Below are 57671 nucleotides of genomic sequence, written 5' to 3'. Positions count from 1 at the left end.
GATTATGCCTTCTCGTTGGTATTCTGGTGGTCGAGGATTGGATGATTTTCGCGCAAATATTATGAATGACACCAGAATGCGTGTGCTTTATGATTATGCGAGTTCGGATTATTGCTTCCCAGGCGTTGATATTTCGGGCGGTATTTGTTACTTTCTGTGGGATAAAGACTATGATGGTCCTTGTACGGTGACAAATGCCGAAAGTCAAATTGCACACAGCGTAAAGCGCTATCTAAACGAGTTCCCAATTTTGGTTCGTTCTAATGCGGCAATTTCAATTATTGATAAGGTTGCAAGAAGAAAAGAGCAAACGCTTGATACATTTGTCAGCAGTCAAAAAACGTTTGGCCTGCGGACATTTGCCCGCCCTGACGAAAATGGTGACCTCACTTTGCGTTGGAATGGTGGAAAAGGACCGATTTCTAGCGATAAAGTTACCGGCGGAACAGAGCTCATTGATAAGTGGAAGGTAATTGTTTCCAGAGTTTTGTATGAGCATGGTGGAAAGGCAGACAAGAATGGTCAATCTCGAATTTTGTCGATTCTTGAGATGTTGGGTCCCAAAGAGGTATGTAGCGAAACATATATCGTTGTGAACAGTTATGATACAGAAGCGGAAGCCGCTGGCTTGTATTCCTATCTCAAGACAAAGTTTGCACGATTCCTTATTATGCAGGCGACATCTTCTATTATGATAACACGCGGGTGCTTTATGTTTGTTCCTGTACAGAACTTTGCGGAAGAATGGACGGACGAAAAGTTGTACAAGAAGTATGAGCTGACGGAAGATGAGATTGCGTTTATTGAGAGTACGATTAGAGTGATGGAGTGAGGTGAAAATTATGGAAAAGCCTACAATCTTTTTTAGCCATTCTTCAAAGGACAGAGATGCAATTCTTCCCATTAAAGAGAAACTCATGAAAATTACCAGTGGTGTTATTCAAATTTTCATGTCTAGTGATGGCCAAAGTATTCCATTTGGTAACAACTGGGTTCATAAAATAGAGGAAGGATTAAACAACGCGAAAATCATGTTTGTGTTTGTCACACCGACTTCTATTGAATCAGGATGGATTTATTTTGAAGCTGGATTTGCATATTCAAAAGGTATTGATGTGATTCCGGTTGGTGTTGGTGTGGATATCGGCTCTATTAAGCCGCCACTTAGTCTCTTACAAGGATTTAATATTACTTCTGGTGAAAGTCTAAATAACTTTGTGACAGTAATAAATAAAAATTTTGATTTGAATTTCGAGACTATGTTTAACGAAAAGGACTTTCAAATTTTAGACACTACTATCGAAAAGAAAGAGCCAATACCACAGTTTAATGATATATTCACTTCTGCGGATTATATCGTTTCTGCAAACAAAAATCATCCTGAAAATTATGGAGGCCGTGCAGAAATACAAACTGCATTCGATGCGATGCAGGACTATTTGAAGGAGAATGATTATAAAATTTCCATTGATAGAAGGTTTAACCATACCATTTATAGCGTTCTTGTAAATGGACTGAGAATTATTCAGATTCCTGCTAGTTCAAAACCAAGAACAGATGGCTCAGATGATTTGAAAATCAATATGTCGATGTTTTCTTTTGAAGATTCTTTTGAACTGTTTAAATCGCTAATCATTGCTTCTGGAATTAAAAATTGTTCGTATCTTCGCTTCTTGCCAAATGCGCCATATGGCTATGTTACCTCAAAAGAAACTTTGTCCGCAATCGCATATAAAAATCCAGATTTATTGCTCCCGGACAGCGAACATATGGGAACCTATCATTTTTGCAATACAGATGTTGCATTCACTATATACGATAAGAGTTTTGATGGAAAAAATCCGCAATATGTTCTTAGTGTTGGCTTCTCTCCCGAAAATACAACCGCAAAGCAAATGGTTGACTGTATTGAAAATCTGATAAATATTGGAGTAATAACAAAGAATATCACTACTGCCTAAAAAATTAAAAAGAGTGAATGGCTCTTTTAAGAAAGGAGCCCCACCATGACCGAACAAGCACTCCGCAAAATGATTGCTGCCGGGGAAAGCACCCGGCAGGAGTTTAAGTCGTGGGTGAAGTGCAAGGACTACCGGCAGCGGAAAGAGCTTGCGGTGAAAAGTGCACTTTCGCAGGCAAAGAGCGGTCATCAGACGGGAAAGAAAATGGAAGGCGTTGCATCGGCAGCTTCGAATAGCCCGAAATACAGCAGCACGACCAAAACTCTTGTGGGCAGCGTTCTCTCGCAGTCTGACAAGAATCGCTAAATAACCTAAAATGGGGCGTACAGTTTACAACTGTGCGCTCCATTTTTTATAACAGAAATCAAATATAAAGTGATATTACGTCGAATTATTTGAGAAATTGCCGGAAAATCCATGTAGATAACATTGGAAAATTGTGGTATAATAATACCAACCAGAAAGGAGGGTTGTGCTATGGACAACAACCAACTACAGTACATCAAAATTCAATCGCAATACGCTGATAAGGTAGAACAATTTGAAAAGTGCGTTGTCAAAGCCGCAAAGCTGACACACGCGATTGCTGACACGGCTGAGAAAAAATGCAAGCAGGCGCGGATGGCAATGGAATCTGGCAACATAGATGTCATGCGGAATACGATTCAGCAGTACATCTGCCAGTACGGACAGGATTGGTCGCGTTTCCGGGATGTTCGGATACAGCTTGTAGATGGGAACACCTATGCACAGCTCTCTGCCGTTGACCTTATCCAGCAGCTATATTGTGTTATCACGCTAGTGTACAAGGATACTGCGTTGAAAACGGTGAACAAAGAAGCATTCCGAAAGTGCATTAAAAGTTTGCTGAAGCAGTCCAAAATGTTTACCGATAAAGAGCTAGATGCAATGTTTGCGTAAAACAGGATAGCTGAAAATAAGCAAAGCCCACAAGCTGGATATAAAATCCGGTCTGTGGGCTTTACCATATCAGGAGTAATATTTCTGTGTGTGACTGGCCGGGACGAAGGGCTTCTGGAACTGAACGGCAAGACCTATGCCTACTTATACGCAAAAATCGCTTTTATTCCGCCTTTGGACACAAGCTGTCCGATGGGAATATAAGAATACTCTTTGCCGGTGAACAGCTCACACTTGGAACAAAGCGTCTTTTTCAGATCTTTTGTCAGGGTGTAGCGAATCGCATTCACACCCATCACCTGTGCAACTTGATAAGCATACAGTTCCGAGTACGGTTCAAATCCCAGATTACTGAACCCTGACGTGCCACCTTTATAAAGATAGATTTTTCCGTTTTGTCTGCGCCAGCATTTTGGCAGCATCCCGTTGGTCGAGAACTCCGGGCAGGACGCAAGCGAAGTTCGTATGCTGCTGCCATATCCTGTAAAGGCGATTGCTGCCAGCACCTGACTGAATCGGTTATCGTAAAGATTTACTTTTTCAAAGGTGTCACCGGAGCCCTCTGCATCTACCCAAAAGCAATCATTGAGTGAAAGACCTTTATTGGCTGCAATAATTCCAAGCGGTCGATTCAAAGTAAGCCCCACCTTAGAGAGCAGAGCATCTACATACGCTCGGTTCTTCGGAATTGTGCGATGCCTCAGCCAGCGTTCTACACCATCTTCTGATACAGTCAGATTCAAAGGTAGAAAAGAACGGTTTTCTTCGTAGACTTTTATAATATGGAGGTCCGTATCTGCACTGTCCATGTTTGCTTCAAAGGTAAGCAGCGGCAAATCAAAATGCCTGATGGTGTAGCGCACAGCGATTTCTCCTTTCATCCATGATCTTTTCCTTTATTGTACGGCATCAGAATCCGAATGAAAAGCGCCACCGTCATTCTGTACAAAATTTGAGGATAAAATTTTATACCCAAAAATTCGCAAAAATCGGGGTTCTGAGGTCATTTTGCCGTTCCTCTCCGAATTTTGCTACAGATCTGCTACAAACTTGCTACAAACGACTGAAAAGGGGGCCTCCTACACGTTTCATTATCAATATGCAAAAGTGAATTCGTTTCACTTTTGCATATCAAAAATCACGTAGATACAAGAAAAAGCCGCTTACCTTTTCAGGTAAACGGCCTTATGTTTGGTGGAGCATTGTCCACGGCACTCGAACCCAACACTTCCTCACGGGTGACCGTTTTGGCATCATCCGTGAAGTTGAAATTGAGTACGACCCGGTCATCAAAGACGTAGACCGAGTTGACAAAGGTATCAATGATCTGCCGCTGGTGTTCCGTGCTGCCCACGTCACCCTTGCGGAATTTTTCAAGCCAGAACCGAATCCACTCACGGGTCAGGACGGGCTTTTTCAGCTCTTCTTCCAGAATGCTGGTGTTCAGGGCTTCTTTCCGGGCTTCCAGCTCGTCCAACCGCTGCTTGGTGGTCGAGGTCAGGATGCCCTGTTCAATGGCTTCCAGAAGGTTTGCGAGCCGTTTCTCCGTATCCCGGAGCTGCTCTTTCAGAACAGGCAGCCGGGTGTTCTCCTGCTGCTGGGCTTCCATGACCAAATCTATCAGCCGTTCGATAATTTCATCGCTGAAGATCACCTTAATGGCAGTGTCCACCACGAACCGTTCCAGCGGCTCCTTGCGGATAGCCTTCAGGTCACAGTGCGCCTTGCCGTGGCGCTTGGCGTTGCCGCACTTGTAGTAATAGTAGGTGTTTCCCATGTGGCTGGTGCCGCTTTCGCCACCCATCAGGGTGCCGCACTTGCCACAGAACAGCTTAGTGGTCAGCAGATAGCTCACATCCTCTTTTGCGGGTCGACCATGGGCAATCCTATTTTGCTCGAAACGCTGCTGCACCCGGTCGAACAAGTCCTCGTCCACGATGGCCGGAATGCCGCCCGGCGTCACAATGTCCTTGTAGCGGTATTCGCCGATGTAGCGGCGGTTGCGGAAGATCTGGAAGAAGCTGTTCTTTACGAACGGCTTCCCGGTGCGGGTACGCAGGCCGCGCTCATTCAGGGATGCTGCAATCTTCTCAGCCGGTTCGCCGTCGGCGTACCGGGTGAAGATCTCCTGCACGATGGGAGCCGTTTCCGGGTCGATATGGTACAGCCTGTCCTCCTTGCCGATGGTGAAGCCCAGCGGCACCACACCGCCGTTGTACTTGCACTGGAGGGCGTTTTCGCGCTCACCGCGCGCCACTTTCAGGGCGAGTTCGGCGGAATAGTATTCCGCCATGCCAATCAGCATACTCTCCACCATAATGCCTTCAGGCCCCTGCGAGATGGGTTCCATGGCAGACACCAGATGGACACCGTTCTTGTCCAGCTGGTACTTGTAGTTCACGGCATCGAACCGATTCCGGGCAAAGCGGTCCAGCTTCCAGACCAGAACTACGTCGAAGATTTTCTTTCCGCTGTCCTTTATCATGTGCTGGAACTCCGGGCGGTCATCCGTCTTGGCAGAATAGGCACGGTCAATGTAAGTGCCGACCACAGTGATGCCGTTCTTCTCGACGTAGTCCTTGCAGTCGCGCAGTTGTCCTTCAATGGACGCTTCGCGCTGGCTGTCAGATGAATAGCGGGCGTAGATCACGGCGGTCATGGTTGCACCTCCTTGGCGCGTATTCGACTTGCCTTTATAGTATCGGGTCAAGCGCAGCTTGTCAACAATCTGCGAGCAGATTGAAATGTGAAAATTGCGAAACGCAGCGAAAAAGGTGAGAGCAAGAATCGTCCCGTGGCCACAAATTTTCAATTCTTGAAAATTCTTGCCCCTTTGGGACAGCTTCTTGTTGGGGCGTGCCTGCCCCAAACCCTGCTAGGAACGAGTACAGCAAACTGGAAGTTATAGTGCCATCTTTTTCCATTTTCTGATCTTCGTTCTAAAGGTTCCAAACGGAGCCACTGTGTTAACATGTATGAATTTGTATACTTCCCAGACGGCTGTTTTAGTTGCCTCGTCGGCCCATTTTCTCATATGTGGTTTAAACAATTCTTCCTCACTTAGTGAATCGATCATTGCATAAATAGAATCAATGTTCTCATTCAACATGTCTTTCAGCTCTTGCAGTGACAGGTGTGCATATGTATCTGTGAACCATTGATATAATTCACCAAGCTGATTCCACTTAAAATTATCGGAGGGAGTTTTGACCTGAAGACCCTTTCTTTCGTCTGCTTCCCATTTAAGAATGAGCGTTGTCCATCCAACCTGATAAGCAAGATTTTCTGCTGGAGTTCGATCAACCTCATCAATCCTCTTATCTTTTAAAGGTTCCGGAATATCATTAAATTCTGATATATACTTTGCAAAGCTTTTATTTATCTCGTTTTTAAGTTCATCCTTATTCTCATATGTTCTCACGATTCTATCTCCTCAAATTCTTATTTGTTGAACTAAGCCGAGTATACCATACTCTCCAATGAAAGAACACCCCGATATAGTGAAATTTTGCCATTTTTCTGCGTACGTGCGTACACGCTCCGCAGGGATTCTAAGGGGCTTGGCCCCTTGGCACACAGACTTTGGCACAAAGTCTAGTGTGTTACACCTTGTCAGAGGTGTACAGGCTCCCGGTACGCACGTACGCAGCGACTACCCCCAAACGCGCCATATAGGGGGACGACCAAGTTCGCACAAAGCGAACTTGATTCCGCAAAGCAAAAGGCAGGATACCACTATCATAGTGATACCCTGCCTTTGCTCGTTTACCGTTCCGAGTAGTCCTTCCGCAGAACCTCCGATAAACAAAAAACGTACCCGAACCCTTTTTCGTAAAGAATCGGGTTCGAGTACGAACTGTATGGTGGAGAATTAGGGACTCGAACCCCAGACCCCCTGCGTGTGATGCAGGTGCTCTAACCAGCTGAGCTAATCCTCCATATTTTGTTTTGTGCGTTCCGAACTGGAACGTGATTATTATAGCACGGCCTTTGCCAAAATGCAAGCCCTAATTTTAAAAAAATCACACTTTTTGTATCCGCTTTCCGGTTGCCCTTTGATGCCAAATCGTGTATACTGAACACAGAAACTTTCCCACCGGGAAAAGAGGTACAAAAAATGCTGACACTTCGTGGAATCATTACGCTGATCGTTCTGATCGTTCTGTTTGCACTGGCCGTTGTGTGGATCTCCAAGCAGGGCGGCTGGAAGGGCGAGGGCTGCGGCGGCAACTGTGCATCCTGCCACAGCCACTGCGAAAAACAGGACCCGAACAAAAAAGCCTGAGTTCAAAAATGCCCCCGGACATTGCCTGCTGGCAGCGTCCGGGGGCATTCTGCTTTCAGCTTTCCGTCTCGCGGTAAAACACCCCGCGCTCTGCCGCGTACACGGCAATGGTGCTCAGCAGGTCCTGATGGGCTTTCTGGTAAGTAGTGCGGCCGATGTGCAGCTGATCGATCACATCGTCCTCCGTGCGGTGCTGCACATAGCGCAGCTCGAACAAATCCGCACGCAGCGGGTCGTTTTGCCGGTAATAGGCAAGGCCCTCCTCAATGGCGGCGCACCAGCTGCGTTCCACCGGGCTTCGTGCACGCTGCCGCATCCCATACCGGTACAGTGCCAGCCGCGTCTGATTTCTCTGCTCGCTTGTCATGTTCTGCCCTCCTCTTTTCATCCGCGCGGCGTGCCAGCACTTCGCGGCGGTTCTGCTCTTCAAAAAAGCAGAGATCCCGCTCGTACATGCTCAGACCAAGCACCGCGCTCAGCCGTTCTGCTTCGCTCAGCTTGAACTGTGTGCGCCCCTGCAGTTTCAGGTTCAGTGCATTGGGGCTGATCTTCAAGGCTCGTGCCACATACTGCATCTTGTACCCACTGGCGCGGATATAATCCCGGATCATTTCAGTATTTGCCATATTCCGCTCTCCTTTTTTCGTATCGGCAATGCCGTTCCACAATCTTTAGTTGTAGTATATTCCTTCATTGATTCAGTGTCAACCCATTTTTGCAAATTCGCAGAAAAAAGTTGATTTTAATGCAATTTTTTGGTATACTTCTGGTAACAGCATTCTTTTTACAGAACAACCATACGTTTTTTAGAGAGGTTTCGCATGTCTGAGCTTTCTACCCGTCTGCATCTGCGCCGCAAAGAACTGGGCCTTTCGCAGGAAGAGCTTGCCCAGCGCATGGGCTATCGGTCCAAATCCTCCATTACCAAGCTGGAAAAAGGCATCAACGACCTGCCGCAGTCCAAGGTGGAAGAGCTGGCAGCCGCGTTGGAGACCACCCCTGCCTATCTGCTGGGGCTGGACACACCCTGTCCGCCGCCGGGCTTTGAGCCGCTGCCTGCCATGACGCAGGTCCCGCTGATCGGTTCCATTGCCTGCGGCACTCCTATCACGGCAGAGCAGAACATTGAACGCTATATCGGCGTTCCCGCCGCGTGGCGCGCCGACTTTGCTCTGACCTGCCACGGTGACAGCATGTCCCCCACCATCTGCGACGGCGACATCGTATGCATTCGCTGCCAGCCGGAGGTGGAGCAGGGCGAGATCGCCGCAGTGCGCATTGGCGGCGAGGCCACCCTCAAGCACTTCCACCGGCAGGGTGATGCTGTGATGCTGCTTGCGGACAATGCCGCCGTCTGTCCACCCATGATCTTTACCGGCCTGCAGCTGGAAGAGCTGCACATTGAGGGCCGCGCTGTCGGCTTCTGCCGGGGGCTGTGAGCCGCCTGCAGTCTTTCAGGCACGTTTCATAAAAGAAGGAGGCTTCTCATGTTTTTCTCCCGCAAAAAGCCTGCCCATTCTTACGACCCCGCCACCCAGCAGCCCGCACTGCGGTGCAGCATCTGCACCGGGGAGCAGGTGGCCGGTTTCATCTCCTCGGATGGCCATTTCGAGGACGTTCAGCTCATCCGCACGCCTCAGGAACTGGACGCATTCCGGGCACAGTACGGCATCCCGCCGGAATGCCCCCTGAAAAAGATCTATTAAAAGGAGTTCACCATGCCCACTGCACCTGAAGAGATGACCCTGAAGGTCATTGCCCATATCCATACTGCCTTTCCCACCAAGTTCGGCATCCCGCGCCAGAGCGGCCTTGTGGACGAGCTGCGCGGCGAGGTGATCTTTACGCCCGAATACCGCAATGCCGATGCCGTGCGCGGTCTGGAAGATTTCAGTCACATCTGGCTGGTGTGGCAGTTCTCCGGCGCGGTGCGGGACAGCTGGTCCCCCACTGTACGCCCGCCGCGTCTGGGCGGCAACACCCGCATGGGCGTGTTCGCCACCCGGTCGCCGTTCCGCCCCAATCCTTTGGGCCTTTCCAGCGTGCGTCTGGAAGGCATCGAGCACCGGCCGGACGTTGGCCCGGTGCTCATCGTGCGCGGTGCCGACCTGATGGATGGCACCCCCATCTACGACATCAAGCCTTACATCCCCTATGCCGACTGCCACCCGGATGCCGCCGAGGGCTTTACCGGCCAGACCCAGTTCCACCGTCTGCAGGTACAGTTCCCGCCCGAACTGCTGGCACAGGTGCCGCAGGCCGACCGCGCCGCCCTGACCGGCGTACTGGCAGGTGACCCGCGCCCCTCCTACCAGCACGACCCGCAGCGGGTGTACGGCATGGAGTTCGGCCCGGTAGAGGTGCATTTTACCGTGGATGGCGAGGTGCTCACCGTGACCGGCATCGCCCGCCGCTGAGAGGAAGCGTTTATGGAACTGCGGAACATCAATACCTTTTTGCACATCGCCGAGCTGCACAGCTTTTCCCGCACTGCGCGGCAGCTTGGCTATTCCCAGTCGGCGGTGTCCTCCCAGATCGCACAGCTGGAAGCAGAGCTGGGCGCACCGCTGTTCGACCGCGTGGGCAAGACCGTGCGGCTCACCGATGCGGGCCAGACCTTTTTAGGCTATGCACGCACCCTGCTGGCCACGGCGCAGCAGGCGCAGGCTGCCCTGCAGCCCGCCCGGCAGATCAGCGGCAGTCTGCGCATCGCGCTGGCGGATTCGGTGTGCTCCACCTTCCTGCCCGGTCTGCTCAAACGCTACCACGCCCTGTGCCCGCAGGTGGAGCTGGTGCTGTGCACCGCCACTGCCGACGGAATGCTGCAGATGCTGGGCACAAATCAGATCGATCTGGCCTATACGCTGGACCAGCCCCTGCTGCAGCCCAATCTGGTGCTTGCGGCGGATGTGCCGGAGCCGGTGTGTTTTATTGCACCGTCCGCTCACCCGCTTGCCGGGCAGGAAGCTGTTACGCTGGAAGAGCTGCCCCGGCAGGAATTTCTGCTCACTGAGCGCGGCATGAGCTACCGCGACGCTTTGGATCAGTGCCTTGCCGCCCGCGGCCTTGCCATCCACCCTTATCTGGAGCTGGGCAGCGCTGCGCTGCTGTGCCAGATGGTGGAGCAGGGCATGGGTCTTTCCTTCCTGCCGGAGTACATCGTGCGTCCGGCGCTGGCCGCAGGTCGTCTTGCCCGGCTGAATGTGCCGGACTGCACCGTGGAGATGCACCGTCAGCTGTTTTACCACCGTGACAAATGGCTGACCCCTCAGATGAAAGCTTTTATCGAGCTGGTGCGCCAGCCCGCGCCCAGCACTGCCAGCAAATGAAAAGAGCACGGGTCCATTGAAGCGCAAAGCTGAACACACAAACGAAAAACCGCCGAAGGCTTTCCTTCGGCGGTTTTTCTTATGATAGGAGGATCAAAAATGATCGTCGCTAAATATTAGTTCAGGATGGTCAGCTCGGTCTCGATGTCGAACAGGTGGACCTTGTGGGGATCGAATGCAACGCGGACGGTGTCTCCGTTGCGTGCCTTGGAGGTGGGAGCCACACGAGCGGTCATCTTGTTGCCCTTGTACTCCAGATACAGGTAGATCTCAGCGCCCATCATTTCGGAGACGTCCACCTGAGTATCCAGCTGGCAGTCAGCGTGCTTTGCCATAAACTCGGGCTCGTCGTCGATGTCCTCGGGACGGACGCCCATCTTGATCTTCTTGCCGACATAAGCATCCAGCTTGCCGTCTGCGGTCTTCTCCTTGGGCAGGGGAATCACGTCGCCGCCCAGATCAACACCGTACAGCTCGCCCTTCTTGATCAGGGTGCCGTCCAGGAAGTTCATCTGGGGGCTGCCGATGAAGCCAGCAACGAACATGTTGCAAGGCATATCGTACAGGTTCTGCGGGGTATCGACCTGCTGGATGATGCCGTCCTTCATAACGACGATACGGTCGCCCATGGTCATAGCCTCGGTCTGGTCGTGGGTAACGTAGATGAAGGTGGTAGCCAGCTTCTTGTGCAGCTTGATGATCTCGGTGCGCATGCTGGTACGCAGCTTAGCATCCAGGTTGGACAGAGGCTCGTCCAGCAGGAAGACTGCCGGGTTACGAACCATTGCACGGCCCAGAGCAACACGCTGACGCTGACCACCGGACAGAGCCTTGGGCTTGCGGTCCAGCAGGTGCTCGATCTCCAGGATCTTAGCAGCCTCGTGCACGCGCTTATCGATCTCGTCCTTCGGGGTCTTGCGCAGTTCCAGACCGAAAGCAATGTTCTTGTAAACGGTCATGTGGGGGTACAGAGCGTAGCTCTGGAACACCATTGCGATATCACGATCCTTCGGGGGAACGTCGTTGATCAGACGGCCGCCGATGTACATTTCGCCCTTGGAGATCTCCTCCAGACCGGCGATCATGCGCAGGGTGGTGGACTTGCCGCAGCCAGAGGGGCCGACGAAGATGATGAATTCCTTATCCTGGATCTCCAGGTTAAAGTCGGTAACAGAGGGAGCGGTAGCACCCGGATAGATCTTATAGATGTGCTGGCAGCTGATCGAAGCCATAGTCGTTTGCCTCCATAATTTTTAAGGTTCCCACGCTCTTGACGGCGTGTTCATTCGTTGGTACTATAATAACAGATAATTTTGTGATATAAAATAGCATTTTATTGATTAGAGGTGTCAGATATTGCTTTTTGACTGGAACACCATCGCTTTCCCCGCTTCAGTGCAGGATCTGCAGCTGTCTGCCCCCCTCACCCTCTCCGGCGAAGGACTGTGGGTGTGCCTTGTGTCCAGCGGCCAGTGCTCTGCATCCGTACCTGCTGCCGGGCCGCTGCCGCTGGGTGCAGCGCTCATTTTGCCGCCGCAGTCCGTGCCTGCCGGGCACCTGATCCTGAGCCGTGCCCCGCTGGCCCTTGTGCCGGAAAGCATCTGCCATCTGCTCTGCGTCCAGCTTACCGGGCAGGCGGCTTCCCAGTTTCTGGCCGGACTGCACGAACTGCCCTTCCTAGCCAAGGGCGGTTCCTGCCCGGCCGCTGCCGAACTGATGGACCGCCTTGCTGAGGAAAAGGCCGCCCACAGCCGTGCCCGCAGCCAGTTGGCCTACGCACTGCTGTGTGAGCTGGCCGATGCCGACAGTGCCGCGTCCGCCCTGCCGCCGCTGGTGCAGGCCGCCATTGAGGACATCCGCGCAAACTACGCGGGCCTTTACGGCGTGGAGGAGCTGAGCGAACGGCTGGGCGTGTCCAAGAGCCATCTGGTGCGCACCTTTACCGCAGCCATTGGCGTGCCGCCGGGCAAATACCTCACCACTGTGCGCGTTGAAGCAGCCCAGCGGCTGCTGCTCCACCGGGAGTACACACTGGACGTGGTAGCCAGCCTGTGCGGCTTTTCCGGTGCCAACTACCTGTGCCGGGTGTTCAAAAAAGAAACCGGCCAATCCCCCGCACAGTGGCGGGCAATGGCCGGTCACGCCGCGCAGAGTGGGCTTTCGCCCGAGGAATCTCTGCGCGAACAGGAGCTTTATATTTAAGGGCTATGCGGTCTGCTTTTTACCGCGCAGCAGCAAAAACAGGGTCAGCACTGCGGTGAGCAGTTCCGATGCCGGGAACGCTGCCCACACACCATTCATGCCAAACAGGCGGCTCAGCACCAGCGAGCAGGCCACGATGGCCACCATGCCGCGGCTGATGGAGGTGACGGAGGCTTCCACCGGGCGGTTGGTCGCACTCAGATAGCCCGCCGCCACGATGTTGAACCCGGCAAAGAAGTAGCCCACAAAGTACAGCCTCATGCCCACGTGGGCAAACTGCGCCATCCGGGCGGAGCTTTCGCTGTTGAATATGCCCACCAGCGCATCGGTGGCACCAAAGATGATGCCGTACAGCACCGCTGCCAGCACCAGTGCGGTGCAGCTGCCCAGGATGAGCAGCTTTCTGGCACCGGCCTTGTCGCTTTTTCCGTAGCACTCGCTCACCAGCGGCTGTGCGCCCTGTGCTACACCATTGAAGATGGCCGTTGCCACCAGCGCAAAGTTTGCCACCACGCCATAGGCCGCCACCGCCACATTGCCCGCCAGACCCAGCAGCAGGAGGTTGAATACGGTGGTGGTAACGCCGGAGCTCATCTCACCCACAAAGCCGGAGATGCCAAGCTGGCAGCTCTGGCCCAGCAGCCTTGCCGAGGGGCGCTGGCGCACGAACTGCACGCTGTTCTCCTTTTTAAAGAAGTGCCGGCTGCAGATGGAAATGCTGATGATGGGAGACACGGCGGTAGCCAGCGCCGCACCGGCCAGCCCCAGACCCATGGGAAACATAAAGATGTAGTCGAATACCACATTGAACAGGCTGCTGCTCAGGGTAGCCACCATGGCAAGGGAGGGGTCGCCGTCGTTGCGCACAAAGGCCGACACGATATAGTTGCACATGAAGAAGGGCGTGAACATAAGGAAGATGCGGGCATACGGGATGCCCAGCGCCACGATCCCCGCGTCACCGCCCATCAGCCGCAGAAGGCCGCCGGGCGCAAAAATGCCCACCAGCAGGAACGGCACGCTGAGCACACAGGCGCAGAAGATGGCATTGGAAAAATAGCGCTGGCAGCGCTCGTCTCCCTGCGCCTTGAGGATGGCATAGCGGGTGGCCGCGCCAAGGCCGACCATGGAGCCGACGGCAAAGATGAAGTTGTAGACCGGCAGGCAGAGGTTGAGCAGGGTAACGCCGTCGGTGCCCGCCGCCTGCGAGATGAAATAGGTATCGGCCAGAATGTAGCACGAGGTGCCCAGTAGGCCGAAGATATTCTGTGATACATATTTAAAGAACTGTTTTGTCAGGTTCATCCAAGTTCCCTTTCATGGCATTTTTTACGCATACCGGCATATTTTAGCACACCCCAAAATGCAAGTCAACACAAAAGCGCCCTGTACCGCGCAAAAAAGCATTGACAGCCCGGGCTCTGGCCCTTACACTGGGAGCGGTCACAAAATCATCCCCCTCGCCGGGGGAAGTCTTTTATTACCAGCATCTTAATTTGGGAGGTTCTCTATGTCCGGCAGCACACTGTTTTCCATTGGCGAAGCACTCATCGATATGATCCCGTCCAAGGTGGGCTGTTCTTTTGACGAGGTTCCCTCGTTCAGCCCGCGCACTGGCGGCGCACCGGCCAACGTGTGCGCCGCCTTTGCCCGGCTGGGCGGCAAAAGTGCTTTTCTGAGCCAGCTGGGCGACGACCCCTTCGGCCACAAGATCGCCCGGGAATTGGAAGCCTGCGGCATCGACCTCTCCCATCTGGCCTTTACCGATAAGGCCAACACGGCCCTTGCCTTCGTCAGTCTGGAAGAGGACGGCAGCCGCACCTTCAGCTTCTACCGCAAACCCTCGGCGGACCTGCTCTATTCTCCGGAGCAGATCGACCCTGCATGGTTCGCCGATGCCTTTGCCCTGCACTACTGCAGCGTGTCACTGGTGGACAGCCCCATGCGCTACGCCCACCTTGCGGCCATTGCCGCCGCACGCGAAGCTGGTGCTATCGTCAGCTTTGACCCGAACCTGCGCTTCCCCCTCTGGCCGGACCGCGACATGCTGCGCGGGACCGTGCTGCAGTTCCTGCCGCTTTCCAACATCCTCAAAATTTCGGATGAAGAGCTGGAATTTCTCACCGGCACTGCGGACATTGAATCCGCCCTGCCGCAGCTGCTTGTGGGCGATGTGCAGCTGGTGCTGTACACCTGCGGCAGCAGCGGTGCCCACGCCTATACCCGCACCGCCCACGGCTTTGCCCCCTGCCGGAAAGTCCGGGCTGTGGACACCACCGGCGCAGGCGACGGCTTCATCGGCTCGTTTTTGTGGCAGCTGGAACGTGACGGCGTGACACTGGAAAAACTGGCAAAGCTCAGCAAAACAAAGCTGAACGAATACCTTGCCTTTTCCAACCAGTTCTGCGGCATCAGCGTGCAGACGAATGGTGCCATCGACAGCTATCCCACCCTTGACCAGATGCAGTAAAGGATGCAAGAAGCCCTGCGTCCAGCACCGCAGGGCTTCTTTTCTATTTACAATTTGTAGTATTGTGCCGTCATATTCCAGTTTTGTCCTGTTTCCGACATCTTTTCTGCCGGTTTAAGATTTGTTTATCCTTTGTACAAGCCTTGTTCTTATTCTCTGCCCGGTTCCATGTTACCATAAGGGCAAGAACAACAAGCAGGGAGGCTTTATCCATGTCCTTTGAATTTACCCTTCTGGATGCCTTGCAGGCTCTGCGCTGTCCGGTGCTGGATGCACTGGCGGTGTTTTTCGATCAGGCCGGTGCCCGCGGCGAGATCTGGATCGCATTCACGGCGGTGCTGCTGGCGTTCCGGCGCACCCGCCGGGCCGGGCTGGCCATGGCGCTGGCGCTGGGCCTTTATATGCTGGCGGGCCACTGCGCCTTAAAGCCGCTGTTCGCACGCCCGCGCCCCTGCGACCTCCGGCCGGAGATGCTCACGCTGGTGGCCCGGCCGCATGGCTGGTCCTTCCCTTCCGGACACACATCCTCCGCCTTTGCCGCTGCCTTTGCGCTCTGGCTGCAGAACCGCAGGCTCGGCGTCCCGGCTCTTGCGCTGGCCGGGTTCATCGGCTTCACGCGGATGTATCTGTATGTGCATTTCCCCACCGATATTCTGGGCGGCGTGGCACTGGGCCTTGTATTGGGGGCCTGCGGCTCCCTGCTGGCAGATAAGATCAGCAACAAATGGGCGAAACGCAGTGAAGTAAAACGAACCGTATAAACCAATTTCGTCTCGCACTCGTTCTCGCTTTGCTTTTTACATTCAGATGAAGTATATCGCTTCGATCCTATTCGTGAAAAAGAGCCTCGGAAAAATACGCAGATTTTTCCGAGGCTCAACGAATTATAATAGAATTTCCGCTAAAACAGCCAAAGCGCACGCGGCGGCTATTCCCAATCGTTCTCTTGCATTCAGGCAAAAACAAAAGCAGCCAGCACCGTGGAAAGGAGGATAAAGCGGTGCTGGCTGCGGTATGAGAACTCCCGAACTTTGCGGCGGATCAGGAGGGATTTGGTAGTCTGTCCGCCGTCGTTGGCGATTGCCTGGCATAGGCGGGGGACAGTGTTTTAATAAGTACCTGCTGGGCTGTGCCAGATGCACCAGCCCCCGCAGGTGAAAGCCCTTGTCGGCTTTGGGGAGATGTCTTTGCATCTCCCTGACTGCACCCTTATACTACCAGACAATCGTGGCATTTCTTTGTGGAGTTTTTGAACAATTTGCAAATAGATTTTCAGGTGTTTTCAAAGGAGGCCCCGCGCATAAGCGTTGGGGCGGGACTGGAGTCCCGGGCTGTTCGCGGAGAAAGCTTCCTACTGGCCTGCATTCCTGCTTTTACTGCGCCCCGAAAAATTCCTTGGCGATGTCCGCGCTGCGCTTGGCATCCTTGGCGTACCAGTCCGCGCCGATCTTCTCGGCATATTCCGGCGTGAGCACCGCACCGCCCACCATGATCTTGCAGTCCAAGCCCGCTTCGTGCAGGGCGGCAATGGTTTCCTCCATGCTCTTGAGGGTAGTGGTCATCAGGGCGGAAAGGCCCACCAGATGCACATTCTTTTCCCGCACAGTGTTCACCACCGTCTCCACCGGCACATCACGGCCCAGGTCGATCACCTCAAAGCCGTAGTTCTCCAGAATGACCTTGACGATGTTCTTGCCGATGTCGTGCACGTCGCCCTTGACGGTGGCCAGCACGATGCGGCCCTTGCTGGCGCTGCCCTCGCCCTTCTGGGCAATGACGTTCTTGATCTCCTCAAAAGCGCTCTGGGCAGCACTTGCGGCCTGCAGCAGCTGCGGCAGGAACAGCGTGCCCTTCTCGTACTTGGCGCCCACGATGTCCAGCGCCGGGATCAGCGCTTCGTCCACCACTTCCAGCGGCTGCTTTTCGGCCAGCAGTGCCTTGGTCTGGGCGGCGGCATCGCCCTTCAGGCCCTTTTCCACCGCCTTCATCAGTGGAGCGTAAGGGCCGGTAAGCTCTGCGCTCTCACCGGATGCGGATGCCGAAGCCGCAGGCACCGTCTGCGCGGCCTGCTTGAGGGCCGCCGAGGCGGGCACGCGGTCAGCATACCGCTCAATGTATTTGGTGCTCTGCGGGTCGCGGTTGGTCAGCACATTGTAAGCGTACACTGCCGCCATCATCTCCTCGCTGGAAGGGTTCATGATGGCAAGGTCCAGCCCGGCATACATCGCCATGGTGAGGAAGGTGGTGTTCAGGTACGGGCGGCAGGGCAGGCCAAAGCTGATGTTGGACACGCCCAGAATGGTGCGCACGCCCAGCTCTTTTTTGCAGGCTTCCAGTGCCTGCACGGTGGCCAGAACGTCCTTCTGCTGGGCGCTGGCGGTCAGGGTCAGACAGTCGATGTAGATGTCCTCCCGCGGGATGCCGACGGCAAGGGCCGCTTCGGTGATGCGGCGGGCAATGACCACCCGGTCCTCGGCGGCAGGCAGGATGCCCCGCTCATCGATGGCAAGGCCCACGATGGCCGCACCGTACTTTTTGCACAGGGGCAGAATCGCGTCCAGCTTTTCCTGCTCGCCGTTGGTGGAGTTGACGATGGGCTTGCCGTTGTACACGCGCAGACCGTTTTCCAGTGCCTCCACATTGGAGGAATCCAGCTGCAGCGGCAGGCTGGTGACGCTCTGCAGGGCCTTGACCACCTTGGGCATCAGGGCAGGCTCGTCCACGCCGGGTGCGCCCACGTTCACGTCCAGCACCTGAGCACCGGCTTCCACCTGACTGACCGCCTGCTCCAGAACGTAGTTCATATCCTCTTCCCGCAGTGCCTGCTGGAAGCGCTTTTTGCCCGTGGGGTTGATGCGCTCACCCACCACCGTGATGCCGTCCACGTTGACGAAATCCACCGGCGTGCAGAGCACCGAAGGCATTTTGTGGGCCGAACGGCCGGGTACGCAGCCTGCAAAAACGCTGTTCAGCAGCTTGATGAACTCCGGCGTGGTGCCGCAGCAGCCGCCCGCCGCGAAAAGATGCAGATCCCGGTAGGGCTTCATTTCCATGGCGAAGAGCTGCGGGGTGATATCGTAGCCGCTGCCGTCGGCCCGGGGCAGGCCCGCATTGGGCTTGACGAACACCGGAAAGTCGCCGGGCACAGCCTCTGCCAGACGCTTTGCCATGGGGAAGATCTCCTTGGGGCCCAGTGAGCAGTTGATGCCCACCGCGTTGGCACCCAGGCCACGGGCGGTCACGCCGAAGCTTTCCACCGTGCAGCCGGTAAAGGTGCGCCCGCCGGCTTCAAAGCTCATGCTGGCTAAGATAGGCAGGCCGCTGTTTTCCTTTGCGGCCAGCAGAGCGGCTTTCAGCTCGTACAGATCGGTAAAGGTCTCAAAGAAAATGAGGTCGGCCCCGGCGGCAGCGCCTGCCCGGACGATGCGCGCATACTCGCTCACCGCATCCTCAAAGGCCAGCGTTCCGCTGGGTTCCAGCAGTTCTCCCAGCGGGCCGACATCCAGCGCAGTCAGGGCACCGTAGGGCGCACAGGCGCGCTTGCAGTTGGCGATGCCCGCCGCAATGATCTCTTCCAGACTGTAGGCGCTGCCCGCCAGCTTGTGGGCCGATGCGCCAAAGGTATTGGCGTTGACGATGCGGCTGCCCGCAGCGGCATACTTGGCATGGATGCTCTCGATCAGCTCCGGGTTGGTGATGTTCAGCTCCTCCGGCTTTGCGCCCAGCTTCAGGCCCGAAGCCTGCAGCATGGTGCCCATGCCGCCGTCCAGCAGGATGGTATTGCTCTGCTTGAAAAGTTCACTCGCTTGCACAGGTCTTTCCCCTCTTTCTATACTCACACCGGGTGCGCAGCACACAGTGGCCGCACCCGGCCAGTTTTCCCTTTACCGGGTGGCCGCTGACCCCCAGAATGGCCGTCACGCTCTTGCGCGGGGTCATCAGGTTGGTATCGGTCACACACAGGCCCGCCCGGCGCACCGTATCCAGCGCGTTTGCCACCAGCGGCTGTACTGCAATATCCCAGTCACCGTAGCCGGGCGAAAACCGCCCGGTCAAATACTTTCCCTCTTTTGCGGCCCACTGGCGCAGCTCTGCTTCGGCTGCGTCTGCGGCCTGCTCGGCCAGCGCGCTGCCCAGTGCATCGGACGCTACGCCCGCCGCGATATCTCCCACACCGGCACGGCGGATCTGTGCATCCACGCCGGGGCCAAGGGTCACGGCCAGCAGCACCGCCTGCGGGCAGTTTTCCAGATGCTTCATCACATCCCCACCCCGCAGGATGCCTGCTTCGGCAAGGGCAGCCGTGTCCGCTTCCAGCCAGACCGCCCGGGGCGTTGCCGCCGCCAGCAGCGGCATGGCGCATGTTTCCAACAGGGTCATGGTACGGTCGTCCGGTTCCCCTCTGGCCCCGAAATACCGCGCTGCCTGTGCTGTATCGATCGCCGCCGGTTTTGCCAGCACCAGCGGCTGCGGTGCACCGATCATCCGCCGCACCTCCTTGCTTTTTTGAAATAAAGTGGTCTTAAGTATACCGCACCTGTGGGATTTTATCAATCCCGCAGAGCGGCGGATAAAAGAAAACTCCCTCAGTCACAGCTCACGCCGTGCCAGCTCCCTCAAGGAGGGAGCCTCTGTCGAAAAGGTAAGCTTTTCGGTTTTGCCAAAGGCCCCATCCCAGAGGGGGCTGTCTGTGAAGCAGACTGGGGGAGTTCGTTCTTTATTTGATGCAGCTGGAACAGGGCGTATAGCCTGCTTCCACGGCTTCCTGATAGCTGGAGAAGAGGATTTGGTTCTTCTCTGCCGGCAGGTTCGGGCAGGTAGGCAGATGGAATTTTTTGCTGTTCACATTGCCGATGTACGCCTGCTGGGCCGTGCTGGATGCCGCCGGGTCTGTGGGATTCAGCGCGGAATCTGCCGCAAAGTGCTCGGTGCCCACGGTGTAGTTCTGGCCGTCACTGCCAATGGTGATGGTGCCCTGCAGGTCGGTGCGGTACACATCCACCCCGGCGTCCCGCAGGATGCTCAGGGTCTCCTCGTGGGGGTGGCCGTACTTGTTGTTCACACCGCAGGAGATGACTCCCATTTCCGGCAGCACCGCATTCAGGAAGAGGTAGCTGGTGGAGGTGCTGGAACCGTGGTGGCCCACCTGCAGCACATCGGCCCTGAGGTTCGCGCCGCTGTTCACAAGGTCGGTCTCCGCAGTCTTTTCCATGTCGCCGGTCAGCAGGAAACTGGTGGAGCCGTAGTCGATGCGCAGCACAATGGAGGTATCGTTGGTGTCGCTGTACTGTGCCACCGGGCCAAGCATGGTCACGGTAGCGCCGCCCAGCGGCCACATCGTGCCCACGGCGGGCACCTCTACCTGCAGGCCCTGCTGTTGGGTGTATTTAACAAAATCCTGAAAGCACTTGGTGGAGGCATCGGTCACCGGGCTGTACACATGGTACGCCGGGAAGTAGGCCAGTGCGGCAGCCAAGCCGCCTACATGATCCTCGTGTGCGTGGGAGCAGAACACATATTCCAGCTGTTCCACCCCCTGACTCTGCAGGTAAGAGACGATGAGACTGCCGTCGTCCACATTGCCGCCGTCGTAGAGCATGAACTGTCCGTCACATTCCACCAGCACGCTCAGCGCCTGACCCACATCGATGAAATGCACCTCCAAGGGTGCGTCCACCGTATCCACAGCCGCCGCAGCAGAAGCGGATGGGTTCGGCACTACATCGGCGCTTCCGCCCGGGACGGACGGCAGCCCGCTGCAGCCCGCAAGGCTCAGCACCAGTGCGGCGGCAGCGGCCAGCGCAGCAAGGCGCTGCCACAGGCCTTTCTTAGGCGCGTTTACTTTTTCTTCTTTCCAGTTTTCCACGTTGTGTTCTCTTTCTGTTGATCGTTTTTTGGCTTGCGCGCGGGTGCCGAATGGGGCGCAAAGCGTGCGCCGGGGCTGGGCGCACGGCCTGTCGGTGCAGCGGCACGGCTCTGGCCGTGGGCAGGCTTGCCGTTATGGCCCTTCTGGTTCGGGCGCACCGTATAGGTGCCGTCATTGTGGATCGTCACATCGGCGACTTCGGCCCGGCGGGCAGAGCGCTGCACGGCGCGGCGGCCTACGGCGGGCACCAGCAGGGGGATTAGGTCCTCCCGGTGGGTCATCTTCAGCGCCTTGACTACCTTCTCGGCGTTGCGAGGCTCGTAGTATTGCAGCAGCGCCCGCTGCAGCGCCTTGCCCTCGGGGGTCTTTTCCACAAACACCGGCTTCAGGGTGTAGGGGTCAAGGCCGGTGTAGAACATGCAGGTGCTCACAGTGCCGGGGGTGGGGTAAAAATCCTGCACCTGTTCCGGGCGCATGTGGTTTTTGTAAAGATATTCTGCCAGATAGACCGCATCCTTGAGGGTGCTGCCCGGGTGACTGGACATCAGATAGGGCACCAGATACTGCTTTTTGCCGGCCTTTTTGCTCAGCTCATAGAATTTATCCTTGAACTTGTTGAAGGTCTCGATGGGCGGCTTGCCCATGTAGGCCAGCGTGTTGGGAGCACAGTGCTCCGGAGCCACCTTCAGCTGGCCGGACACATGGTACTCTACCAGTTCCTTGAAGAAGGTGTCGTCCGGGTCGGCCATCAGGTAGTCGAACCGGATACCGCTGCGGATGAACACCTTTTTCACGCCCGGCAGCTCCCGCACCCGGCGCAGGATCTTCAGGTAGTCGCTGTGGTCCACGATCATGTGGGAGCAGGTGGTGGGGGCAAGACAGTGCTTGCCGCCGGTGCACATGCCCCGCAGCATCTGCTCCCGGCAGGAGGGAAAGCGGAAGTTTGCGGTGGGGCCGCCCACATCGTGGATGTAGCCCTTGAAATCCGGCTCGTGGGTCATGCGCTCGGCTTCTGCCACGATGCTGTCCGCGCTGCGGCTGGTGACACGCCGCCCCTGATGCAGCTGGATGGCGCAGAAGTTGCAGCCGCCAAAGCAGCCGCGGTTCTGGATGATGGAGAACTGCACCTCACGGATGGCGGGCACGCCGCCCATGCTCTCGTAGATGGGGTGGTAACGGCGGGTGTAGGGCAGGGCGTAGACCTTATCCAGCTCCCCGCGCACCAGCGGCTTTGCGGGGATGTTCTGCACCAGATACTTTTCGCTCTGCTTCTGCACGATGATCTGGCCGCTGACTACATCCTGATTGTCCATCTGGATGCGGCAGGCCTTGGCATACGCCGTCTTATCCGACGCCACCTTTTTAAAGCCTGCGCACTCCACGTAGCGCTCGGGCAGATGGTCGAAGTCGGTCATGTAACAGGTGCCGTCCACGTCCGTGATGCTCTCCACCGGTTCCCCGGCGGCAAGGCGGCGGGCGATCTCCACGGTCTGGTGCTCGCCCATGCCAAAGCTGATGATGTCCGCGCCGGAATCCTCGGCGATGCTGGGCAGCACGGTGTCCAGCCAGTAGTCATAGTGGGCAAAGCGGCGCAGGGACGCCTCCAGACCGCCCAGAATCACCGGCAGGTCGGGATAGGCCTGCTTGGCAAGGCGGGTGTACACGGTGGCGCTGCGGTCCGGGCGTGCGCCGCCCTTGCCGCCGGGGGAGTATTCGTCCTCGGCGCGGGGGATCTTTGCCACGGAATAGTGGCTGACCATGCTGTCCACGTTGCCGCCGCCGATGAAGAAGCCGTACTTCGGCTTGCCGAACCGCTTGAAGTCCTCGCAGTCGGTGTAACGTGGCTGGGCCAGCACGCCGATCTTATAGCCCTCGGCTTCCAGCAGACGGCTGATGATGGCAGTGCCAAAGCTGGGGTGGTCCACATAGGCGTCGCCGCCCACCACCACAAAGTCCAGCTGCTCCCACCCGCGGGCCTCCATATCGGCCCGGCTGATGGGAAGAAATTCGGTGTAGATCTTTGGGGAAGAGTTGTCCATAATGCTCCTTTTATTGTTAAACCCTCTCAGGCAACGCCTTGCGGCGTTGCCTGATTCCCCCTTTTGTCACTGCGCGACATCTTCCCCCGGAGCGGGGGAAGTCTTTCCTCGAAGGGGGAGCTTTTTGCATCTTTTCATCCAGTTTTTCTTTGAAGGCAGACGATATCTTACCCACTCATAAAGCTCGCCCTTCGGGAGAACTGGCGCGTCAGCGCCTGAGAGGGTCATTCCTCCGGTTGGTTCATCTGCATTTCCAGCCACTGCTGGCGGCTGATAAGCACAGCGCGGGGCTTGGCGCCCTCGTAGGGTCCGATGATGCCTTTTTGTTCCATCTCGTCCATGATACGGGCCGCGCGGGCGTAGCCCAGCTTGCAGCGGCGCTGCAGAAGGCTGGTGGAGGCCTGACCGGCATCGATGACCACCTCCACGGCCTGCTTGAACATCGGGTCGGTATCGGGATCCTCGTCGGAGTCCGCGCCGCCGCTGCCTTTCTTGCCGTCCTGAATGGCGTGCTTTTCCATGGCTTCGATCATGGCTTCGTCATACTGCACGGTGCCGCTCTGCTTGATGAAGTCCAGCACACGGCTGATCTCCTCATCCCGCACGAAAGTGCCCTGAATACGGGTAGGCTTGGGCGCACCCACGGGCATGAACAGCATATCACCCATGCCCAGCAGCTTTTCGGCACCGGAGCCGTCCAGAATAGTGCGGCTGTCCACCTGACTGGACACTGCAAATGCGATGCGGCTGGGGATGTTGGCCTTGATCAGGCCGGTGATCACGTCCACGCTGGGGCGCTGGGTGGCTACGATCAGGTGCATACCGGCGGCGCGGGCCTTCTGGGCGATGCGGCAGATGGAGTCCTCCACATCCTTGCCCACCACCATCATCAGATCGGCCAGCTCGTCGATGATAATGGCGATGTAGGGCATCTTTTCCAGATCAGGCCGTTCTGCGGCCAGCTTGTTGAAAGACTTGATGTCGCGCACATTGTTCTCTGCAAACAGATGATAGCGGCGCTCCATCTCCTGCACCGCGCTGCCAAGGGCACCTGCGGCCTTTTTCGGCTCGGTGACCACCGGCATCAGCAGGTGGGGAATGCCGTTGTACTCGGCCAGCTCCACCACCTTGGGGTCGATCAGCAGCAGCTTCACGTCCTCCGGGCTGGAGCGGAACAGTAGGCTCATGATGATGCTGTTCACGCACACGGATTTACCGCTGCCGGTGCTGCCTGCAATGAGCAGATGGGGCATCTTGCACAGGTCTGCCACCTGTGCCACACCGGCAATGTCCTTACCAAGCGCAATGCCCAGAGGTGAGGTCATGCGCAAAAAGCTCTGACTCTCGAACACGCTGCGGATATACACCGGGGTCTTTTTGTGGTTGGGCACCTCAATGCCCACGGCAGGCTTGCCGGGGATGGGCGCTTCCATGCGCACGTCCGCCACCGCAAGGTTCAGGGCGATATCGTCTGCCAGCGAGGTGATGCGGCTGATCTTGACACCCGCCATGGGCTGCACCTCGTACCGGGTGACGGAGGGGCCCCGGGAGATATCCAGCACACGGGTGCGCACGCCAAAGCTTTCCAGCGTATCCACCAGCTTCTGGGCGTTGGCTTTCAGCTCTTCCTGCGCGCCGGGGTCGGTCTCGTCCTGCGATTTTTCAAACAGCTCAATGGGCGGATACTGGTACTGATAAGTATCCACCGGTTCGGTCTCGTCCACAGGGGCCGCTGCCGCGGCCTGCTCGGAAGCGGCAGGCTTTTCCATTGCCGCTGCCACCAGCGTGCTGATATCCTTTTCCTCCACCGGTTCGCTGGTAATGCTGATCCAGCCGTCCTCGTCGGGTGTGCCGCGCATGGCAACGGCGTTTTCGGCGCTCACCCGGGCGGGTGCCGCCGGGACTGCGGGCTGGATGGGCACGGCGGGCATCTCCGGCGTGACTGCCGCTGCCGGGCTTTCCGGCTGGGCCGTCGGCATTGCCGGGGTCATGACCGGAGTATCAAAGCTTTCCGCTGCCGCAGGCTGCACCGGCTGTGCAGCCTTTGCAAAGAAATCGGATGCATCGGTCTCCACCGCGTCCTGTACGATGGGCTGCGGGGCAGGTCTGGGGGCCGGGCGCAGCGGGTTCTGCCCAAAGGTGCCGCCCGGGCCCACGATGAGCGGCTCGATGGGTTCGCTGCCGCCCTCCTTCACCTCAGTGTGGTCGGGGCCAAGGTCTACGTCAAAGGAAGCCCGGGGCCGGGATACCCGCACCTGCACCGGCGTGATGGCCGGGGCGGCAGGCTCCGGTTGGGCAAGCGGCTGGCCGGAAGTATCTGCGGGCGGCTCCGGCTGCGGGGCGGCCTCCGGCTCCTCCGCCTCCATCTCTTCGGTCACCTTGTGGCCCCAGTGGCGGATGCCGTTCAGCCAGTCCGGCATACCGATGCGGAAAGCCGGAGTTTCCATCTCCTCTTCGGCATCTTCCTCATCCCGGTATTCATCTTCTGCTTCGTCGTAGTCTTCCTCGGCCTCGGCTTCTGCCGCGCGGGCAGCGGCACGTTCAGCGCGGCGGGCTGCGCTCTGCTGCGCCATGGCCGCACCCTTTGCGTGCACGCCGCCAAACGCAGCGCACAGCCATTGCCACACCTCTGCCGGGGTCAGATCAAAAATGTACAGGCTGACACACAGTGCCAGCACGATCATGATAAGGGTTGCCGCAGGCCGTCCGCACAGCAGCAGCAGGCTGCCGCCCAGCAGTGCGCCCAGCGCACCGCCGCCGATCCATGCATTCACGCCGTTTGCATAGCAGGCAGCTGTCATCTGGAATGCCGACATGCCCTGCGGCTGGATATCGGAAAAAACAATCACCGTGCCGCAGGCAAACACCAGCCCCAGAACCAGCTTGAAGATCTTGGGCAGAAGGTCTTCGCCCCGGGTATACTGCACAGCAAGGCAGCACACTGCCGCGCCCAGCACAAAGCTGCCACAGCCAAAAAGTCCGAACAGCACATCGTGCAGGGCCTTCCATGCCGAATCTCCCTCCACAAAGGCCAGCACCACCAGCAAAAGGCCTGCAAACAGGGTGCCAAGCCCTGCCGGGAGCCGCTGTTCTGCGCGTTTTTTGCGCGATGCTGCGCGCCGTGTTGTCGTTTTACGTTTTTTTGTTGCCATGTTTCTTTGTTCCCCGCGTTTGTAGTAGACACACTATTTGATTTTATTATTGTACCACGCAGGGAAGAAAATGGCAAACCTATTGTTGTACAAAATCGGCCTTCATTTGCGTTCAATCTCTTTATACAGCCACGCCAGCGCATCCGAAAGTCCGCCCAGCTCGTCAATGAGCTTTTCCTTCACGGCCCGGCGTCCATCCAGCACGGTGCCCATGTCCATCACCAGCTCGCCGGTGTGGAGCATCAGGTCGGTGTAGCGTTTTTCGGTCATGCCGCTGTGGGCCGCTACGAAGCCGGTGATGCGCTGCTGCATCTGCTCAAAGCTGCGCATGGTCTGCGGCACCCCCAGAATGACGCCGGAATGCCGCACCGGGTGCACGGTCATGGTGGCTGTGGGCACGATGAAGCTGCGCCGGGCGCTGACGGCAAGCGGGATGCCGATGGAGTGCCCGCCGCCCAGCACAAGCGTTGCACTGGGCTTGGATACGCTGGCGATCAGCTCCGCCAGCGCAAGGCCCGCTTCCACATCCCCGCCTACCGTGTTCAGCAGCACCAGCAGGCCCTCGATGCGGGGGTCTTCCTGCGCGGCCACCAGCTGCGGGATGACATGCTCATACTTCGTGGTCTTCTGGCCCTGCGGCGCTTCCGAATGGCCTTCGATCTGGCCGATGACGGTCAGGCAGTGGATGACATGCTCCCCGCGGGCCAGCGTGACCGTGCCCAGATCCTCGATCTCTTCCTTTTCCAGCCGACGCGCGTCGGTCTGCTGCGTTTCATCATTCATGTGCTTTCCTCCTGCGTTTTTTGTCAGCATTCCCCAGCCTGTGCCGGGCTATGCAGACCCGCTGCAGCAAAAAAGCGGTAACATTTCATAAAAATTTTTTGAGAATGATTTGACATTCTCCATCGGTGCAGTATACTTTAAATAATTGACTGTAATATCTGCAATATGAACCCGTAAACGGATCGGGGTTTCTTTGTGCCGCATCTGTAAAGCAGGCAGCTGCGGCAAGTACTGCGATAGAGCGAAAGGAGAAAGTATTCTATGAACACTCCTGCAAGGGCTTCGCTTCCCGTTATCAAGCGTCTTCCCAAATATTACCGCTATCTGTGCTCTCTGCAGGCGGACGGCATCAACAGCATTTCTTCCCGCGAGCTGGCTGCTCAGATGGGCACCACCGCTTCGCAGGTACGGCAGGACTTCAACTGCATCGGCGATGTGAATGGCCGGCAGGGCATTGGCTACTCGGTGGAAAACCTGCTCTCCATTCTGGAAGGCCTGCTGTTCGGCAACGGTGACCGCCTGCCCACCATCCTGATCGGCTGCGGCCGTCTGGGCAAGGCAGTGAGCCGCTTTATCACCACCGATACCAACGGCTACCGCCTGATCGCCGCCTTTGATGTGGCACAGAGCGAGGTGGGCAAGGAGATCAGCGGCATCCAGATCCGCCATATCGACGAGCTGGAGTCTTTCTGTGCCGAGCATCACCCCAAGGTCGCAGTGCTCTGTGTGCCCCGCGACGGTGCGGAACAGGTCAGCGGCCGTCTGGTGGATCTGGGCATCGAGGGCTTCTGGAACTTCTCCCACTATGACCTCTCTGTGCCGTATCCCGATGTGGTGGTGGAGAACGTCCATCTGGGCGACAGCCTGATGAGCCTTGGCTACCGCCTGCGCAATCAGGACTGAACGTACCTATTATAAGTAATAAGAGAACCCTCTCAGTTAAAGCCTGAGATGCCGCTGAACCCTCTCAGTCTCGCATACGCTCGACAGCTCCCCCGAAAGGGGAGCTTTGTGAGTGGGGACGGGAAAGTTTCTGCTTCTCCGGCGCAGGGACAGCCTGCCCGGAAGATACAGAAAAGCTCCCCCATCGGGGGAGCTGGCAAAGCCGTCAGGCTTTGGCTGAGAGGGTTCGTTCTGTAAGGAGAGTTTTTCAAATGGCAAAACTGTATTTCCGTTACGGCGCGATGAACAGCGGCAAGAGCACCGCCCTGATGCAGGTAGCCCACAACTACGAAGAACAGGGGATGCGGGTGCTGATCCTCAAGCCACAGGTGGACACCAAGGGCGGCGGTGAGCTGGTGAGCCGTCTGGGCGTGCGCCGCAAGGCTGATCTGCTGATCCCGCCGGAGACGGACGTGTTCGAGGCCGTGCGCACGGCCAACGCTGACGGTGCGCCGCTGGCCTGCGTGCTGTGCGACGAGAGCCAGTTTTTCACTGCGCAGCAGGCAGAACAGCTGTTCATGGTAACGGTGGATTTGAACATTCCGGTGATCTGCTACGGCCTGCGGGCAGATTTTTCGCTTAAGGGCTTTCCCGGCTCTACCCGCCTGCTGGAGCTGGCCCACACCATCGAGGAGATGAAGACCATCTGCACCTGCGGCCGCAAGGCCATCTGCAACTGCCGCAGGGTGAACGGCAGATTCGTCTTTGAGGGCGAGCAGGTGGCCATCGATCTGGAAAACGATGTGCAGTACGTGAGCATGTGCCCCCAGTGCTATTTCAAGGCAAAGCGCGCGTTCTACGCCGAAAAAGCTGCTTCGCGGGTTGAATAAACTTGTATACAAGGCTGCTGTGTTCAACGACACGGCAGCCTTTCTTTTTTATTCCCGGCCCACAGGCGCAGTCCACACAACAGCGCAAAATATGTCGCTGTCGGTGCTTCTTCACCCCCCCAAAGGGCGAAAAAGCACCGATTTCCATGCCCGAAGACCGGTGCCGGATGCCCGCCGCAAACAATTGATATATCAGAGTGCACATTTTTTGCGCTATTGATATATCAGTTCAAAGACTCCCATCCGGGCTTTTTAAGCTGTTGTTCGTCCACAATGTATGCAACGTTTCCACGTTCTGAAACGGAATGTTTACAAAATTATTGCAAAATTCGACGTTCCTCCTATGATGCATCCCAGTTTTCTATGCAAAATAGCGAAGTATACATGTTGCACAGTTTTTCGAGCCAAGTTTATTCATTTCAGCGAAGGCGTCAATTCTTGCGCGAAAACAAGAGCAATATTTGTACGTTTTTTGTTTAGATATCTGCAATTTGCGTCTTTCTTTTTGGTTGTTGTTTTGTTATCATAATTGTATACAACGGGGTATGTGCAGAACCCCCGTTCGAGATGATGTTTTCTGTATTTAGGAGGAGAACAAAAATGAGCAAGGCAATTTCTCGTCGTGATTTTATGAAGGTCACCGGCGCTGTGGGCGCTGCCGGCCTTCTGGCTGCCTGCGGCGGCAACTCTGCTGCATCCAGCTCTGCTGCTTCCACCGCTTCTTCCGCTCCCGCTGCTTCTGCAGACGAGAGCCTGGCACTGTCTGACGGCCCTGTTTCCATGACCATCAGCTGGTGGGGCGGCGACAGCCGTCACGAGGCTTACCAGAACGCCATCAAGGAGTTCCAGGCTGAGCACACCAACATCACCATCGAGCCCACCTTCGCCGCATGGTCCGGCTGGGAAGAGAAGATGGCAGCTGCCTTCATCGCTGGCAACGCACAGGATGTGTGCCAGGTGAACTGGAACTGGCTGTACAACTACTCTGCTGACGGCAGCAAGTTCGTGGATCTGAACACTGTTTCCAAGTTCCTGGATCTGACCCAGTGGGATGACGCTGCCATGGACGCCTGCTACGTTGCAAACAGCCAGCAGTGCGTGCCCGTTTCCATGACCGGCCGTATCTTCTTCTGGAACATGACCACCTTCAACAAGGCTGGCATCACCGAAGTTCCCAAGTCTCTGGATGATCTGATGGCTGCCGGCAAGGCATTCAAGGAGAAGCTGGGCGACGATTACTACCCCATGCATCTGGGCGCATACGACCGTATGATACTGATGGTCTTCTACCTCGAGTCCAAGTACGGCAAGGACTGGGCTGACCCCGTCACCTCTACCCTGAACTACACCGAGGACGAGATCGCTGAGGGCATCGACTTCATCAAGAGCCTGGTGGATGGCCACGTCATGATGAACCTGAAGACCTACTACTCCGCAAACTCTGATACCGCTACCCACCAGTCCAACGAGTGGATCACCGGTAAGATCGCAGGCATCTTCGAGTGGGATTCCGCTGCTTCCAAGTACTCCTCCGCTCTGGATGATGCCAACAAGGACGGCTTCACCGTTGGCGAAGAGATCAAGTTCGGCGACAACAACGGCGGCTTCTCCAAGGTCTCCATGGGTCTGGCCATCACCAAGACCAGCAAGTGCGTTGCCGAGGCTGCTACCCTGATCAACTTCCTGCTGAACGAGGAGAAGGGCGCTTCCATCATGGGTTCCGAGTGCGGCATCCCCGCTTCCAAGGCTGGTCTGGCTGCTGCTCAGGCTGCCGGCGCTGTCAAGGATCTGGTTGCTGAGGCAAACGCCAAGGTCATGGCCTTCACCACCAACAAGCTGGATCCCCTGTTCGAGAACAACGACCTGAAGGCTTCCGGCACCGGCATCTATCAGGAAGTGTTCGATACCGTTGACTACGACGGCGTTGCCGGCGCAGACGTTGTTGACACCCTGCTGGACGGCATGGAGTCTGTTGGCTACACCATCGGCTAAGTTCCATTTTTGAGTGCCGCCGTGTGCGGTCACGCACAGAAAAGGGCACCCTTTGACTGAACCTGAGGGGCACCTGCCGCCCGACCGGCAGATGCCCCTTTTTTGTCAGAGATATATTACAAAATCTTGACAAAGCTGTATCCAGTCTGTTACCCCTTCGTCCGTCTCATGCTCCGAAATTCCTTAAAAAGGAGGATTTCCCAGATGAAAGAAAGCAATGCTCCCGCCATCGGGCGCACCCCGTTCCAGAAATGGCTGGACAAATATCAGGGTCTGTTTTATCTGATCCCCTGGATCATCGGCTTCGTCGTCTTTAAGGCAGTTCCCTTCGGTCAGTCGCTGTACTACAGCTTCACCGATATGAACTTCTTCAAGAGCGGCACCCAGTTCGTTGGTCTGGCCAACTACATCACGGCCTTTACCACCACCAAGATCACCAAGGCACTGCTCATCACCTTCAAGTACGCTTTCATCACCGTGCCTCTGAAGCTGGTCTTTGCGCTGTTCATCGCATACATCCTGAACTTCAAGATCGCATGCGTCAACCTGTTCCGTACTGTGTACTACATCCCCTCCATTCTGGGCGGCTCTGTTGCGATCGCCGTTCTGTGGAAGGCTGTATTCAGTGTGGACGGCCTGCTCAACACCGTTCTGCGCGCTGTCACCTTTGGTCTGGTGCAGGGCCCCGAGTGGCTGTCTGACCCCAGCTACGCGCTGTGGATCATCTGCTTCCTGCGTATCTGGCAGTTCGGTTCTGCCATGGTGCTGTTCCTGGCCGCTCTGAAGGGCGTGCCTGCAGACCTGTACGAAGCCGCTACCATTGATGGTGCCGGCAAGTGGCGTCAGTTCTTCTCCATCACTGTTCCGATGATCACCCCCATCATCTTCTACAACCTGGTCACTCAGATTTGCCAGGCTTTCCAGGAGTTCAATGGCCCGTACATCATCACCAATGGCGGCCCCCGTGGTTCCACCACGCTGATCTCTCTGCTGGTCTACAACTACGCATTCAAGTCTTATGACATGGGTATGGCATCCGCTCTGGCATGGATCATGTTCATCATCGTCTGCATCCTGACGATCATTGCATTCACCAGCCAGAAGAAGTGGGTCTACTACTCTGACGAAAGGTAAGGTGACCAGTATGGGAATGAAAGCATCGAACAAAATCGCGACCTTCTTCAAGTATTTCGTCCTGATCCTGGTCGGCGTCATCATGATCTATCCCCTGCTGTGGATGATCAGCGCTACCTTTAAGGACAACAGCGAGATCTTTGCAGGCATCAGCCTGTGGATCAAGCACCCCACTCTGGATGGCTACCGCGGCGCACTGAACAACTTTGGCGGTTCCATCAACATCCTGCAGGCCATGCTGAACACCTACAGCTACGTCATCCCCAAGGTGATCTGCACGGTGGTCTCCGCCTGTGTGGCTGCCTACGGCTTTGGCCGCTTCGATTTCCCCGGCCGTAAGCTGATGTTCAACATCATGCTGGCCACCCTGTTCCTGCCGCAGGTCGTTCTGAATGTGCCGCAGTACCTGCTGTACAACAAGTTCGGCTGGCTGGACAGCCCCTTCTATCTGGCTATCTGGGTGCACTGCGCATTTGCGACCGAGACCTACTTCGTCTACCAGCTGGTGCAGTTCATGCGCAATGTCCCCCGTGATCTGGACGAAGCCGCTGCCATCGACGGCTGCTCTTCCTTCCAGACCCTGTACAAGGTCATCGTGCCCATGCTTGGCCCCGCTCTGGTGTCCTGCGCACTGTTCCAGTTCATGTGGAGCTGCAACGACTTCATGGGTCCGCTGCTTTACGTCAGCACTCCCGGTAAGTACCCGATGTCCCTGTTCGTCAAGCTGTCCATGGACGGTGATACCGGTTTCGCATGGAACAAGATCCTTGCTCTGTCCCTCATCTCCATCCTGCCGCAGCTGATCGTCTTCTTCTGTGCACAGGACCAGTTCGTTGAAGGTATCTCTGCCGGTGCCGTCAAGGGCTAAGCCCTTTCCCCGCACAGCATAAGATCATCTGATACAAACAAACACCCCCTGTGCCGTTCCCGTAGATGGCGCAGGGGGTGTTTCTTATTTCTTATGTCCTTTGCGGTACTGCAGTGGGCCAGTACCCATCACCTCGCGGAACACCCGGCGGAAATGGGCGGCGCTGGCAAAGCCGGTCTGCTCGGCTACCGCACTGATGGAAAGCTCGGTCGTTTCCAGCAGCTTCTGGGCCGCTTCGATGCGGCGGTTGTTGATGTAATCCACGATGGACTGGCCCGTTACCCGCCGGAACAAACGGCTCAGGTAGTAGGGCGAAAGATAAAACTGCGCCGCCACCTCGGTGAGGGAAAACTTCTGCCGGTAATTGGCCGCAAGGTAGGCGCAGATCTGCTCCACCGTTTCGTTGTGGGGACGCGCCACGGCGCTGCTCTCGGCAATGCACTCCTGCTCCACATAGTGCAGGATCAGCAGCAGGTACAGCGGGCCGGGGTAATCCTGCTCGGTGCTGGCGCTGGCCATCATTTCCAGCAGGGTACGGATGCGGCTCTGCCACTGCACCGGTGCATACAGCACTGTGCGCTCCCCGGGCGCAAACAGGCGGCCGAAATCCCGCCCGGCTGTGTTTTTCAAATCATGCAGCATCCCCAGCGGAAAGTGGCACCCCACGATCTGCGGCACGGCGCTGCCGGTCTGTGCAAAGCGGCAGCCGCCGGGGCCAAGCAGCACGGCGCTGCCGGGGTTTACCAGCACATTCCCGCCCTCGTATTCCAGCGTGACGCTGCCCTCCGACACCAGCAGCAGATAGCAGGTGTCCTCATCCGGCGGCAGCTCGTAGCGGCCAATATTCAGCCGCAGGGTGGCAGCGGCCACCTTGCCGGTGATCTTTTCACGTTCTGATCTCATAATACACTTCTCATCATCTTCCGAGGGAAAACCCTCTCCGTCATCGCTGCGCGATGCCACCTCTCCCAAAGGGCGAGGTTTTATGCATTTGACCGTTCCGCTCCATAAAAGCTCCCTCCTTCGGGGGAGCTGGCAAACCCAAAGGGTTTGACTGAGAGGGTTCTTTTTCATCATACCATGCCCAAGGCATTTGGGCAAGACAAAACCATCAGGAGGTTCTCCCATGAATCTGTCGCTTATCCGTTCCATGACGCGCAGCGCTGTTTTCGAGCTGGAAAACGGCCTGTGCTATCGTCCGGCCCACCCGTTCACCGTTACCCTGAACGGAAAGACCGTCTACGAAGCCTGCCAGACCAACGTGTTTTCCCTGTTCTCCCTGCTGCCCGGTACGGAGTACACGGTGGGTGTGCAGGCCGAGGGCGAAAGCCTGACCTGCACCTTTACCACCGAGGCCGAGACCTTCTTTGTGGATGCTTCCCGCTACGGTCTGGTGGCCGACGGCACCACGGACAACACCCTCAAGCTGCAGGCGGCTCTTTCTACCTGCCCCAAGGGCGGCACAGTGTACGTGCCCTCAGGCCGCTACCGCACCTGCAGCCTGTTCCTGAAAAGCAACACCACCCTCTATCTTGAAAAGGGCGCTGTGCTGCTGGGCGACAATGACCGCACCCACTACCCCATCCTGCCCGGCGTGATCCCCAGCGAGAACGAGGTGGATGAATACTACCTGACCGGCTGGGAGGGCAACCCGCTGGACAGCTTTGCGGGTCTGTTGAACATCACGCAGGTGCACGATGTTGTTGTGACCGGCGAGGGCACGCTGGACTGCGATGCCGAGAACGGCGACTGGTGGGTGACTCCCAAAATCAAGCGCATCGCATGGCGGCCCCGCGCTGTGGCTGCTGTGGACAGCGAGAACATCTGCCTGCACGGCATCACGGTGCAGAACAGCTATTCGTGGACGATCCACCCCATCTTTGTCAAGCACCTTGACCTGCTGAACTTCAACATCAACAATCCTTACAATGCCCCCAACACCGACGGCATCGACCCCGAAAGCTGCGAGTATATCCGCATCATCGGCGTGAACATCCATGTGGGCGACGACTGCATTGCCATGAAGGCCAGCAAGGTATTCCTTGGCATGAAGCTGAAAAAGAGCTGTGAGCACACCGTTATCCGCAACTGCCTGTTGGACAAAGGCCATGGCGGCATCGTCATTGGCAGCGAGATGAGCGGCGGTGTGAAGGATATGGTGGTCACCCAGTGCCTGATGGACCACACCGACCGCGGCCTGCGCGTCAAGACCCGCCGTGGCCGCGGCAACACCGCCGTCATCGACGGGCTGGTGTTCCGCAACGTGGAGATGCGCGGTGTCAAGGCACCCTTCGTCATCAACATGTTCTACTTCTGCGACCCGGACGGCCACGGCCCCTATGTGCAGTGCCGCGATGCCATGCCCGTGGACGAGTACACCCCGAAGCTGGGCAGCCTGACCATGGAGGACATCGTCGCCACCGACGCTCAGTTCGCGGGATGCTACTTCGACGGCCTGCCGGAGCAGCCCATTGAGCGCGTTTCCATGAAGAACGTCACGATCACCTTTGACCCCAATGCCGAGGCCGGTCAGGCCGCTATGGCGGATAACCGCCCTCTGGTGAAGAAGCTGGCCATCTACGCCGAGAACGTCAAGGAGATCGACCTGCACAACGTGAAGATCGAGGGCTACGAGGGCGAACGCCTGCACTTTGCAAATGTCGGCCATTTTGAGGAGGACTGATACCATGACCCATGAAGAAATTCTTGCCATGCTGGGCGATTACGTGGACTACCTGATCGCCAATTCCAGCGCCGAAGCACCCATGTGGAACATCGAAAAGGTGCGCAGCGGCAAGCCCAACAAGTGGAACTACATCGACGGCTGCATGATCACCGCCTGCCTGAGCCTGTACAAGACCACCGGTGACGAGAAGTACCTGCGCTTTTCCAAGAACTTCATCGACTGGTTCGTGCAGGAGGATGGCTCCATCAAGACCTACGACCCCAAGGAGTACAATCTGGACAACGTGAATCAGGGCAAGAACCTGTTCACCCTGTACGATATCTTTGGTGACGAGAAGTACCGCAGGGCCATTGACACCATCCGCAGCCAGCTGGCCACCCAGCCCCGCACCAAAGAGGGCAACTTCTGGCACAAGGACATCTACCCGTGGCAGGTGTGGCTGGACGGCACCTACATGGCCCAGCCCTTCTACATGGAGTACGAGACCCGCTTTAACAAGATGCAGGGCTGCATCGACAGCTACAAACAGTTCATGAACATCAAAAAGCACATGAGGGACGAAAAGACCGGTCTTTACTACCACGGCTACGATGAGAGCCGTCAGATGTACTGGGCCGACCCCGTCACCGGCTGCAGCCCCAACTTCTGGCTGCGCGCCATGGGCTGGTTCATGGTGGCGATGGTAGACGTGCTGGAGCGGATGGACGAGCAGCTGTACAACGAGTACCGCGGCATCATGGCAATGCTCAAGCAGACCATTGAGGATGTGCACAAATTTCAGGACAAGGAGACCGGCATGTTCTGGCAGGTGATGGATCACCCCGGCGTGGAGGGCAACTACCTCGAGACCAGCGGCACCGCTCTGTTTGCCTACGCGGTGCTCAAAGGCGTGCGTCTTGGCTACCTGCCCAAACGCATGGCCGCATGGGCCGAAAAGGCCTTCTACGGCACCTGCGACAAGTACCTCTCCAAGAACCCGGATGGCAGTCTGCAGCTGGACGGCATCTGCCTGGTGGCGGGTCTTGGCGGCAAGGATCACCGCGACGGCTCTCTGGCCTACTACTTCAGTGAGCCGGTGGTCTGCAACGATGCCAAGGGTGTCGGCCCGCTGGTGCTGGCTTACACCGAAATGATCGCACGCAAGTAACCTGCATATCGTGGGCGGGCAGCTTTCTTGCCGGACACGAGTCGGGCCATTCCATCGCCCGCAGGGCTGTTGCAAAACAGCGTCTCTTTAAAATGTTGAAAACAGCCGCATTCACCGTACAAAACGGGCAGAACGCTGAAAACTCAAAGGCAGATCTCAAAAAAAAAATGAGATAGGCAGCCCCTTTCGGGGAAGTCTATCTCATTTTTTCGTTGGGGCTGTTTTGCAACAGCCCCTTCTCTATGGAAAGAGGTTCAACATGAATTCTCGAAGATGTCTTATCAGAACTTGAACAGGTTCACGATGCGCTGCCACAGACGGGTGAAGATGTTGCCTTCCTCCACCGTCTCAGTCTCGGCTGCAGTGGTGTCGGCAGCAGCCACGGTTTCAGCGGTCTTATAGACGAACTTCACGCTGCTCTCGGCATCGTCCGGTGCACCGGCAAAGCTGGTGTAGTCGTTCAGGCGGTCGGTCATCTCGTCCAGCACGGTCTTCAGGCCATGGAGCTGATCCTGATCCAGCGCGCCGGTCAGCTTGGAGATGCCTTCCTCGTTGAACTGGTTCAGGCCGTCGTTCAACTGGCCTGCGCCGTCATTCAACTGACCTGCACCGGTGTTCAGGGTATTCACGCCGTCATACAGGGTCTTGGTGCCTGCAGCCAGCTGTGCGCTGCCATCCTTTGCGGAGTGGGCACCGTCCGCAGCGGTCTGCACGCCTGCGGTGTACTGGTTCACGCTGGAAACAAAGAACTGGATCTGAGAAAGGCTGGTCTTCAGGGCGCGGACATCGGCCATATCCTGACTGTTCTCCACCTGATACTTCAGCTCGGCCTTGGCGGTGTTCTTTGCATCGGCATTGGTCACCATCTCCAGAGCGCCGGTCAGCATGGAAGCGTCAAAGTTCTGCATCAGCTTCAGGGCTGCTTCCAGATCGTGGTTCGTCTTGGTCGCGGACAGATACAGGGCCAGATCCAGCTGGCTGTCCTTGAAGCTAGGAGCCTGCTCCCAGATGGTGCGCACCATCTTTTTGCGGCCGGCAGCAAGGGTCTTATCGTTCATGGTGAGGATGTTGTCGATCACAGCCTCGTAGTTCGACCATGTCATGTCCTCGTCGATCAGGCCGCCTTCCTTCAGGGTCTTGTTGGCAGAAGCCAGCACACCGTCCGCCACCTGCTGCGCACCGGCGTTCAGTGCTGCATTGTTGGCGCTCAGGGTGTCCAGACCGTTGGTCAGCTGGCCAAGGCCGTCGTCCAGAGCGGCAGCACCGTTGTTCAGGGTGTTGGCACCGTCCAGCAGGGCCAGAACACCGCCTGCCAGCTGAGAGGTGCCGTCCACCAGCTGGGAAGCGCCGTCCATGAGCTGGCTCATGGCATCGTTCAGCTGGTTGATGCCGTCGGTCAGGTCGTTGATGCTGCTCAGGTCGAACACGTTGCTCGTACCCAGAGCGGCCGTGCTGGTAGCGCAGGCCACCATGACCTGCGGGCAGGTAAAGTCTTCCACATCGGCTTCCACCGTCACGGTGTCCTGCAGATAGTCTTCGATGCTGTCCACCTCATCGGGCAGCAGGCCGGACAGGGAATCCTTCACGCCCGGCAGGGTGACAAAGGCGGCAACGCTGCTTTTGGCGGCGCTTTCGATCATACCGTGTTCTGCGGTCATGTTGGAAGCATCCCCGCCCAGAATGACGCCCACAGCGGTGATCAGCGGAGTGACGATGGTGCGGTCCTTGCCGTTCACGTTCACGGTGCCGGTCTCGTTGTTCTTCAGGTTGACGGTCACAGTCAGGTGGCCGCTCTTGCCAATGATGTCCTCAAGGGCGGCTTCCTGACCGTCCAGAGCGTAGGTCACCTTCACATCGATGGGCAGGGCCTTGTCGGTATTGCCCTTGTAGTAAACATCGGTGTCGTTGGTGTTCCACACCAGCTCTTCCCCGTTCTGGGTGAACTCGGCATCGCTCTCAGTGTTCTGGATGTCGGTCAGGGTGGTCTTGTCGGTGACGTTTGCAAGGCCGGAGGCGCTGTACAGGTGCTCGCTGACGGTTGTGCTCTTGATGGAGCCGTCGCCGTTCATCACAGCATAGACGGTCTCTGATTTGGAAAAGCTGCTCTTACCAGCTGCAAATGCGGGCATTGCACAGCCTGCGGCGAGGGTGAGAGCCAGCGCCGCACTGGCGAAACGAAGCGATTTTTTCATAACGTAATTACTCCTTTTCAGACTTCTTGGCGTTGGCGGATTCGGGTACCATCCACTTGAGGGTGGTGTGGCGGATGATCCAGTCGCACAGCATCAGGGCTGCGGGCAGCATCACCAGAATGACCACCATGCTGATCAGTGCGCCGCGGGAGATCAGCAGGCAGATGCTCTTCAGCAGCTCCATCTTACTGATGGCAGCCACACCGACGGTGGCGGCAAAGAAGGTCAGGCCGCTGGTCAGGATGGACTGGCTGCAGTGCTCCAGCGACTGCTGGGCGGCTTCCTTCGGGGTGCGGCCAAAGGCGCGCTCCTCGTGGTAACGGGTGGTCATCAGGATGGAGTAGTCCACGGTAGCACCCAGCTGGATGGTGCCAATGACGATGCTTGCAATGAAGGGCAGCTGCGTACCGGTGAAGTACGGGATGCCCATGTTGATGGCGATGGCGGCTTCAATGCTGGCCACCAGCAGCGCCGGGATGGAAATGCTCTTGAAGGAAACGGCGATGATGACCAGAACGGCCATGATGGACCAGACGTTGACATTCTTGAAGTCCACATCTGCCACTTCGATCAGGTCTTTCGTCATGGCGCCCTCGCCGGTGATGACGCCCTCGGGGTCAACGGTCTTGATGAGGGAAATCATCTCGTCCAGCTGGTTGTTGATGGCATCCGTGCCGGTCTTATAGGAGCTGTTGGCCAAAATCAGCTTGTAGCCGCCGGACTGCAGGATCTCCATGATGCTGTCGGGAAGCAGCTCGGTCTGGAAGCCCGGGCCGGTGATGGAATCCAGACTTACCACCTGCGTAATGCCATCCACGTCCTTGAGTTCATCGCACAGGTCGCTCACCTCGGTGGCGGTCAGGTCGTCATGCACCAGAATGAAGTGGCTGGTGGTCATGCCGAAGTCCTCGCCCAGCTTGTTGGTGCCCACGATGCCGGTCAGGTCCTGCGGCAGGGAGTCGAACAGAGTGTAGTAGACCTCGGTCTTGTTCTGTGCGATGGCAAAGGGGATGAGGATGAGGATAAAGATAACCACGATGGGCACCGAGTGATTGGAAACAAAGTAGCTGAGCTTTTTCAGCTTGGGGATCACGGTGCGGTGCTTGTACTTTTCCACCCATTTATCAAAGGTAAGGATCAGGGAGGGCAGGATGACCACGGTGCAGATAACGCCGAGGGCAACGCCCTTTGCCATGACAAGGCCGATATCGCGGCCCAGCGTCAGACGCATGGCACACAGTGCCAGGAAGCCTGCAATGGTGGTCAGGCTGGAAGCGGAGATGGAGGTCATGGTCTTGCAGATGGCGCTGGTCATGGCCTCCTCGTTGGAAGAGCGCAGCTCCTTTTCTTCCTGATAGCGGTGCAGCAGGAAGATGGAGAAGTCCATCGTAACACCCAGCTGCAGCACGGTGGCCAGTGCTTCGGTGATGTAGCTGATCTGGCCCAGAAAGATGTTGGTGCCGAAGTTGTACGCAATGGGGAACAAAAGACCCAGCATGAACAGCAGCGGGGTGATGGTGCTTTCCAGCGAAAGGAACAGCACCAGAAGGCTGGCACCCACGGCGATCAGGATGTACATGGGCATTTCCTGATTGACCAGTGCCTTGGTGTCCTGCAGGATAACGCTCATACCGCCGAAGAAGCAGTCCTTGCGCAGCAGCTTTTCGATCTGAGCGACGGCTTCCATGGTCTCGTCGCTGGCGCTGGGGGCGTCAAAGCGGACGATCAGCATGGTGGAATCGTTTTTGCCGAACATGAACTGCTGCACATCGGCGGGCAGCATCTCGGTGGGAATGCTGGGGTCGATCACATCGCTGAGCCAGAAGGTCTGGGTCACGCCGGGAACAGCCTCGATGTCCTTCTTCATGGCGATCAGTTCGTTTGTGGGTAAGCCTTCTACCGTGATCATGCCGGTGGAGGCCAAATGGAAATCGTCCTCAAGGGCTACCTCGCCGATCATGGAGTCCAGATCCTGCGGCAGGTAGGTGAGGATGTCATAGTTGATGCGGGTAGCAATTGCGCCGATTGCGGAAGGGATCAACAGCAGGAATGCTACTGTCAGGATCAGCTTGCGCAGCCGCACAATGCCCTGTGCGATCTTTTTCATGAGAACCCTCCATAGAAAATGGTTAAAAATCTTAGTAAAATGACTGGTGGTCATTTCCAAGCAAACACTATTATAACCATGACAAACCGGGTGTCAAGCACAAAAATGACCAAAAGTCAGTTTTCTTATCAACTGCCTGAAATTGTATAGCTTTTTGGGCTTGCACTATCGGAAAAGGACTGCTAAAATGATTGAGATAACACAAATGAGCGAATGAAAACGAGCGGAAAAGAGGAATCGTCAGGGAATATGGGTACCGTGGAGGGCAAAAAGCAGGAGAAGCGCCGGGCGCTGCTGGAAGCAGCCTATGATCTGTTTTTGGAGCGAGGTGCCGCAAAAACCAGCGTAGAGGACATCACCAGCCGGGCCAAGGTGGCCAAGGGCACCTTTTATCTGTATTTTCAGGATAAGGGTGCGGTGATGCAGGCGCTGCTGGGCCGGGTGAGCTACCAGCTGCTGAGCGACGCGTGCGAAGCGGTGGAAAAGCAGACAGAGCTCGAAAACTTCCCGGACAAGATGGTGGCGGTGATCGACCACATCATCGAAGCACTGCGGAAGGATACGCTGGTGCTCAAGTTTCTGGAGCACAACTTCATATGGCCGGGGCTGGATCAGATCGAAGCCAGCCGCGAAGCCGAGCCGCTGATGCGCAAGCTGCTGAATGTGGTGCTGACCAGCCCGGAAATGGCCGGCCGCACCGAGCGGGAGATCTACCAGCGCATCACGGCACTGGGCAGCATGTGCATGTCGGTGTGCTATTCCAGCGTGCTGGAGGGCAAGCCCGATGATATTGAAGCCATGAAGCCGGTGCTGTACGATATCGTCCGCAGGTCGCTGAAGGTGGAAAAATAAAAAATCACAGAAAAGTATTGCTTTTTTGCACAGGCTGTGGTAAACTATTCAGGTCGATATGACTTATGGACGGTTAGCTCAGCTGGTAGAGCATCTGCTTGACGTGCAGGAGGTCACAGGTTCGAGTCCTGTACCGTCCACCACGAGTCCCCAGACCTTTGGTCTGGGGACTTTTTTCGTGGTGGGCGGTACAGGACTCGAACTATTTCTCCGCGGATACAGGCAAAAAACGAACAAAGGCAGGGTACCACCATGAGGGTGGTATCCTGCCTTTTGAATCTTTGTGTGGAAAACCTGCTTACAGCAGCGGGATGCCTGCCTTGGCGCAGGCTTCGCGGGTGGCTGCGTCCCAGACGCTGGCCTGCACTTCGCCAATGTGGGCGCTGCCCAGCAGCAGCATGCACAGGCGGCTCTGGCCGATGCCGCCGCCGATGGAGTAAGGCAGCTCACCGTTCAGTACGGCCTTGTGGAAGGGCAGGGCGCGGCGGTCGTCGCAGCCAGCCATGGTCAGCTGCTTGTCCATGCTTTCAGGGCTGACGCGGATGCCCATGCTGCTCAGCTCATAGCTGCACTGCAGCGGGTCGTTCCAGAACAGCAGATCGCCGTTCAGATCCCAGTCGTCATAGTCGGGGGCACGGCCATCATGGGGCTTACCGCTCTTCAGCGGAGCGCCGATCTTCATCAGGAAGGTGGTGCCGTGCTCCTTCACAAAGGCGTTCTCACGCTCCTTCGGGGTCAGGTCCGGGTACTGGTCCTCCAGCTCCTGCGTGGTGATGAAGGTGACGTTGGGGCTGTGCAGCGGCAGCTCCTGCAGCTGGGGGAACATGGCGTGCAGGTTCATCTCGGTGGCGCAGACAGCGGACACGATGGAGCGCACCACACTCTTGAGGTAAGCCTCGTTGCGGTCTTCCAGACGGATCACCTTTTCCCAGTCCCACTGGTCCACATAGATCGAGTGCAGGTTGTCCAGATCTTCGTCGCGGCGGATCGCGTTCATATCGCAGTACAGGCCCTTGCCCACACGGAAATCGTAGTCCTTCAGGGCCTTGCGCTTCCACTTTGCCAGTGACTGCACCACCTGTGCCTCAATGCCGCTTTCCTTGATATCAAAGGTGACCTTGCGCTCGACACCGTTCAGGTCGTCGTTCAGACCGGTGGATGCTTCCAGAAACAGCGGAGCAGACACGCGGTACAGGTTCAGTGTGGCGCACAGGGTGTCGGCAAACAGACGCTTGACCGTACCAATGGCGCGCTGCGTGTCGTACAGGTTCAGCGCGGGCGTATAGTTTGCCGGGATGATGGTTTTGCTCATAACAAAATACCCCTCTTCTGTTGGATTCTGGCCCTGATTTCCCAGTACAGGGCACGGCTTTTGAACCGAAAAATACTGGTTTCATTATGGCATATTTTTTTAAGAAAGTAAAGTGAGAAGGCAAAAAAAGAGACCGCCGGTAAGGCAGTCCCATTTCCGCAGTGAGAAGGGCGGCTTTGCATCAGCCGAAAAGCCCCTTCAGCAGGATCAGCAGCACTTTTACAAAATCGCCGGTGCCCAGCAGCTTATACAGAGAGATCAGAGTAGATAACATGAATGTTTTGCTCCTTTTTTGCAATTTCGGGCCAAAATGCCCGGCATGCATGGAATACGGCTGGGCAGAACAGCAGATTGCAGGAAAAAATTGGGAGAAAACAAAACGGCACCCGTGCCGCTGCAAAAGCAGTACGGGTGCCGGAAGATCAATTGGTTTTCAACAGCTTCAGCGCTTTACGTTGAAAGCTGCCATGCCGGGGTAAACGGCGCTGCCGCCCAGCTGCTCCTCAATGCGCAGCAGCTGGTTGTACTTTGCAACACGCTCGGTACGGCTGGGAGCACCGGTCTTGATCTGACAGGTGTTCAGCGCCACGGCCAGATCGGCAATGGTGGTGTCCTCGGTCTCGCCGGAGCGGTGAGAGCTGATGGCGGTGTAACCGGCCTTGTGAGCCATCTTGATGGCTTCCAGCGTCTCGGAAACAGAACCGATCTGGTTCAGTTTGATCAGGATCGCGTTGCCTGCACCCAGCCCGATGCCCTTGGCCAGACGCTCGGTGTTGGTCACAAAGAGGTCGTCGCCCACCAGCTGGACCTTGCCGCCCAGCTCGCGGGTCATCTTCTGCCAGCCTTCCCAGTCCTCTTCATCCAGGCCGTCCTCGATGGAGATGATGGGGTACTTTTCCACCAGACTCTTCCAGTGTGCGATCAGCTCGCTGGAGGTGAACTCGGTGCCGGCCTTGGGCAGCTTGTAGAATCCCTTGCCCTTGGGGCTCTTCCACTCGGAGGACGCGGCATCCATAGCCAGCATGAAGTCCTTGCCGGGCACGTAACCGGCCTTTTCGATGGCGGCCAGAATGGTCTCAATGGTCTCCTCGTCGCTGGACAGGTTGGGGGCAAAGCCGCCCTCATCGCCCACGGAGGTAGCCAGCCCCTTGGCCTTCAGGATGGAAGCCAGGGCATGGAACACCTCAGCGCACCAGCGCAAAGCCTCCTTGAAGGAAGGTGCGCCCACGGGCATGATCATGAACTCCTGCGTATCCACCGTGTTGGTGGCGTGTGCGCCGCCGTTCAGAATGTTCATCATGGGCACGGGCAGGCGGTTGCCGTTCACACCGCCCAGAAAGCGGTACAGCGGCATATCCAGAGAAGCAGCGGCTGCACGGCAGGCGGCAATGGACACGGCCAGAATGGCGTTTGCGCCCAGATTGGATTTATCTTTGGTGCCGTCGGCCTTGATCATGGCAGCGTCGATGGCGTAGATGTCGGAGGCATCCATGCCCACAACAGCATCAGCAATGACGGTGTTGATGTTCTCAACAGCCTTGGTCACGCCCTTGCCCAGATAGCGGCCCTTGTCGCCGTCCCGCAGCTCCAGAGCTTCAAACTCACCAGTGGATGCGCCGGAAGGTGCGCAGCCGCGTGCCACAGTGCCGTCGGCCAGAGTGATCTCCGCTTCCACGGTGGGGTTGCCGCGGGAGTCCAGGATCTCGCGGCCTACAACAGATTCAATTTCCAGATCGTTCATCTCGAAAACCTCCTGAATATCATTTCCTTCCCTGTGCTGCCCGGGGCGGGCAGACGGGTGACGGCCAATTATGATAGTTGTGTCTAACTAACCAATAGTATCCTACCACGCTTTCCGGCCCGGTGCAAGAGCCGATGCGCATGTTTGTGGATGTAAACTTTTTAAGGGGCAAAAAACGGCAGCCGATGGGGCAGAACATTCCGGCAAAGCAGGAAACAGCTGGTCTTTACAGTCTGCCCACTGGCAGCAGCGGGGATGCGTCATGCCTATCATATTAATTTCATATGGCAGATATACTAAAATTTTTCTTTACTTTTTGTCAGGATGACTCTATACTGTTTTTGGTTCTAATATGTTTCTTTATGGTAGATAGAGGAGGATTTTCTATATGAATAAGGATCTGACGGTCGGCAAGCCGTCACAGGTTTTGTGGCAGTTCTGCCTGCCCATGTTCGGCAGCATCATCTTCCAGCAGCTGTACAACATTGCCGACAGCCTTGTTGCAGGCAAGTTCATCGGCGAGAATGCACTGGCTGCTGTGGGCAACAGCTACGAGATCACCTTGATCTTCATTGCATTTGCCTTTGGCTGCAACATTGGCTGCTCGGTCATCGTGTCCCGCTACTTTGGCGCAAAGGACTACGATGAGATGAAGACTTCGGTCTACACTTCCCTGATCGGCTCTGCCGTGCTGTGCGCCGTGCTGATGCTGATTGGCCTTGTGGGCTGCCACAGCCTGCTGGAGCTCATCAACACCCCGGAGGAGATCCTTGCGGATTCTTCGCTGTATCTGGATATCTACGTGCTGGGCCTGCCCTTCATGTTCTTCTACAACATCGCCACCGGCATCTTCTCCGCTCTGGGCGACAGCAAAACGCCCTTTTATTTTCTGGCAGTCTCGTCCCTGTCCAACATCGGCGTGGACATCCTGTTCGTGGCCGGTCTCAAGATGGGCGTAGCCGGTGTGGCATGGGCCACCTTCCTGTGCCAGGGTGTGAGCTGCGTGCTGGCCATGGTGGTGGTGTTCCGCCGCATCAGCGCCTTCAAATCCAAGAACAAGGTCGTGCTGTTCTCCTGGAACATGCTGGGCAAGGTGGCCGTGGTGGCCATCCCCAGCATCCTGCAGCAGAGCTTCGTCTCTGTGGGCAACATCATCCTGCAGAGCGTCATCAACACCTTTGGTGCCAGCGTTATTGCAGGCTACTCTGCAGCCGTCAAGCTGAACAACATGGTCATCACTTCCTTTACCACGCTGGGCAACGGCATCTCCAACTACACCTCCCAGAACATGGGCGCGGGCAAGATGGACCGTGTGCACAAGGGCTTTGGCGCAGGCCGCAATCTGGTGTGGATCATCTGCGTGCCCATCGTGCTCCTGTACTTCTTCTTCGGCCGCTTCCTGCTGCTGCTGTTCATGAATGACCCGCAGGGTCCGGCCATCGACACCGGTATGCTGTTCCTGCGCATCCTGTCTCCCTTCTATTTTGTGGTGTCGCTCAAGCTGGTCACTGACGGCATCCTGCGCGGCTGCGGCATGATGGTGCGCTTTATGATCGCCACCTTCTCCGACCTAATCCTGCGCGTGGGCATCGCCATTGTGCTGAGCAGCACTGCTCTGGGCAGCACGGGCATCTGGATGGCATGGCCCGTGGGCTGGTGCATCGGCACCGGCCTGTCGCTGGTGTTCTACTTCGCCGCCATCCGCAAGGTCCTTGCAGAGTCTCCGGCCAAAGCGGAAGCAGAGGGCAAAGCTGCCGAGGCACGTGCAGAGGCCGAGTTCGCCGCAGATGCTGAAATGGAGACCCTGTAACCCTTTTGCAACTTGTGAATTGTGTTCACCTGACACACAAACAAAATGAAACAATTGAAATAGTGCACAAAACAGACCCATTGCTTTTGGCTATTTTGGCGACAAAGTCCACAAAATGCCCCTGAAAGTATGGACGGTTTGTGAATTGCGGATTTTGGTTCACAGGTCTATAATATTGATAACGAAGCAAGGTCGCTTTGAGGGAAAGAGGGCCTTGCTTCCGTTTTTATACTGAAGCACGAATGCTCCTAAGGAGGATATTCACTATGAAAAAGATGATTTCTCGTCGTAATTTCCTGGCCGCTGCAGGTGTTGTTGCTGCAGCCGGCGTTCTGACTGCATGCGGCGGTTCTTCCAACAGCACTGCTGCTTCCGCCTCTACCGCAGCTTCTGGTGCCGCTGCTTCCGGCGACACCATCAAGGTGGGCGTTCTTGGACCTCTGACCGGTGATGTTTCCGTTTACGGTCAGGCCGTTGTCAACGGCGCTACCCTGTACCTGAAGCAGGTCAACGAAAAGGGCGGCATCAACGGCAAGCAGCTGGAGATCATCGCCATGGATGAGCAGGGCGATGCAACTCAGGCTGTTACCTGCTTCACCAAGATGTGCGATCAGGGCATCACCGCTCTGGTGGGCGACGTTACCACCACCCCGACTCTGGCAGTTGCTGCCGAGAGCGCAGACTACAACATGCCCATGGTCACCGCTTCCGCTACCGCTGAGGCTGTCACCTACGATGCCGAGACCGACACCGTGAACGAGAATGTGTTCCGCGCAACCTTCACCGACCCGTTCCAGGGCATCAAGATGGCTGACTACGCTTACCAGCGGTTGGGCTACACCAAGGCAGCCGTCATCTTCCAGAAGGGCGCTGACTACAACGAGGGTCTGGCAGAGAACTTCGTCAACGAGTTCGAGAGCCTGGGCGGCACCATCGTCGATCAGGAGACCTACTCTGAGGGCGATGTAGACTACAAGACCCAGCTGACCACCATTCTGGGCAAGGCTCCCGAAGTGGTGTTCTGCCCCAACTACTATCAGGAAGTCGGTCAGATCCTGGCTCAGGCTGAGAGCATCGGTCTGGCAGTTCCCTTCCTGGGCGGCGACGGCTGGGATGGTCTGGAAGGCTACGCAACGGACGCCCAGCTGAAGGACGCCTACTTCTGCGCAAACTACGCAAAGGGCTCCAACCCCGACTTTGAGAACGCATACAAGGCTGAGTACGGTGAGGAGTACCCCAACGGCTTCGCTCCTCTGGGCTACGATGCTGCCATGACCGTTGTCTACGGCATTCAGGCTGCTGAGGATGCCGGCCTGACCGCTGGTGATGACGACTATAAGCAGGCCGTCATCGATGCCATCGCAGGCGGCACCATTGACGGCATCACCGGCACCTTCACCTTTGATGAGCACCACAACCCCGTCAAGCAGACCGCTATCCTGTGCTTCGACGGTGCAACCCCCGTTCTGAAGGAAATGTTCTGATCTGCTTTGATCCTGCGCACCGGTGTGCGGCATGAAGGCAGTACTCAGAAATAAATGACCCATTGCGGAGACCGCCGGAACAGGTTTTGCTCGGCTGTCTCCGCTTTTTTGGTAAAAAAGTGTATCCCAAAAGGCGGGTCCTCCGCCGCAAAGAAAGGAAGTATCAGTCCATGACAGTGTTTTTTAGCCAGCTGATCAACGGCCTGTCCCTTGGCAGCATCTATGCACTGATCGCACTGGGTTACAGCATGGTGTACGGCATCATCCTGCTGCTGAACTTTGCCCATGGCGATGTCATTATGGTTGGTGCGTACATGTCCTGGTTCGTGATGAATCAGCTGGGCCTTGGCCCGGTCACTGCTGTGTGCGCCACCATCATCACCTGCACGCTGCTGGGCGTTGTGATCGAGAAGATCGCCTACACCCCGCTGCGCAACGCACCCCGTATCTCCCTGCTGATTACGGCAATCGGCGTGTCCTTCTTCCTGGAGTACACTGCAGAGCTGATCCTTGGTTCCGGTGCAAAGGTCATTCCGGCCTACTACACCAACCAGACCTTCCACATCGGCTCTGTGCCGCTGGGCCTCACCTCTGTCATCACCCTGCTGGTCACGGTGCTGTCCATGCTGGTGCTCACCTTCCTTGTGCAGAAGACCAAGCTCGGCAAGGCCATGCGTGCCGTGTCTGAGGATATGGACGCTGCCCGTCTGATGGGCATTAACGTCAACAGCACCATTTCCTTTACCTTTGCGGTGGGCTCCGCACTGGCCGGTATCGGCTCGGTGCTGTACTGCTGCAGCTACCCGCAGGCGACCCCCACCATGGGCTCCATGCTGGGCCTGAAGGCCTTCGTTGCAGCCGTTCTGGGCGGCATCGGCTCCATTCCCGGTGCCATGATCGGCGGCATCGCCATCGGCCTGTGCGAGTGCTTTGTTTCCGCCATCGGCCTTTCCGCATGGAAGGATGCCGTCACGTTTGCGATCCTGATCATCGTGCTGCTGGTCAAGCCCACCGGCTTCCTTGGCCGCAAGGTTCAGGAAAAGGTGTAAGGAGGGCATGAAGATGAATACCAAACGCAAAACGCTCAAAATGCCCGTGCGCTACCTGATGAACGCCGTGCTGGTGGCTCTGCTGTTCGTGGGCCTGTCCTTCCTCACCCAGAACGTGCTGTCCACCTACCAGAACAAGGTGCTTCTCACCGTGGGCATCAACATCATTCTGGCTGTCTCGCTGAACGTTGCCACCGGTTATCTGGGCCAGCTGCCGCTGGGCCACGCCGGTTTCATGGCCGTGGGTGCTTACACCTGCGCCCTGTTCACGAAATACAGCAATCTGCCCTCCGGTGTCGCTTTTGTCGTGGGTCTGGTGCTGGCCTGCATCGTGGCGGGCCTGTTCGGCGTGCTGATCGGCATTCCTGCTCTGCGCCTGACCGGTGATTATCTGGCCATCCTGACGCTGGGCTTTGGCGAGATCATCCGCATCACCCTGAACAACATCGATGATGTGCTGGGCTTCAAGCTGTTCTACGGTGCCAAGGGCCTGAAGAACATCCCCAAGTATTCCAACTTCGCCAATGTGTTCATCTGCGTGGTCATTACCTGCTTTGCCATCCACGCCATGATGAAGAGCCGCCACGGCCGTGCCGTGCTGGCCATCCGCGATAACGAGATCGCTGCCGAGAGCTGCGGCATCCAGACTACTTATTATAAGGTCATGGCCTTTGCATTCTCTGCCGCCTTTGCCGGTCTGGCCGGCGGCCTGTACGCCTGCTATCTGGGCGTTCTGGACCCCTCCACCTTCGGCTTCATGAAGTCCATCGAAATTCTGGTCATGGTGGTTCTGGGCGGCATGGGCTCCATGCTGGGCTCTATCCTGTCCGCGACCGTGCTTACCATCCTGCCCGAGGCGACCCGCAGCTTTGACAGCTACCGCATGGTAGTCTACTCGCTGGTGCTGGTCCTCATGATGATCTTCCGTCCGGGCGGCCTGCTTGGCAGCTACGACTTCTCCATGAGCCGCATTGTGGAAAAGATCATGAACGGCGAACTGTTCCAGAAGAAAGCAAAGGAGGGCAAAGACCATGAGTGAATACCAGACTAAGCTGCACAGTGTGCCCTCCGGCGGCTTTTTGACCGACCGCGACATGGACAAAAAGCCCATTCTGGACGTGCGTGAGCTGGGCATCGACTTCGGCGGTCTGACCGCCGTGGATGGCTTCAACCTGATGATCGGCCGCAACGAGATCACCGGTCTGATCGGCCCCAACGGTGCCGGTAAGACCACCGTGTTCAACCTGCTGACCAACGTCTACCAGCCCACCCGCGGCTCCATCCTGATCGATGGTATGCCCACCGCCGGCAAAAAGACCTATCAGGTCAACCGCATGGGCGTGGCCCGTACCTTCCAGAACATCCGCCTGTTTAAGGAACTGAGCGTGATCGATAACATCAAGGTGGGCCTGCACGAGTCCATGAAGTACAATCTGGCATCTTCGCTGATCCGCCTGCCCAACTACTGGAAGGAAGAGAAGAAGTGCACCGAGCGTGCTCTGGAGCTGCTGGATATCTTCCACATGGCAGACCTCGCCAATGTGCAGGCAGGCAGCCTGCCCTACGGCGCACAGCGCCGTCTGGAGATCATGCGTGCACTGGCCACCAGCCCGAAGCTGCTGCTGCTGGACGAGCCTGCTGCCGGTATGAATCCCTCCGAGACTGCAGAGCTGACCGAGACCATCCGCCGCATCCGCGACGAGTTCAACATCGCCGTGCTGCTGATCGAGCATGATATGAGTCTGGTCATGGGCATCTGCGAGGGCATTGCCGTGCTGAACTTCGGCCGCATCATCGCCAAGGGCACGCCGGATGAGATCCGCAACAACCCGCAGGTCATCGAAGCCTATCTGGGCAAGAAGGAGGGCTAAGCCATGGCTGATACGTTACTGAAAGTTGATAACATCAACGTCTATTACGGCAATATCCACGCCGTCAAGGACATCTCCTTCGAGGTGGATCAGGGCGAGATCGTCACCCTGATCGGTGCCAACGGTGCTGGCAAATCCACCACCCTGAAGACCATTTCCGGCCTGCTGAAGCCCAAGACCGGCGACATCCTGTACAAGGGCAGCAGCATCAAGGGCATGCGCGCCCACAAGATCGTGGAAGCAGGCCTTGCCCATGTGCCGGAAGGCCGTCATGTGTTCCTGCACATGACCGTGGAAGAAAATCTGGACATGGGTGCATACACCCAACCTGCTTCCACCATTGCACCCAACAAGGAAAAGGTGTTTGAGCTGTTCCCCCGCCTGAAGGAGCGCCGCAAGCAGCTGGCCGGTACCATGTCCGGCGGCGAGCAGCAGATGCTGGCTATGGGCCGTGCACTGATGAGCAACGCTTCCATGCTGATGCTGGACGAGCCTTCCATGGGCCTTTCGCCGCTGCTGGTGCAGGAGATCTTCGACATCATCCAGAACGTGCACAAGGAAGGCATGACCATCCTGCTGGTGGAGCAGAACGCACAGATGGCTCTTTCCGTGGCAGACCGTGCCTACGTCCTTGAGACGGGCCGTGTAGTCATGGAGGGCACTGGTGCCGAACTGCTGACCAACGAGCGCGTGCGCAGCGCATATCTGGGCGGCTAAGCAAAAAATCGTATAAGAAAAGGGGCTGTTGCACATGCAACAGCCCCTTTTTTGCAGTATTTGCAGTATTTGTTATGCCAGCAGAGACATGATATTTGCGGTGATCAGGCCGCCTGCCGTGCCAATGACGTAGCCCATCAGAGCCATCAGAACGCCAACGGGCACCAGAGCGCCGCTGTAGGCACCAGCCAGAATGGGAGCGGATGCGGAACCGCCGATATTTGCCAGAGATGCAACACCGCAGGTGAACATATCCAGATGGAAGATCTTTGCCAGCAGCACCAGAATGATGCCGTGGATGGCCAGGATCATAAAGCCTGCCAGGATCCATGCGGGTGCATCGGTCAGCTCCAGGAAGCTTGCGCGGGAGGCAAGCAATGCCACCACGGAGTACAGCAGCAGGTTGGACAGCTCGGTGCTGCCTGCCATGCGGCCCACGGGGGTGACAGCGCCGATCAGGCCGGACAACGTGATGAGCAGGACGGTCCAGGTGGCCTTGTCCAGGAAGGGCATTGCGCCGTTCAGGGCTGCGCCGATGTCCTGACCGAAGGCGGAGATCACCAGAGCCAGACCCAGCAGGAAGATCAGGTTGACAAAGCTGGCCTTGTCCTCGTTGCCCTTTGCGTCCTCTTCCAGACGGCGGGACACTTCGTCCAGCGTGGTGGTGTCGGCCTTGACCCACTTGTTGAACTTGGGAGCAAGGTTGATGGCCCACAGCAGGAACATGACCCAGATGGAGTAGTCAATGGAGTCCACCACCAGTGCGTAGGCCATGTCAGCTTCGCCGATGTCCAGCGCAGCCTGCACGGCGATCATGTTGCCGGAGCCGCCCATCCAGCTACCGCACAGAGCGCCCAGTGCCTTCCATGCTTCGGAGCCAAGGGGCCCCTTCATGATGGCGAAGGTGGCAATGAAGGCCAACGAGATGGAGACGGAAGCGGCAAAGAAGCCGCCCAGCATCTTGGGACCCAGCTTGATGATCTTGCGGATGTCGCAGCGCAGCAGCATCAGGAAGATCATTGCATACAGCAGGTTGTTTTTCAGCACGGAGTAGGCAGGCTTGGTGGCCTCCATGTCCCATGCACCCAGCGTGCAGAGAATCATGGTAATGAGGTACAGCAGAACGATAGGTGGTGCATAGTCGAAGAATTTCGACTTCGTGTAGCGTTGCAGCCACACCAGCAGTGCGGCAATGAACACCAGCACGGCGATGTAGGTGAAACCGTTTGTGATCATGAACCCAATCCCCTTTCTTTTTGTGCAATTTTTTGCGGACAATTGTCTTTACAATATCGACAATTTCGTATACAATACTACCATAGATTTCATAATCTGGCAATATTTTTTTATCGAAAGGGGTAGGTTTTTGCATGAAAATCACGGAAGTACGTCTCGGTCTGATCTCCGTGCCGCTGCGCGTGCCTTTTAAGACGGCTCTGCGCTCGGTCAGCAGCGTGGAGGATGTGATCGTAGAGATCCACACCGACACCGGCGCTGTGGGTTATGGTGAGGCACCTCCCACCGGTGTGATCACCGGCGACACCACCGGTGCCATCATCGGTGCCATCCGCGACCATATCGCAAAGACCATCATCGGCCGCGATGTGGACGACTTTGAAGACCTGATGATCGCACTGAATGCCTGCATCCAGAAGAACACCAGCGCCAAGGCTGCTGTGGATATGGCCCTGTGGGATCTGTACGGCCAGCTGTACAAAATCCCTGTGTACAAGCTGATGGGCGGCGCAAAGAAGTCCATCGTCACCGACATCACCATCAGCGTCAACGACCCCGAAGAGATGGTGCGCGATGCCCTGAACGCCATCGACCGCGGCTACGACTGCCTGAAGGTCAAGGTGGGCAAGGAGCCGGAAAAGGATATTGCACGCCTGAGCGCCATCCGCGGTGCTGTGCCCAAGGAGACCTGCATCCGCATCGACGCAAATCAGGGCTGGACCCCCAAGGAAGCCGTGCGCATCCTGAACGGAATGCAGGAGAAGGGCCTTGATCTTGAATTCGTGGAGCAGCCGGTCAAGGCCCACGACTTTGAAGGCCTGAAGTATGTTACCGAGCGCTCCTATGTGCCGGTGCTGGCCGACGAGAGCGTGTTCTCCCCGCAGGACGCACTGACCATCATGCAGATGGGCGCCGCAGACCTCGTGAACATCAAGCTGATGAAGTGCGGCGGCCTGTACAACGCCCTCAAGATCGCATCCGCTGCCGAGGTGTACGGCGTGGAGTGCATGATCGGCTGTATGCTGGAAGCCAAGATCAGCGTGAATGCCGCCGTGCATCTGGCCTGCGCAAAGCAGATCATCACCCGCGTGGATCTGGACGGCCCCGTGCTGTGCAGTGAGGACCCCATCCTCGGCGGTGCCGTGTTCAACGAAAAAGACATCACTGTTTCCAACGAGCCGGGCCTTGGCATCAAGGGCATTGAGCCGGGCAAGATCAAGTATCTGGACTAAACTCCTTCCGTCATTGCTTCGCAATGCCACCTCCCTCAAGGAGGGAGGCTTTGGCCAAGCGGAAAACTTTATCTTTTCGCCTGAGGCTCCCTCATTGAGGGAGCCTCAGGCGCGGCGTGAGCCGTGCCTGAGGGAGTTATGCAAAAACGGCACCTGCCAATTCCGCAGGTGCCGTTTTGTGTTTTGGGCCGTTATGCTTTGTAAGCCAGAATAGTCTTCAGGTATTCCCACACACGGGCCACCGATGCAATGTCGGCGCGCTCGTTGGGGGTGTGGACGTGCAGCAGGTTCGGGCCGAAGGAGATGCAGTCCAGCCCGTCGATCTTGCCGGAGAGGATGCCGCATTCCAGACCTGCATGAATGGCAACGATCTGGGGCTTTGCACCGTACTGTGCCTCGTACACAGCAACACAGCGGTCGCGCAGGGCGCTTTCGCGGGCATAGACCCACGCAGGATAGTCACCGTGGAACCGCACACTGCCGCCCAGCAGCTCGGTGAGAGACTGCACCTTGCAGCTCAGCAGCTCCTTGGCCGAGGGCACCGAGCTGCGGATGGCAAACCGCAGGATGGCTTCGGTGCCGCTCATCTCGGCCACGCCGAGGTTCAGCGAGGTCTCCACAAGGCCGGGCACATCCATGCTCATGCTCTGCACACCCCAGGGCATCAGCAGCAGGGCTTTGCGCAGACGCTCGGCGGAGTTCGCATCCAGTGCATCGTATTCGCCGCAGCCCTCCTCGGTGAGCTGCAGGCGGATGCCCGGGTCAGCAGTGCCGAATTCTGCTTTCATCTGCGCGGTAAAGTCTGCCCCGGCAGCGCGCACGGCTTCGGTGATACCGGCAGGCAGCACCAGCGTAACGCTGCTTTCTTTCGGGATGACGTTTTCCTTTGCACCGCCGGAGAGGGTGAGCACAGCGTACTCTGCACCGTGGTCAGACAGCAGGGTCAGGTAGCGCCCCAGCAGAGCGATGGCGTTGGCGCGGCCTTTGTGAATCTCGGTGCCGGAGTGCCCTCCCGCAAGCCCCGCGATGTCCGCCTTCACGGCGGTGCCGGTCACAGCCGCACGGGTGATGGGCAGATGGCACTCGACGCGGCGTCCGCCCGCACAGCCTGCGGTGAGCACGCCTTCTTCCTCTGAGTCGATGTTGAGGAGCAGGCGGCCTTCAAGGTCGGAAAGCTCCATGGCCGATGCACCCAGCAGACCCACCTCCTCGCAGACGGTCAGCACGACCTCCAGCGCAGGGTGGGGAATGTCCTTTGCGTCCAGAACAGCCAGCGCATAGGCCACGGCAATGCCGTCGTCGCCGCCAAGGGTCGTGCCCTCGGCGCACACATAGCCGCCGTCTACGACCGGGTGGATGGCATCCTTCTCAAGATCCAGCGGGCAGTCGGCGGTCTTGTCGCCCACCATGTCCAGATGGCCCTGCAGGATCAGGCCAGGCTCCTTCTCGTATCCGGGTGTGGCCGGTGCCTTGATGAGCACATTGCCCATCTCGTCCTGACGGCAGGCAAGGCCGTGGGCCTTGGCGAACTGCACGCAGTAGTCGCTCAGTGCCTTTTCGTGGTGGGAGGTGTGCGGAATGCTGCAGATCTCCTCAAAGTAATAAAAAACCGAAGCTGGTTCCAGATTGGATAATACGCCCATAATGTTCCCTCTCCTTGTGCTGTATTTTAAGAAAAAAGACCGGCAAAGCTGTGAACCATGCCGGTCTTTCGGGTCTTTACTCTGCCTGACTCAGGCAGTCGTCCATGGCGGTGAACACAGCGTCGCTGGTCATGGTAGCACCGGCAACAGCGTCCACACCGCTGGTGGAACCGGCCTTGGTCAGCTGGTCTGCCAGAGTTTCAGCAGCGATGCCGCCCAGTTCGGGAGTCTCGCCGGATGCATCGATCTCCACACCGGTCACCCGGCCGCCGGTGACGGTCACGGTCACGGTCACATCACTCAGGCAGCCCTGAGCGCTGGACGTATAGATGCCATCCGTCAGGCTGGCGGCGTTGTCGGCAGCGGGCACAGTGCCGGTGTTCTTGATGTACAGGCCGAGCACAACCGCCATAATGACAGTGACAACAGCCATGATGATAACATTCCGGGTGAGTTTCTTCATAAAAGATCAAATGCTCCCTTTTGACGTGATATATTTTTACTTTGCGGGTTTGAAACTGTCGCGCAGGGTGACGACGCGGTTGTAAACGCCGGGGTTCTTGGAGTCCGGGGTAAAGAAGCCAGTGCGCACGAACTGGAACTTCTCACCGGGCTTTGCGTCCTTCAGGCTTTCTTCCAGCTTGCAGCCCTTGCACACAACAACGCTTTCCGGGTTCAGGTAGTCCTTGTAATCGCTGCCCTCGGGGATGGCGTTCATGTTGGCCTCGGTGAACAGCTTGTCGTACAGGCGCACCTCGGCATCCACGGCATGGGCGGCACTCACCCAATGGATGGTGCCCTTGACCTTGCGGCCGTCGGCGGGATTGCCGTTGCCCGTCTCAAGGTCGGCGGTGCAGTGGATGGCGGCAATGCTGCCGTCGGTATTCTTCTCCACGCCGGTGCACTTGACGATGTAAGCGCCCATCAGACGCACCTCACCGCCAATGGTCAGGCGCTTGAACTTGGGAGGCGGCACCTCGGCAAAGTCCTCATTCTCGATCCACAGCTCTTTGGTAAAGGCCACCTTGCGGGTGGTGGTATCGTTGGCTTCGCGGTTGGGGTTGTTGGCTACATCAAAGTACTCGGTCTTGTCCTCCGGGTAGTTGTCTACGATCAGCTTTACGGGGTCCAGCACGGCAATGCGGCGCTGAGCGGTCAGGTCCAGCTCGCTGCGGATGCAGGCTTCCAGCTGGCGCATGTCGATCAGGTTGTCGGATTTAGAAATGCCGGCCTCCCGCACGAAGGTGAAGATGGAGGTGGGGGTGTAGCCACGGCGGCGCAGGCCGCACAGGGTGGGCATACGGGGGTCGTCCCAGCCGTCCACAATGCCCATTTCCACCAGCTCACGCAGGTAGCGCTTGCTCATGACGGTGTTGGTCATGTTCAGGCGTGCAAACTCACGCTGCTTGGGGAAGGCCGTGCCGAAGATGTTCTCGATGACCCAGTTGTACAGCGGACGGTGGTTCTCGAATTCCAGACTGCACATGCTGTGGGTGATGCCCTCAATGGCATCCTGAATGGGGTGTGCGAAGTCGTACATCGGGTAGATGCACCACTTGCTGCCCTGACGGTGATGCTCGGCGTACTTGATGCGGTAGATAGCCGGGTCACGCATGTTCATGTTGGGGCTGGCCAGATCGATCTTGGCACGCAGGGTCTTTTCGCCCTCCTGGAACTCACCGGCACGCATCCGGCGGAACAGGTCAAGATTCTCTTCCGGGGTGCGGTCGCGCCACGGAGAGGGACGGGAAGGCTTGCCGGCATCGGCACCGCGGTACTCGCGCATTTCGTCGCGGGTCAGGTCGTCCACGTAGGCCT

Annotated in this window: 50 protein-coding genes and 2 tRNA genes (2 of these 52 running past the window's edge); 29 read left to right on the top strand and 23 right to left on the bottom strand. The window is 57.1% G+C overall.

From position 1 onward, the window contains the following. The 4 genes from DWY76_RS03960 to DWY76_RS03945 form a co-directional block, all read left to right on the top strand. A protein-coding gene (locus DWY76_RS03960; protein WP_165852557.1) for an Eco57I restriction-modification methylase domain-containing protein crosses the window boundary here: on the top strand, positions 1-832 show its 3' portion. 131 nt of this gene lie to the left of the window's left edge; only the last 832 of its 963 coding nucleotides appear in the window; its start codon lies beyond the left edge, outside the window; it ends in the stop codon at positions 830-832. A 10-nt stretch (positions 833-842) separates the two neighbouring features. After that, positions 843-1961, top strand: coding sequence for a toll/interleukin-1 receptor domain-containing protein (locus tag DWY76_RS03955; RefSeq protein WP_120079928.1), 1119 nt, complete (start codon positions 843-845; stop codon positions 1959-1961). A 45-nt stretch (positions 1962-2006) separates the two neighbouring features. Continuing rightward, complete coding sequence (locus DWY76_RS03950) at positions 2007-2267, top strand: hypothetical protein (protein WP_120079926.1); 261 nt, start codon at positions 2007-2009, stop codon at positions 2265-2267. A 171-nt stretch (positions 2268-2438) separates the two neighbouring features. After that, positions 2439-2882: a hypothetical protein gene (locus DWY76_RS03945; RefSeq protein ID WP_120079924.1), complete on the top strand. Its 444-nt coding sequence runs from the start codon at positions 2439-2441 to the stop codon at positions 2880-2882. Positions 2883-3022: 140 nt separating this feature from the next. Here DWY76_RS03945 and DWY76_RS03940 read toward each other — a convergent pair whose 3' ends face one another. From DWY76_RS03940 to DWY76_RS03920, 4 genes are all read right to left on the bottom strand, one after another. Next, a complete protein-coding gene (locus tag DWY76_RS03940) occupies positions 3023-3763 on the bottom strand; it encodes a hypothetical protein (protein WP_243111911.1) in 741 nt (246 codons plus the stop codon). A gap of 290 nt (positions 3764-4053) precedes the next feature. After that, positions 4054-5541 (bottom strand): recombinase family protein, encoded by a 1488-nt coding sequence (locus tag DWY76_RS03935; RefSeq protein WP_120079922.1) that lies wholly within the window; start codon positions 5539-5541, stop codon positions 4054-4056. A gap of 243 nt (positions 5542-5784) precedes the next feature. Then, complete coding sequence (locus tag DWY76_RS03930) at positions 5785-6303, bottom strand: ClbS/DfsB family four-helix bundle protein (RefSeq protein ID WP_120079920.1); 519 nt, start codon at positions 6301-6303, stop codon at positions 5785-5787. 440 nt (positions 6304-6743) lie between these two features. Beyond that, positions 6744-6820, bottom strand: a tRNA-Val gene (locus DWY76_RS03920). Positions 6821-6999: 179 nt separating this feature from the next. Here DWY76_RS03920 and DWY76_RS03915 point away from each other — a divergent pair. Further along, entirely contained in the window at positions 7000-7167 is a 168-nt protein-coding gene (locus tag DWY76_RS03915; RefSeq protein WP_044953787.1) for a FeoB-associated Cys-rich membrane protein, read from the top strand. A gap of 55 nt (positions 7168-7222) precedes the next feature. Here the strand turns inward: DWY76_RS03915 and DWY76_RS03910 are convergent, their stop codons facing one another. Together DWY76_RS03910 and DWY76_RS14305 are read right to left on the bottom strand one after the other, a co-directional pair. After that, on the bottom strand, positions 7223-7459 hold the full coding sequence (locus tag DWY76_RS03910) for a hypothetical protein (protein WP_097773792.1): 237 nt from the start codon (positions 7457-7459) through the stop codon (positions 7223-7225). Continuing rightward, on the bottom strand, positions 7431-7793 hold the full coding sequence (locus DWY76_RS14305) for a helix-turn-helix transcriptional regulator (protein ID WP_243111910.1): 363 nt from the start codon (positions 7791-7793) through the stop codon (positions 7431-7433). Before DWY76_RS14305 ends, DWY76_RS03910 begins: the two co-directional genes overlap by 29 nt. 195 nt (positions 7794-7988) lie before the next feature. On the opposite strand from DWY76_RS14305, the gene DWY76_RS03900 reads away from it, so the two are divergent. The 4 genes from DWY76_RS03900 to DWY76_RS03885 are packed head-to-tail and all read left to right on the top strand — an operon-like array spanning position 7989 to position 10496. Then, positions 7989-8606, top strand: a complete 618-nt coding sequence (locus DWY76_RS03900) for a LexA family transcriptional regulator (RefSeq protein ID WP_120079918.1) — start codon at positions 7989-7991, stop codon at positions 8604-8606. Between the two features lie 48 nt (positions 8607-8654). Further along, a complete protein-coding gene (locus tag DWY76_RS03895; RefSeq protein ID WP_120079916.1) occupies positions 8655-8873 on the top strand; it encodes an aspartate dehydrogenase in 219 nt (72 codons plus the stop codon). A gap of 12 nt (positions 8874-8885) precedes the next feature. Next, positions 8886-9584: a tRNA (N6-threonylcarbamoyladenosine(37)-N6)-methyltransferase TrmO gene (gene tsaA / locus DWY76_RS03890; protein ID WP_097773794.1), complete on the top strand. Its 699-nt coding sequence runs from the start codon at positions 8886-8888 to the stop codon at positions 9582-9584. A 12-nt stretch (positions 9585-9596) separates the two neighbouring features. Beyond that, positions 9597-10496, top strand: coding sequence for a LysR family transcriptional regulator (locus tag DWY76_RS03885; RefSeq protein ID WP_005942862.1), 900 nt, complete (start codon positions 9597-9599; stop codon positions 10494-10496). Positions 10497-10612: 116 nt separating this feature from the next. Here DWY76_RS03885 and ugpC read toward each other — a convergent pair whose 3' ends face one another. Further along, positions 10613-11728 (bottom strand): sn-glycerol-3-phosphate ABC transporter ATP-binding protein UgpC, encoded by a 1116-nt coding sequence (gene ugpC / locus DWY76_RS03880; protein ID WP_120079914.1) that lies wholly within the window; start codon positions 11726-11728, stop codon positions 10613-10615. 163 nt (positions 11729-11891) lie between these two features. Between ugpC and DWY76_RS03875 the strand changes: the two genes are divergently transcribed. Beyond that, a complete protein-coding gene (locus DWY76_RS03875) occupies positions 11892-12698 on the top strand; it encodes an AraC family transcriptional regulator (protein WP_223388622.1) in 807 nt (268 codons plus the stop codon). Between the two features lie 3 nt (positions 12699-12701). Here DWY76_RS03875 and DWY76_RS03870 read toward each other — a convergent pair whose 3' ends face one another. Then, positions 12702-14003: an MATE family efflux transporter gene (locus DWY76_RS03870; protein ID WP_120079912.1), complete on the bottom strand. Its 1302-nt coding sequence runs from the start codon at positions 14001-14003 to the stop codon at positions 12702-12704. Between the two features lie 205 nt (positions 14004-14208). Between DWY76_RS03870 and DWY76_RS03865 the strand changes: the two genes are divergently transcribed. Next, complete coding sequence (locus DWY76_RS03865) at positions 14209-15168, top strand: carbohydrate kinase (protein WP_120079910.1); 960 nt, start codon at positions 14209-14211, stop codon at positions 15166-15168. Between the two features lie 212 nt (positions 15169-15380). Beyond that, the gene (locus DWY76_RS03860; protein WP_120079908.1) at positions 15381-15929 is read left to right on the top strand and encodes a phosphatase PAP2 family protein; all 549 of its coding nucleotides are present in this window, start codon (positions 15381-15383) and stop codon (positions 15927-15929) included. A 612-nt stretch (positions 15930-16541) separates the two neighbouring features. Here DWY76_RS03860 and DWY76_RS03855 read toward each other — a convergent pair. The 6 genes from DWY76_RS03855 to DWY76_RS03830 form a co-directional block, all read right to left on the bottom strand. Beyond that, positions 16542-18980 (bottom strand): homocysteine S-methyltransferase family protein, encoded by a 2439-nt coding sequence (locus tag DWY76_RS03855; protein ID WP_120079906.1) that lies wholly within the window; start codon positions 18978-18980, stop codon positions 16542-16544. Next, positions 18967-19653, bottom strand: a complete 687-nt coding sequence (locus tag DWY76_RS03850) for a methionine synthase (RefSeq protein WP_097773801.1) — start codon at positions 19651-19653, stop codon at positions 18967-18969. The genes DWY76_RS03855 and DWY76_RS03850 overlap by 14 nt, the downstream gene beginning before the upstream one ends. Before the next feature lie 232 nt (positions 19654-19885). Then, positions 19886-21034 carry an MBL fold metallo-hydrolase gene (locus DWY76_RS03845; protein ID WP_120079904.1) on the bottom strand — a complete coding sequence of 383 codons (1149 nt, stop codon included), beginning with the start codon at positions 21032-21034 and terminating at the stop codon, positions 19886-19888. After that, positions 21007-23073, bottom strand: a complete 2067-nt coding sequence (locus tag DWY76_RS03840) for a YgiQ family radical SAM protein (protein ID WP_120079903.1) — start codon at positions 23071-23073, stop codon at positions 21007-21009. Before DWY76_RS03840 ends, DWY76_RS03845 begins: the two co-directional genes overlap by 28 nt. A gap of 224 nt (positions 23074-23297) precedes the next feature. Next, the gene (locus DWY76_RS03835) at positions 23298-26225 is read right to left on the bottom strand and encodes a DNA translocase FtsK (RefSeq protein ID WP_120079901.1); all 2928 of its coding nucleotides are present in this window, start codon (positions 26223-26225) and stop codon (positions 23298-23300) included. Positions 26226-26327: 102 nt separating this feature from the next. Continuing rightward, the gene (locus DWY76_RS03830; RefSeq protein ID WP_120079899.1) at positions 26328-27008 is read right to left on the bottom strand and encodes an ATP-dependent Clp protease proteolytic subunit; all 681 of its coding nucleotides are present in this window, start codon (positions 27006-27008) and stop codon (positions 26328-26330) included. A gap of 261 nt (positions 27009-27269) precedes the next feature. On the opposite strand from DWY76_RS03830, the gene DWY76_RS03825 reads away from it, so the two are divergent. The 6 genes from DWY76_RS03825 (at position 27270) to DWY76_RS03805 (ending at position 32774) form a co-directional block, all read left to right on the top strand. Then, positions 27270-27911, top strand: a complete 642-nt coding sequence (locus DWY76_RS03825; protein WP_005942917.1) for a redox-sensing transcriptional repressor Rex — start codon at positions 27270-27272, stop codon at positions 27909-27911. A gap of 251 nt (positions 27912-28162) precedes the next feature. After that, the gene (locus DWY76_RS03820) at positions 28163-28780 is read left to right on the top strand and encodes a thymidine kinase (RefSeq protein WP_005942920.1); all 618 of its coding nucleotides are present in this window, start codon (positions 28163-28165) and stop codon (positions 28778-28780) included. Next, positions 28773-29000 carry a hypothetical protein gene (locus tag DWY76_RS14165; protein WP_207665819.1) on the top strand — a complete coding sequence of 76 codons (228 nt, stop codon included), beginning with the start codon at positions 28773-28775 and terminating at the stop codon, positions 28998-29000. Before DWY76_RS03820 ends, DWY76_RS14165 begins: the two co-directional genes overlap by 8 nt. A 380-nt stretch (positions 29001-29380) precedes the next feature. Then, positions 29381-30772 (top strand): ABC transporter substrate-binding protein, encoded by a 1392-nt coding sequence (locus tag DWY76_RS03815; RefSeq protein ID WP_049935300.1) that lies wholly within the window; start codon positions 29381-29383, stop codon positions 30770-30772. Positions 30773-30976: 204 nt separating this feature from the next. After that, on the top strand, positions 30977-31906 hold the full coding sequence (locus tag DWY76_RS03810; protein WP_120079897.1) for a sugar ABC transporter permease: 930 nt from the start codon (positions 30977-30979) through the stop codon (positions 31904-31906). A 10-nt stretch (positions 31907-31916) separates the two neighbouring features. Next, positions 31917-32774, top strand: coding sequence for a carbohydrate ABC transporter permease (locus tag DWY76_RS03805; RefSeq protein WP_005942942.1), 858 nt, complete (start codon positions 31917-31919; stop codon positions 32772-32774). Positions 32775-32858: 84 nt separating this feature from the next. On the opposite strand, the gene DWY76_RS03800 is transcribed toward DWY76_RS03805, so the two are convergent. Further along, the gene (locus DWY76_RS03800; RefSeq protein WP_097773809.1) at positions 32859-33677 is read right to left on the bottom strand and encodes an AraC family transcriptional regulator; all 819 of its coding nucleotides are present in this window, start codon (positions 33675-33677) and stop codon (positions 32859-32861) included. Positions 33678-33900: 223 nt separating this feature from the next. Here DWY76_RS03800 and DWY76_RS03795 point away from each other — a divergent pair, with 223 nt between their 5' ends. Next, positions 33901-35457 (top strand): glycoside hydrolase family 28 protein, encoded by a 1557-nt coding sequence (locus DWY76_RS03795; RefSeq protein WP_120079895.1) that lies wholly within the window; start codon positions 33901-33903, stop codon positions 35455-35457. A gap of 4 nt (positions 35458-35461) precedes the next feature. Beyond that, on the top strand, positions 35462-36607 hold the full coding sequence (locus tag DWY76_RS03790; RefSeq protein WP_120079893.1) for a glycoside hydrolase family 88 protein: 1146 nt from the start codon (positions 35462-35464) through the stop codon (positions 36605-36607). Between the two features lie 281 nt (positions 36608-36888). Here the strand turns inward: DWY76_RS03790 and DWY76_RS03785 are convergent, their stop codons facing one another. Continuing rightward, positions 36889-38799: a hypothetical protein gene (locus tag DWY76_RS03785; RefSeq protein WP_120079891.1), complete on the bottom strand. Its 1911-nt coding sequence runs from the start codon at positions 38797-38799 to the stop codon at positions 36889-36891. 7 nt (positions 38800-38806) lie between these two features. Next, complete coding sequence (locus tag DWY76_RS03780; RefSeq protein ID WP_044953801.1) at positions 38807-40906, bottom strand: MMPL family transporter; 2100 nt, start codon at positions 40904-40906, stop codon at positions 38807-38809. Between the two features lie 249 nt (positions 40907-41155). Here DWY76_RS03780 and DWY76_RS03775 point away from each other — a divergent pair, with 249 nt between their 5' ends. Then, complete coding sequence (locus DWY76_RS03775; RefSeq protein WP_118526731.1) at positions 41156-41758, top strand: TetR/AcrR family transcriptional regulator; 603 nt, start codon at positions 41156-41158, stop codon at positions 41756-41758. Positions 41759-41825: 67 nt separating this feature from the next. Then, positions 41826-41901: transfer RNA gene (locus DWY76_RS03770), tRNA-Val, on the top strand. Between the two features lie 155 nt (positions 41902-42056). Here DWY76_RS03770 and asnA read toward each other — a convergent pair. Continuing rightward, positions 42057-43070 (bottom strand): aspartate--ammonia ligase, encoded by a 1014-nt coding sequence (asnA, locus tag DWY76_RS03765; protein WP_005942692.1) that lies wholly within the window; start codon positions 43068-43070, stop codon positions 42057-42059. Positions 43071-43512: 442 nt separating this feature from the next. Beyond that, positions 43513-44811: a phosphopyruvate hydratase gene (eno, locus tag DWY76_RS03760; protein WP_120079889.1), complete on the bottom strand. Its 1299-nt coding sequence runs from the start codon at positions 44809-44811 to the stop codon at positions 43513-43515. Positions 44812-45199: 388 nt separating this feature from the next. Here eno and DWY76_RS03755 point away from each other — a divergent pair, with 388 nt between their 5' ends. The 6 genes from DWY76_RS03755 (at position 45200) to DWY76_RS03730 (ending at position 51742) form a co-directional block, all read left to right on the top strand. Next, positions 45200-46621 carry an MATE family efflux transporter gene (locus DWY76_RS03755; RefSeq protein ID WP_120079888.1) on the top strand — a complete coding sequence of 474 codons (1422 nt, stop codon included), beginning with the start codon at positions 45200-45202 and terminating at the stop codon, positions 46619-46621. Positions 46622-46887: 266 nt separating this feature from the next. Further along, a complete protein-coding gene (locus DWY76_RS03750; protein ID WP_120079886.1) occupies positions 46888-48105 on the top strand; it encodes an ABC transporter substrate-binding protein in 1218 nt (405 codons plus the stop codon). A 170-nt stretch (positions 48106-48275) separates the two neighbouring features. Then, positions 48276-49154, top strand: a complete 879-nt coding sequence (locus tag DWY76_RS03745; RefSeq protein ID WP_120079884.1) for a branched-chain amino acid ABC transporter permease — start codon at positions 48276-48278, stop codon at positions 49152-49154. A gap of 13 nt (positions 49155-49167) precedes the next feature. After that, positions 49168-50193, top strand: coding sequence for a branched-chain amino acid ABC transporter permease (locus DWY76_RS03740; RefSeq protein WP_097774467.1), 1026 nt, complete (start codon positions 49168-49170; stop codon positions 50191-50193). Continuing rightward, positions 50186-51025 carry an ABC transporter ATP-binding protein gene (locus DWY76_RS03735; RefSeq protein WP_097774466.1) on the top strand — a complete coding sequence of 280 codons (840 nt, stop codon included), beginning with the start codon at positions 50186-50188 and terminating at the stop codon, positions 51023-51025. The genes DWY76_RS03740 and DWY76_RS03735 overlap by 8 nt, the downstream gene beginning before the upstream one ends. A 3-nt stretch (positions 51026-51028) precedes the next feature. Then, positions 51029-51742 (top strand): ABC transporter ATP-binding protein, encoded by a 714-nt coding sequence (locus DWY76_RS03730; protein WP_005942657.1) that lies wholly within the window; start codon positions 51029-51031, stop codon positions 51740-51742. Between the two features lie 72 nt (positions 51743-51814). Here the strand turns inward: DWY76_RS03730 and DWY76_RS03725 are convergent, their stop codons facing one another. Further along, the gene (locus DWY76_RS03725) at positions 51815-52978 is read right to left on the bottom strand and encodes a DUF819 family protein (protein ID WP_005942653.1); all 1164 of its coding nucleotides are present in this window, start codon (positions 52976-52978) and stop codon (positions 51815-51817) included. A gap of 134 nt (positions 52979-53112) precedes the next feature. Here DWY76_RS03725 and DWY76_RS03720 point away from each other — a divergent pair, with 134 nt between their 5' ends. Continuing rightward, positions 53113-54210: a dipeptide epimerase gene (locus DWY76_RS03720; protein ID WP_097774465.1), complete on the top strand. Its 1098-nt coding sequence runs from the start codon at positions 53113-53115 to the stop codon at positions 54208-54210. A gap of 191 nt (positions 54211-54401) precedes the next feature. Here the strand turns inward: DWY76_RS03720 and DWY76_RS03715 are convergent, their stop codons facing one another. The 3 genes from DWY76_RS03715 to DWY76_RS03705 all read right to left on the bottom strand — a co-directional run. Next, positions 54402-55853, bottom strand: coding sequence for an aminoacyl-histidine dipeptidase (locus tag DWY76_RS03715; RefSeq protein ID WP_120079882.1), 1452 nt, complete (start codon positions 55851-55853; stop codon positions 54402-54404). 76 nt (positions 55854-55929) lie between these two features. After that, positions 55930-56316, bottom strand: a complete 387-nt coding sequence (locus tag DWY76_RS03710; RefSeq protein ID WP_120079880.1) for an FMN-binding protein — start codon at positions 56314-56316, stop codon at positions 55930-55932. Positions 56317-56352: 36 nt separating this feature from the next. Beyond that, positions 56353-57671, bottom strand: the 3' portion of a protein-coding gene (locus tag DWY76_RS03705; RefSeq protein ID WP_120079878.1) for a glutamine--tRNA ligase/YqeY domain fusion protein. Its footprint extends 340 nt past the window's final position; the window shows 1319 of its 1659 coding nt (coding positions 341-1659); its start codon lies off the right edge, out of view — the gene reads right to left on this strand; the stop codon is at positions 56353-56355.

Source organism: Faecalibacterium sp. AF27-11BH (assembly GCF_003603005.1).
GTDB classification, from domain to species: Bacteria; Bacillota; Clostridia; order Oscillospirales; family Ruminococcaceae; genus Faecalibacterium; species Faecalibacterium taiwanense.
The sequence above is the reverse complement of the archived record's forward strand: the minus strand, read 5'-3'. Positions and strand labels throughout refer to the sequence as shown.

Bases quoted from the DNA above. Each gene is read 5' to 3' on its own strand.
- DWY76_RS03860 (WP_120079908.1), top strand. From the start codon at position 15,381: ATGTCCTTTGAATTTACCCTTCTGGATGCCTTGCAGGCTCTGCGCTGT.
- tsaA (WP_097773794.1), top strand. From the start codon at position 8,886: ATGCCCACTGCACCTGAAGAGATGACCCTGAAGGTCATTGCCCATATC.
- DWY76_RS03785 (WP_120079891.1), bottom strand. From the start codon at position 38,799: ATGAAAAAATCGCTTCGTTTCGCCAGTGCGGCGCTGGCTCTCACCCTC.
- DWY76_RS03820 (WP_005942920.1), top strand. From the start codon at position 28,163: ATGGCAAAACTGTATTTCCGTTACGGCGCGATGAACAGCGGCAAGAGC.
- DWY76_RS03810 (WP_120079897.1), top strand. From the start codon at position 30,977: ATGAAAGAAAGCAATGCTCCCGCCATCGGGCGCACCCCGTTCCAGAAA.
- DWY76_RS03950 (WP_120079926.1), top strand. From the start codon at position 2,007: ATGACCGAACAAGCACTCCGCAAAATGATTGCTGCCGGGGAAAGCACC.
- DWY76_RS03710 (WP_120079880.1), bottom strand. From the start codon at position 56,316: ATGAAGAAACTCACCCGGAATGTTATCATCATGGCTGTTGTCACTGTC.
- DWY76_RS03945 (WP_120079924.1), top strand. From the start codon at position 2,439: ATGGACAACAACCAACTACAGTACATCAAAATTCAATCGCAATACGCT.
- DWY76_RS03720 (WP_097774465.1), top strand. From the start codon at position 53,113: ATGAAAATCACGGAAGTACGTCTCGGTCTGATCTCCGTGCCGCTGCGC.
- DWY76_RS03870 (WP_120079912.1), bottom strand. From the start codon at position 14,003: ATGAACCTGACAAAACAGTTCTTTAAATATGTATCACAGAATATCTTC.
- DWY76_RS03915 (WP_044953787.1), top strand. From the start codon at position 7,000: ATGCTGACACTTCGTGGAATCATTACGCTGATCGTTCTGATCGTTCTG.
- DWY76_RS03715 (WP_120079882.1), bottom strand. From the start codon at position 55,853: ATGGGCGTATTATCCAATCTGGAACCAGCTTCGGTTTTTTATTACTTT.
- DWY76_RS03775 (WP_118526731.1), top strand. From the start codon at position 41,156: ATGGGTACCGTGGAGGGCAAAAAGCAGGAGAAGCGCCGGGCGCTGCTG.
- DWY76_RS03735 (WP_097774466.1), top strand. From the start codon at position 50,186: ATGAGTGAATACCAGACTAAGCTGCACAGTGTGCCCTCCGGCGGCTTT.
- DWY76_RS03755 (WP_120079888.1), top strand. From the start codon at position 45,200: ATGAATAAGGATCTGACGGTCGGCAAGCCGTCACAGGTTTTGTGGCAG.
- DWY76_RS03865 (WP_120079910.1), top strand. From the start codon at position 14,209: ATGTCCGGCAGCACACTGTTTTCCATTGGCGAAGCACTCATCGATATG.
- DWY76_RS03895 (WP_120079916.1), top strand. From the start codon at position 8,655: ATGTTTTTCTCCCGCAAAAAGCCTGCCCATTCTTACGACCCCGCCACC.
- DWY76_RS03795 (WP_120079895.1), top strand. From the start codon at position 33,901: ATGAATCTGTCGCTTATCCGTTCCATGACGCGCAGCGCTGTTTTCGAG.
- DWY76_RS03835 (WP_120079901.1), bottom strand. From the start codon at position 26,225: ATGGCAACAAAAAAACGTAAAACGACAACACGGCGCGCAGCATCGCGC.
- ugpC (WP_120079914.1), bottom strand. From the start codon at position 11,728: ATGGCTTCGATCAGCTGCCAGCACATCTATAAGATCTATCCGGGTGCT.
- DWY76_RS03750 (WP_120079886.1), top strand. From the start codon at position 46,888: ATGAAAAAGATGATTTCTCGTCGTAATTTCCTGGCCGCTGCAGGTGTT.
- DWY76_RS03940 (WP_243111911.1), bottom strand. From the start codon at position 3,763: ATGAAAGGAGAAATCGCTGTGCGCTACACCATCAGGCATTTTGATTTG.
- DWY76_RS03900 (WP_120079918.1), top strand. From the start codon at position 7,989: ATGTCTGAGCTTTCTACCCGTCTGCATCTGCGCCGCAAAGAACTGGGC.
- DWY76_RS03730 (WP_005942657.1), top strand. From the start codon at position 51,029: ATGGCTGATACGTTACTGAAAGTTGATAACATCAACGTCTATTACGGC.
- DWY76_RS03780 (WP_044953801.1), bottom strand. From the start codon at position 40,906: ATGAAAAAGATCGCACAGGGCATTGTGCGGCTGCGCAAGCTGATCCTG.
- DWY76_RS03725 (WP_005942653.1), bottom strand. From the start codon at position 52,978: ATGATCACAAACGGTTTCACCTACATCGCCGTGCTGGTGTTCATTGCC.
- DWY76_RS03850 (WP_097773801.1), bottom strand. From the start codon at position 19,653: ATGATCGGTGCACCGCAGCCGCTGGTGCTGGCAAAACCGGCGGCGATC.
- DWY76_RS03935 (WP_120079922.1), bottom strand. From the start codon at position 5,541: ATGACCGCCGTGATCTACGCCCGCTATTCATCTGACAGCCAGCGCGAA.
- DWY76_RS03805 (WP_005942942.1), top strand. From the start codon at position 31,917: ATGGGAATGAAAGCATCGAACAAAATCGCGACCTTCTTCAAGTATTTC.
- DWY76_RS03800 (WP_097773809.1), bottom strand. From the start codon at position 33,677: ATGAGATCAGAACGTGAAAAGATCACCGGCAAGGTGGCCGCTGCCACC.
- DWY76_RS03885 (WP_005942862.1), top strand. From the start codon at position 9,597: ATGGAACTGCGGAACATCAATACCTTTTTGCACATCGCCGAGCTGCAC.
- eno (WP_120079889.1), bottom strand. From the start codon at position 44,811: ATGAACGATCTGGAAATTGAATCTGTTGTAGGCCGCGAGATCCTGGAC.
- DWY76_RS03740 (WP_097774467.1), top strand. From the start codon at position 49,168: ATGAATACCAAACGCAAAACGCTCAAAATGCCCGTGCGCTACCTGATG.
- DWY76_RS03825 (WP_005942917.1), top strand. From the start codon at position 27,270: ATGAACACTCCTGCAAGGGCTTCGCTTCCCGTTATCAAGCGTCTTCCC.
- DWY76_RS03840 (WP_120079903.1), bottom strand. From the start codon at position 23,073: ATGGACAACTCTTCCCCAAAGATCTACACCGAATTTCTTCCCATCAGC.
- DWY76_RS03815 (WP_049935300.1), top strand. From the start codon at position 29,381: ATGAGCAAGGCAATTTCTCGTCGTGATTTTATGAAGGTCACCGGCGCT.
- DWY76_RS03830 (WP_120079899.1), bottom strand. From the start codon at position 27,008: ATGAATGATGAAACGCAGCAGACCGACGCGCGTCGGCTGGAAAAGGAA.
- asnA (WP_005942692.1), bottom strand. From the start codon at position 43,070: ATGAGCAAAACCATCATCCCGGCAAACTATACGCCCGCGCTGAACCTG.
- DWY76_RS14305 (WP_243111910.1), bottom strand. From the start codon at position 7,793: ATGGCAAATACTGAAATGATCCGGGATTATATCCGCGCCAGTGGGTAC.
- DWY76_RS03745 (WP_120079884.1), top strand. From the start codon at position 48,276: ATGACAGTGTTTTTTAGCCAGCTGATCAACGGCCTGTCCCTTGGCAGC.
- DWY76_RS03955 (WP_120079928.1), top strand. From the start codon at position 843: ATGGAAAAGCCTACAATCTTTTTTAGCCATTCTTCAAAGGACAGAGAT.
- DWY76_RS03790 (WP_120079893.1), top strand. From the start codon at position 35,462: ATGACCCATGAAGAAATTCTTGCCATGCTGGGCGATTACGTGGACTAC.